This is a genomic window from Burkholderia sp. ZZQ-2 (assembly GCF_050768715.1).
GTDB lineage: Bacteria > Pseudomonadota > Gammaproteobacteria > Burkholderiales > Burkholderiaceae > Burkholderia > Burkholderia cepacia.
Map to the genome: position 1 here is coordinate 1 of NZ_LDVA01000297.1, position 57,253 is coordinate 57,253.

Consider the following 57,253-nt stretch of genomic DNA (forward strand, 5'->3'; position numbering starts at 1 on the left):
GCGGATCTTCGCCAGCTCCAGCGCCGACAGCTCGCCGATGTGCGCGAGGTGTTCCGCGAGAAAGTCCTTCAGGACGCGCAGCTTCGCCGAGCTGCGCCGGTTCGCCAGATACGCGATGTAGATGTATTCGCCCGTCAGCCGGTTCAGCAGCCGGTAGCGCGGCAGCACGGCTTCGAGCCGCCCGCTCGCGAGCAGGTCGCGCACCAGCCAGATCTCGAACTCCGCGATGCCGAGCCCCGCGCAGGTCGCTTCGAGCAGCAGCTCCGAATGGTCGGTGACGAGGTTGCCGGCCGGCAGCAGGCTGTGATGCGCGTCGCCGTTCACGAGCTCCCAGCGCGGATCGCCTTCGGGGTGCACGTAGCGCAGGCAGTTGTGTTGCTTGAGGTCGTCCGGCGTGGACGGGCGCCCGCAGCGGTCGAGATAGCCGGGCGTTGCGCACAGGATGCTGTCGTTGCGCGACAGGCGGTGGACGACGAGGTTGTCCAGGTAGTTCTCGCCTTCGTGAATGTCGAGGTCGAAGCCGCCGGCCACGAGGTCGTTGTGGTTGTCGGTGAGGCGCACGTCGAGCTGGATCGTCGGGTAGCGCGCGAGAAACGGCGCGACCAGCGGGGCGAGATGGCGGCGGCCGAACGCAACCGGCGCGGTGAGCTTCAGCGGGCCGCTCGGCTGGGCATTCAGCTCTGCGACGACACGCAGCGTGTCGTCGAGATCGGCGATCAGCGTGACGGCGCGTTCCAGGTAGATGTGGCCGGCCTCGGTCAGCGTGACGCTGTGCGTCGAGCGGTGCAGCAGCGCGACGCCGAGTGCCTCCTCGATCGCCGTGACCTTGCGCGCGACCGTCGACGTCGACACGTGCATCTCCTTCGCGACCGCCGAAAAACTCCCTGTTTCGACCACTCTCACGAACGCGCGCATCGCGCCCATGTGATCGATGCCGGTTTCTCTCGCGCCTTTTTTCATTCGATTCTCGCTGTTGCGTCCCACGCAAAACCGCTTTCGATAATACATAAGCGAGCTTGTTTTTGCAAAGGCATAGAATGCGAACCCGTCGCGTCGGGAAGCGGCGAACGGCAAGCGGTACGAGACATCCAGGAGGGCACGATGACAGAAAACGGCTTCCGCGTCGAAGCGGATCTTTTAGGCAAACGAAGTATTCCGGACGACGCGTATTACGGCGTCCATACGCTGCGCGCGAAAGAGAACTTCGACATTTCGGGCCGCACCATCGCGTCGCTGCCGTACCTCGTGATGGCGCTCGCCGCCGTGAAGGAGGCCGCGGCCGACGCGAACTGCGAGCTCGGGCTGCTGCCGCGACCGTACCGCGATGCGATCGCCGCCGCGTGCGTCGAGATTCGCGAAGGGCGCCTGCACGACCAGTTCGTCGTCGACGTGATCCAGGGCGGGGCCGGCACGTCGACCAACATGAATGCGAACGAGGTGATCTGCAACCGCGCGCTCGAACTCATGGGGCACGCGCGCGGGCAGTACGAATACCTGCATCCGAACGAACACGTCAATCTCGCGCAGAGCACCAACGACGTCTATCCAACCGCGATTCGCGTCGCGACCTGCTTCGCGCTCGAGCACCTGCTCGAAGCGATGGCGCGCCTGCGCGATGCGTTCGCGGAGCGGGCCGACGCGTTCGCCGGCCTGCTGAAGCTCGGCCGCACGCAATTGCAGGACGCGGTGCCGATGACGCTCGGCCAGGAATTCTCGACCTACGCGGTGATGCTGACGGAAGACATTGCACGCCTGCAGGAAGCCGGCTGGCTGATTCGCGAGATCAACCTCGGCGCGACCGCGATCGGCACGGGCATCACCGCGCATCCGCAGTACGCGGAGAAGGCGCTGGCGGCGCTGCGGCGCATTACCGGGCTCGACCTGAGCACCGCGCCGAACCTGATCGAGGCGACCCAGGATTGCGGCGCGTTCGTGCAGGTCTCGGGCGTGCTCAAGCGGATCGCCGTGAAGCTGTCGAAGATCTGCAACGACCTGCGGCTGCTGTCGAGCGGCCCGCGCGCGGGGTTCGGCGAGATCAACCTGCCGCCGGTACAGGCCGGCTCGTCGATCATGCCCGGCAAGGTGAATCCGGTGATCCCGGAAGTCGTCAACCAGGTCGCGTTCGAGGTGTTCGGCAACGACCTGACCGTGACCTTCGCCGCCGAGGCCGGGCAGCTTCAGCTCAACGCGTTCGAGCCGGTGATCGCCAGCGCGCTGTTCCGCAGCTTCAGCCACCTGACGGCCGCCTGCACGACGCTGGCGCAGCGTTGCGTGAGCGGGATCACCGCGAACCCCGAGCGGCTGCGCGAAACGATGGAGCGCTCGGTCGCGCTCGCGACCGCGCTGAATCCGTACATCGGCTACAAGCGCGCGACCGCCGTGGCGGCCGAAGCGCACGCGACCGGCAAGTCGATTCGCGAGGTCGTTCTCGAACGCCAGTGGATGACCGATGCGCAGGTCGACGAAGCGCTTCAGCCCGAAGCGCTGATCCGGCCGCGCGTGCTTTGACGCCGGCTGAAGGCCGCCGGCGCGCGCGTTGAGCGCCCGGCGGGCCGTCATTTCATCAGCGCCCCCGCGCGGGGCGCGACACATCAAGAAACTACGGAGACTCACGATGAACCACAGCAGCGAGCGCCCGGCCGGTCCGGCCGGCGGCGCGGATTCCCGTCATGCCGACCCCGATGCGATGTTCGCGTCGCACGAAGCAGGTTACGCGAAGCAGTTGAAGCCGCGGCACGTGCAGATGATCGCGATGGGCGGTGCGATCGGCACCGGCCTCTTTCTCGGTGCGGGTGGACGCCTGCAGAGCGCGGGGCCCGCGCTCGCGCTCGTGTATCTCGTCTGCGGCGTGTTCGCCTTCCTGATCATGCGCGCGCTCGGCGAGCTCGTGATGCACCGGCCGACCAGCGGCAGCTTCGTGTCGTACGCGCGGGAGTTCATGGGCGAGCGCGCATCGTTCGTCGCGGGCTGGATGTACTACCTGAACTGGGCGACGACCGGCATCGTCGACATCACGGCGGTCGCGATCTACATGAAGTACTGGGCCGTGTTCACGGACGTGCCGCAGTGGGTGTTCGCGCTCGGTGCGCTCGGGATCGTGTCGGTGATGAACATGATCGGCGTGAAGGTGTTCGGCGAGATGGAGTTCTGGTTCTCGCTCGTCAAGGTGGGGACGCTCGCGGTGTTCCTCGCGGTCGGCGCGGTGTTTCTCGCGAGCGGCCATCCGGTCGCCGGGCAGATGCCGGGGCTTCACCTGGTCGCGGATCACGGCGGGATCTTTCCGCATGGCCTCCTGCCGGCCGTGCTGATCGTGCAGGGCGTCGTGTTCGCGTACGCGAGCATCGAGCTCGTCGGCGTCGCGGCGGGCGAGACGGCCGATGCGCGCAAGGTGCTGCCGAAGGCGATCAACAGCGTGATGTGGCGTATTGCGCTGTTCTATGTCGGCTCCGTCGTGCTGTTGACGATGCTGCTGCCGTGGACGGCATACAGCTCGCACGAAAGCCCGTTCGTGACGTTCTTCAGCAAGCTCGGCGTGCCGTATGTCGGCACCGTGATGAACGTCGTGGTGCTGACCGCCGCGCTGTCGAGCCTGAATTCCGGCCTCTATTCGACCGGGCGCGTGCTGCGCTCGCTGGCGATGGGCGGATCGGCGCCGCGCTTCGTGTCGCGGATGAACGCACGCGGCGTGCCGTACGGCGGGATCCTGATCACGGTCGCGATCAACGCGATCGGCGTGCCGTTGAACTACATCGTGCCGGCGCAGGCATTCGAGATCGTGCTGAACATGGCGTCGCTCGGGATCATCACGACGTGGGGCTTCATCGTCATGTGCCAGATCCTGTTCCGCCGCGCGGTCGATCGCGGCGAGCTGAAGGCGGTGTCGTTCCGGATGCCCGGCGCGCCGTTCACGTCGTGGCTCACGCTGGCCTTCCTCGTCGGCGTGCTGGTGCTGATGGCGTTCGACTATCCGGGCGGCACGTGGACCATCGCGATGATTCCGGTCGTCGTGCTCGCACTCGTGGTGGGCTGGAAGCTGGCGAAGCGCGGTGCCGCGCGAGAACAGGCGGCGAATGCGCGTACGTCCGTCGCCACGGGTGCCGTCGCCGATCCGGCGCGGGGCGCCTGACGGTACACGCCGGGCGCGCCGGCGCGGTCGCGCCCGGCGCGCCGGTACGGTCAGTTCAAGCCGGCGCGTTCGCCGACCCATCGGCCGAAATCGCCGGCCATCTCCGCGGTCAGCTCGTGGCCGGCATCATACAGCCGCGTGTCGTGCGCGACACCGAGCGCCGTGAGTTTCGCGTCGGCGGTGTCGGCCCACGCGACGGGCAGCTTGTCGTCGAAGCGGCCGTGCACGATCAGCGCATGGAGCGGGCGAAGCGCATCGCGCGGCGCGATCAGCGGATCGATTTCGGGCAGGATGCGCCCGCACAGCACCGCGAAGGCGGCGACATCGTTCGGCGACGTGAGGCCGACGCCCGCGCTCATGATGCCGCCCTGGCTGAAGCCGGCGATCACGGTCGGCAATGCGGCGCCCGCGCCGTCGCGGGCGCGGAATGCACGCAGCAGCGTGATCAGCTGAATGCGGCTTTCGTCCGCGCGGGCCGCGTCGATTTCGGGGCCGTTCGGGCCGAAGCGCACCGGAAACCATGCATGCTGGCCGGGCCCGAACGTGAGCGGGCCGCGCAGGAACGCGATCTCGATCCGGGGATCGATGATGCCGGCCAGGTTCAGCAGGTTGGTTTCGTTGCCGCCGACGCCATGCAGCAGCAACAGGCGGGCAACGGGGCGGCCGGCGGCAGGGCGCAGCCGGTATGGGAGGCCCGACTCGGGATCGGTGGTCAGCGGCAGGACGTCGGTCATTGCGTGAATCCGGAAAGGGAACGATGCGACAGTCTAGAGCGTACGGACGGGCGGGTGAATCGTCGGCGAGCGATTGATTGTTTCCTAGGAGGAATGAATTCGACGCATCGAGCCTGCCGCTCATGCCCAGGCGATGCCGCCGCCACGCCCGAACCCGCTAGGGAAAACCATAGTGCCCGGAATGCCGCGCGCGCTAGATCGAGTAAGCGCGCAGTCAGCTTCGCTATTCAGAATCGCCGAACTCATTCAAAAAGCAAACCAGGAGACAGGCGATGCATGATGGGTTGGTGAAAAAAATCGAAGCGCATCCGAAGTACGCGCTGCTCAAGCGACGGCGCAATACGCTCGGTGTCTTTCTGACCGCGCTGATGTTGATCGTCTACTACGGCTACATCGCGCTGATCGCGTTCGACAAGTCGTTTCTCGCGAAGCCCGTGAGCACCGGCGTGACGAGTGTCGGCGTGCCGATCGGCATGGCGGTGATCGTGTTCACCGTCGTCATCACCGGCATCTACGTGCGCCGCGCGAACAACGAATACGACCAACTGACGCAGGACATCCTGCAGGACGTCGCCCGATGAAGAAGACACTTTCGACGATGCTGGTCGCGCTGCTGGCCGCGAGCGCGTGCGGCGTGGCCGTCGCGGGCGGCGGCGATGTCGGGCAGACCGCCAAGCAGGCGACCAACACCACGGCCATCGTCCTGTTCGCGCTGTTCGTGGCAGGGACGCTGTGGATCACCAAGTGGGCGGCTTCCCGCACGCGTTCCGCGGCGGACTTCTATACGGCCGGCGGCGGCATTACCGGGTTTCAGAACGGGCTGGCCATTTCGGGCGACTACATGTCGGCCGCTTCCTTCCTCGGCATTTCCGCCGCGGTGATGACCTCGGGTTACGACGGCCTGATCTATTCGATCGGCTTTCTGGTCGGCTGGCCGGTCATCACGTTCCTGATGGCCGAGCGGCTGCGCAACCTCGGCAAGTTCACGTTCGCCGACGTCGCGGGCTACCGCTTCGAGCAGGGGCCGATCCGCAGTTTCGCCGCGATCGGCACGCTGGTGGTGGTGGCGTTCTACCTGATCGCGCAGATGGTGGGCGCGGGGCAGCTCATCAAGCTGCTGTTCGGTCTCGACTACTGGGTGGCCGTCGTGATCGTCGGCGCGCTGATGATGGTCTACGTGCTGTTCGGCGGCATGACCGCGACCACCTGGGTGCAGATCATCAAGGCGTGCCTGCTGCTCGCGGGCGTGACGTTCATGGCGATCATGGTGCTCGCGCAGTACGGCTTCAGCCCGGAGGCGTTGTTCGCCCATGCCGTGGAGGTCAAGACCGCGATTGCCGCGAATGCCGGCAAATCGACGGACGATGCGACCCGTATCGGGCTGTCCGTCATGTCGCCGGGCGGGTTCATCAAGGATCCGGTCTCGGCCATCTCGTTCGGCATGGCGCTGATGTTCGGCACCGCCGGCCTGCCGCACATCCTGATGCGCTTCTTCACGGTGCCGGATGCGAAGGAAGCGCGCAAGTCGGTGTTCTGGGCCACCACCTGGATCGGCTATTTCTACGTGCTGATCTTCATCATCGGCTTCGGCGCGATCACGCTGGTGCTGACCAATCCGGAACTGTCCGACGTGGCCAAGGGCGTGATCAAGGGCGGCGCGGGCACGGCCAACATGGCCGCGGTGCTGGTGGCCAAGACGGTGGGCGGCGACGTGTTCTACGGCTTCATCTCGGCCGTGGCCTTCGCGACGATCCTGGCCGTGGTCGCCGGGCTCACGCTGTCCGGCGCTTCCGCGGTGTCGCACGATCTCTATGCGACCGTCTTCAAGAACGGCAAGGCCGACAGTGCCGACGAGCTGAAGGTGTCGCGCATCACGACGCTGGTGCTCGGCGTGATCGCCGTGCTGCTGGGCATCGCGTTCGAGAAGCAGAACGTCGCGTTCATGGTGTCGCTGGCCTTTGCCGTGGCGGCGTCGGCCAACTTCCCGGTGCTGTTCCTGTCGATGATGTGGAAGGGATGCACCACGCGCGGCGCGGTCATCGGCGGGTTCCTGGGGCTGGCCTCGTCGGTGGGGCTGACGATCGTGTCGCCGTCGGTGTGGGAGGCAACGCTCGGTTATCCGAAGGGTTCGGCGTGGTTCCCGTACACGTCGCCCGCGTTGTTCTCGATGACCATCGGCTTCGTGGGCGTGTGGCTGTTCTCGGTGCTTGACTCGAGCGCGCGCGCACGGTCGGAGAAGGGCGCGTTCGCCGCGCAGCAGGTGCGCTCGGAAACGGGCCTGGGGGCGACCCGCGCCAGCAGCCACTGACCGGCCGCCGGTCACGCCCGCTCCGGGGCCGACGATGCCGTTCATCGCATCGTCGGCCCCGGGGCGGGCGGTATCGTTTTCAGCCCTTCGTCCAATGATTCACCGGCAATAAAAAATCGCGCATTCAACCGGATTCGCCGATAATTCGCAAACGTTTTGCGAAAGTCATATAACGGTCAATTCGCGGATCGAATAAATAAAAAAATATCCGTATCCCGGATTTCCGGTCACGCACAGGCGCCGCCAGAAGCCTTGAAGCATGGGGTTAACGGCAGATCCCGGCAATACTTTAGGGCTCTTTCGTCGCAATTATTCATTGCATTTTTATCAATGAACGATTGATTTCCGGTCATCGGAGCGTCATACACCATCCCCGATAATTCGGCGCTCACATTCTTTCAATAGACCAAACGGCGATCGAAGCCGGATCGCTGCGGGGAGCTGTACTCATGACCATCCGTCATCGCATTACGCTGCTAGTCGTCCTGACGTTCTTCGCGCTGTCCGCGATCGGCATCTATGCCGTGTACCAGACGCGCAAGAGCGCGTCGGAGGTGCGTCAGGTTACCCAGGGCATCGTGCCGAGCGCGCTCGCGTCGGCCGATCTCGTCGCCGATGTGAAGAACATCCAGATCGCGACGATGACGCTCGTCTACGCGCCCGACGCGAATACCGCCGCCCAGGCGCGCGACGAGCTGAAGGCGAAGCAGGCCGCGCTGCGCGCCGCGCTCGACGTGCAGGCGAAGTCGGCGGTCGGCCAGGCGCAGGTCGGGCTCGTGTCGCAGGCGAAGGACAGCGCCGCGAACTATTTCGCGGCGATCGACGACACCGTGAAGATGAAGGCCGACGGCAAGCCCGAGATGGCGCAGGCGTACCTGTTCGCGAACGTCGCGCAGTATCGCGACGAACTCGAAAGCATCGTCGACACGCTGCGCGTCGAGAAGAACCGCCAGAAGGACGTCGCGATCAGCGCGCTGAACGGGATGCTCTCGACGACGGCAACCGCGATCGCGGGCGTCGCCGGCACGGTGATCGTGCTGCTGACCGCGCTCGGCTTGCTGCTGTATCGCCAGATCACGCGCCCGCTGATCGGGATGCAGACGGCGATGAGCGAGATCGCGGCGAGCCAGGATTTCACGCGCCGCGTACCGGTGGGCCGGATGGACGAAATCGGCCATTCGATCGTCGCGTTCAACGGGATGATCGAGAAGATCCAGGAGAACGCCGCGCAGCTCAAGCAGAAGACGGCGGACATCCAGGCGATGCTGCAGAACATGCAGCAGGGGATCCTGACCGTCGTCGAAGGCGGCGTCGTGCATGCCGAGTATTCGGCGTACCTCGAGACCATCTTCGAGACGAGCGACATCGCCGGCCGCGACCTGATGGCGCTCGTGTTCGACGATTCGGCGATCGGCGCCGACGCGCGATCGCAGGTCGACGCGGCCGTGCATGCGTGCCTCGGCGAAGACAGCATGAACTTCGAGTTCAACGAGCACCTGCTGGTGAATGAAGTCGCGAAGCGGATGCCGGACGGCCGCGAGAAGTGGCTCGACCTGAGCTGGTCGGCGATCACCGACGAGACCGACACGGTGGTGCGCCTGATGCTGTGCGTGCGCGACGTGACCGAGATCCGCGAGCTGACGGCGCAGGCCGGCGAGCAGCAGCGCCGCCTCGAGATGATCGGCGAGATCCTGTCGATCAGCCAGGACAAGTTCCACGACTTCGTGCACAGCGCGAAGGGTTTCCTCAGCGAGAACGAGCGGATGATCCGCCAGCACGAGCGCGCCGATCACTCGATCGTCGCGGCGCTGTTCCGCAACATGCACACGATCAAGGGCAATGCACGCACGTACAGCCTCCAGCACCTGACGAACATCGTCCACGAAGCGGAGCAGGCGTACGACTCGCTGCGCCGCGCGGACGGCGGCCCCGAGTGGAACCGCGACGCGCTGATGGACGATCTCGCGCGCGTGCGCGAGGCCGTCGAGCACTACGCGACGATCAATGCGGTCACGTTGGGCCGCAGCGGTGACGCGGTGCAGGGCGGCGCCGACTTCCTGATGGTCGAGCGCGCGCACATCAGCGAGAGCCTGCGCGTGCTCGACGGCGCCGATCCGGCGAACGCAGCCGACTGGCACGCGGCACGCGATGCCGTACGCCGCATGCTGAGCCAGCTCGGCACGCAGGGGATCGGCGATGCGCTCGGCGGCGTGATCGAGTCGCTGCCGTCGCTCGCGGCCGAACTCGGCAAGCCGGCGCCCGTCGTGCATATCGACAGCCATGGCCAGCGCGTGCGCAGCGAAATCGTCGCGACGCTGAAGAACGTGTTCATGCACCTGCTGCGCAACGCGATCGACCACGGGATCGAATCGTCCGACGAACGGCGCGCGGCCGGCAAGGCGGCATCCGGCACGATCGACATCGCGGTCGGTGTGGGCGGCGGCGAGCTGTGGTTCGTGCTGAGCGACGACGGCCGCGGCCTCGCGCTCGACCGGATTCGCGGCATCGCGCGCGAGCGTGGCTGGATCGATGCCGACCACGACGCGGCGCTGTCCGACGACGCGGTGGCCGAGCTGATCTTCCGCCCCGGCTTCTCGACCGCGAGTGCCGTGACCGAAGTGTCGGGGCGCGGCGTCGGCATGGACGCGGTGCGCAACTTCCTGAAGCGCGACGGCGGCGATATCGCGCTGCGCTTCACCGACGATCGTGTCGGCGCGCCGTACCGTGCATTCGAAACGATCGTGTCGTTGCCGGCCCGCTTCGCAGCGGACGGTGCCGCTCACGAGCGCGCGCGCAGCGCGGACGTCGGCGTTGTGGAGTGACGAAGTGATCGTGCAGGCGTGGATGATCCAGATGGCCGCCGCGCTGGCGGGCGGCGCAGTCGTCGCAATCGTGGCAGCGATCGCATTTCGCGTGATGCGCAAGCGGCTCGTCGCGGCGCTGGAGCGCGATGCGCATGCGTTGCGCGCTGCGCTCGACGCGGCCGGCGAGCGTGCCGAACAGGCGGCGTCCGCGCACGCGGAGGCGGCCGACGCATGGGCGCACCGCGAGGCGCAGCTCGAGGATGCGCTGGCACGCGAGACTTCCGCGGCGGGCACGCAGCGCGACGCGCTGCAGGCCATGTCGGCCGATCGAGCCGCGCTGGCGCAGCACGCGCAGAAGATCGCCGACGAAGCCGCGCGCCTGCGCGGGCTCGCCGGTACCTTCGAGCGCTGGCACGAGCAGATGATCTCGCTGACCACGCAGAACCAGGACATGCGCACGAAGAACCTGGAGCTGTCGGCGATCGTCGCGCACGTGTCGATCGTGTCGCTGAACGCGTCGATCGAGGCGGCGCGTGCCGGCACGGCCGGGCGCGGCTTCTCGATCGTCGCGAGCGAGGTGCGCGGGCTGGCCGCGCGCTCGCAGCAACTGTCGAACAGCTATCGCGACAGCCTGAACCGTAACGATCTCGTGACGGCCGCGACGTTCCAGGACATCCAGGCCGGCGGCAAGATGATCACGGCCGCGCTGGCGACCGTCGAGGCGCTGGCCGGGCAACTGCATGCGCGGATCGACGGAGGCGCGGCGTGATCAGCGCGCAGGCGAAAGCCGGTTTCGAGCGGATTTTCTTCGATGCGGCGCGCACGCGGCTCGCATCCGGCGGTGCGTGCGACATCCGGCCGTCCGCCGGCGCGGCGCATGACGGGCACGATCGCGCGCACGCGAAGTCGCGCGCGAAGCCGACGGTGCCCGAGCACGTCGCGGCGCTGACGATCTCGGCGCTGCATTTCCGCCTGCTGCTCGCGCTGCGCTTCAGCGACGACGACGCGACGCGCCGCCGTTTCGCCGGCGCGACAGCGGGCACCGGCAGCCAGCGGCCGCTGCCCGAAGCGTTCATGGAAGTCGCGAACCTGTGCTGCGGCGCGATCAACCAGGCGCTGACCGCACCGTTTCCCGACCTGGGGATGTCGACGCCTTATCTGCTGAGCGGATCGAGCATCGATTACCTGGGCGCGCTGTCGCCCGATCACGTGGCCGCTTACGACCTGACGCTCGACGGCGGCGTGCGGGTCGGCGCGACGCTGTGCGTATGCGCGAACGCGCCGGTCGATTTTCATGTGCCGGAAACGGCCGTGATGGAAACCGGCGGCGAGCTCGAACTGTTCTGACCGACCCCGACCGACCATTAGGAAACCTTGAGATGACCGTAGACCAACCCGTCAGCAAGGTGCTCGTGCTGGACGACAGTCGCGCGCACGCCGACGCGATCAAGCGCTTCTGCGACGAGCACAACCTGGTCGGCCTGACCGTGCGGCGCAACCGGCTGCTGAAGGTGCTGCGCTCGAACATCGACCTCGGCGCGATCCTGCTGGCCGAGGATTACGGCGGCTCGCCGGCCGAGAGCGCGATCATCGCGACGCAGATCGATGCGCTGCGCCCCGAGCTGCCGATCATCCTGCGCCGCGACGCGCACGCGTCGCGCGACGGGTTGCCGGAGGCGCTCGCGCGTGTTGCGTGCGCGGCCTACGTCGCGGACGACATGACGCCGCTCAAGCGCGCGATCGACGAATACCTGTTCGGCCGCGATTACCCGAACGCGCTCGTGCGCGGCATCTCGGAGATCACCGAGGCGCGCATCGACGGCCTGTTCCCGGGCATGACGATCGAGCACGAAACGCCGTGCATCGTGCGCGACCAGATCATCTTCGGCGAAGTGTTCAGCCTGATCGCGCTCGAAAGTGCGTGGTGCCGCGGCTACATGCTGCTGCAGACGAGCGAGCAGCCGCTGCTCGACATGCTCGGCGGCACGCGCGACGCGGGCCGCGCGCCGGATTTCCGCGACGTGAACGGCGTGCTCGGCGAGCTCACCAATCTCGTGTGGGGCGCGTTCAAGAACCGCTATCTCGGCGACGCCGAGGCACTGGCGCGCCATCCGGTGCAGGTGCCGCTCGTCGTCAATCACAAGCAGAAGTTCATCTCGTTCGGCGGCGACTGCCCGCAGCTCTGCTTCAAGTACCGGATGACCGATCCGGCATCGGGGCGTGCCGTCTGCATCGACCAGCGCTTCGTGTTCAGCCTGAGCTGGTCGCCGGAGGATTTCCGCGAATCGGTGCAGGACGTGGGGCCGATGGTCGAATCGGGTGAACTCGAACTGTTTTGAATGTTGAAGTCGCAACGAGGAAAGGGGAATACAGCATGGCAAAGATTCTGGTGGTCGACGATTCGGGCACGGTGCGCGACGAGGTCGCGGGTTTCCTGCGCGATCACGGGCTCGACGTCGCGACGGCCGTCGACGGCAAGGACGGGCTCGCGAAGCTCAAGGCGACGCCCGGCGTGCGTCTCGTGATCAGCGACGTGAACATGCCGAACATGGACGGCCTGACGATGGTCGAGAAGATCCGCGGCGAACTGGCGAATTCGACGGTCAACGTCGTGATGCTGACGACCGAAAGCAGCCCGGCGATGAAGGAGCGCGGCAAGGCCGCCGGCGTGAAGGGCTGGATCGTGAAGCCGTTCAAGGGCGACGCGGTGCTCGACGCGTTGAAGAAGCTCGCGGGCTGACGCGCGTCGGCGACGTCAGCTTGCAGGACGGTGCGACGGTCGAGGTCCGCTCCGCACCGCAGACGCCCGCGATGACTGCGCGGATGAATACGTTCGGCGCGATCCGGGGCGGTGTGCTGGCCATTGGCGTCATGGGTGCCGTCTTTTTCCTCGGCGGCGTCGGGCATCTGTGGCCGGGCGGGCGCGGGTGGCGCAGCGGGCGGCTCCCGGTCGCGCGCTGAAGCGGTCCCCCGTTCGTTACCGGGCGTCCGGCGCGGCGCTCGCGAATTCGTCGACGACGGCTTCGATCACCGCTTGCACGCGTGCGGTCTTGTAGAGATCGGCATGCGCGACGAGCCACACGTCGAAATGATTGCATCGTCGGGGCATGAGGCGCACCAGTTCCGGCTCGGCTTCGGCGCGGAAGCACGGCAGCTCCGCAATGCCGAGCCCCGCAAGCGCGGCTTCGACCAGCATCATCGTCGACGATGTCTGGAACATCACGCGGCCGCGCGACGTCGGTTCGCCGCACAGGGCGTCCCACATCGTCGGCACCACCGGCTGCTGGTACATCACCAGGTCGTGTCCTTCGAACGCACTGCCTGCGACCGGTTCGCCACGCTCGGCCAGGTAGCGGCGCGATGCGTAGATGCCCGTTTCGAGATGCCCCAGCAGCCTGACGATCAGGTCCGGTGATTCCGGCCGCAACGTGCGAATCGCGAGATCCGCTTCGCGGCGCGTGAGATTGGCGATCTCGGCCGACGTCACGCACACGACGTCGATGCCGGCATGCCTGCGCCGCAAGCTGGCGATGGCGGGAATCACGAAACGCTTGCCGAGCGAGTCGGTCGTGGCAATGCGCACCGACCCGGCAAGCTGCTCGTCGAGCCCCATCACGCGTCGCTCGATGGTGAGCGACGCCCGTTCCATCGTTTCGGCGGGTTCGAGCAGCGCTTCGCCCGCGGTCGTCAGCACATAGAGGGCCGGGGTTCGGAGAAACAGGCGGGCCGAGAGTTCGTCTTCGAGCGCGGCGATCCGACGCCCCACCGTCGCCTGATCGACGTTCAGTTGCGCCGCGGCGCCGCGAAGCGTGCCGGTGCGCGCAAGGGCCAGGAAGAAGCGGGCGTTGTCCCAGTTCATACGGGTCGGCAGTGTCATCGGGCAGGGCGGCGGCGGGGAGTGGAGATGCATATCTGCATCAGGCAAATGCGAAATTATCACTTTTCTGCATCGTGTGCCGTTTCTAGACTCCCGGGATCTGCCTGGAGGTTTCATGCCCGATTGCCATCCCGTTTCCCTTCCCGTATCCATCACGACAGCGTGCCGCCCGACGGCCCGCGAACGCCGCTTCACGCTTGCGCTCGTCGCGATCGGCATGTTCATGGCGGTACTCGATACGACGATCGTCAACGTTGCGCTGCCCGCGATGCGCGCGAATCTCGGTGCGACGGTCGCGGCGCTCGCGTGGATCGTCGACGCGTATACGCTCAGTTTCGCCGCGCTGATTCTCGCGGGCGGCGCGTTGTCCGACCGGTTCGGTGCCAAGCACGTCTATCTCGCGGGGCTGGCGCTGTTCGTCGCGGCATCGGCCGGATGCGGCTTCGCGCCGTCCGTGGCCGTCCTCGTGGCCGCGCGATTCGTGCAGGGCATGGGCGCCGCGCTCTTTTTACCCGCGTCGCTCGCGGTCGTGCGCAGCACCTTCGACGTGCCTGCCGAGCGGGCGCGGGCGATTGCGGTATGGGCGGGCATCGCGTCGGTCGCGGTGGCCGTGGGCCCGGTGCTGGGCGGCGTCCTCGTGGACGATTTCGGCTGGCGCAGCGCATTCCTGATCAATGTGCCGACCGGCGCGGTCGCTCTTGCCGGGGCGGCCGTGCTCGTTCGGGCGTCGGTCGCGCGGCATGCGCGCCACTTCGATTGGGCCGGCCAGTGTGTCGGTGCGATCGCGCTCGGTGCGCTGTGTTTTGCCGTGATCGAGCTGCCGACGCGCGGCCCGGGTGCGGCGGAAGTCCGGGGCGCGCTGCTGGTCGCCGGTCTCGCCGCCTGCGCGCTGGTCATCATCGAACGGCGTGCTCGCGATCCGATGGTTCCGCTGGCGTGGTTTCGCAATCGCACCTTCGTCGCGATGAACCTGATGGGCAGCCTCGTTTATGTCGGGTACTTCGGCCTGCTGTTCGTCCTGAGCCTGTACCTGCACGGGCGCTTCGGCATGAGCGCGCGGCAGACGGGGCTGACGCTGTTGCCGTTCGCGTTGAGCCTGTCGCTCGGCAATCTGCTGTCTGGAAAATTGCAAGGCCGTGTCCATCCGGTCCGGCTGATGGCGAACGGTCTCGGGATGGCGGCGCTGGCCATGCCGGCACTCGCGGCCGCGTTGACGCTGCGTGCGCCGTGGCCGGTGGCCTGGGCGGCGATGGCCGCGTTCGGCACCGGAACCGCGCTGTCCGTGGCGCCGATGATCGCGACCGTACTCGAACAGGTGCCCGCGGATGCGGCGGGCGTGGCGTCGGGATTCCTCAATGCGGCGAGACAGGCAGGCAGCCTGTTCGGTGTGGCCATCGCCAGCGCCGCGACGATACTGCTGCCGAATCCGACCGCCGCCCTATGGGCGATCGCGGCGGTCGGTTGTATCGCCTATGCGACGGCCGCTCATGCCGCGCGGACGGCAGGCACGGCGAGGGCCGCGCAACGGCGCGGTTGATGCGCGAGTCGCGTGGTTGTTGCACGACGGCACGCCGGCTACTGCGCATGCATGCGCGTCCGCGCGACTGGACGCCGCACGGAATGTGGAGGACCATTTCAGCGGTATGCCGCGAACGGGCGTGCGAGATTGCCGCCCGTTCGTGCCGTGCCGAATCCCGCCGAACCCCGTCGAGCGAATCATCATGGAACCCGATCAAGAGACTGCCGAACCGATCCTGTTGCGCGACGCGCACGACGGTGTCGTCACGCTGCGATTGAATCGCCCGCAGCAATTCAACGCGTTATCCGAGGCGATGCTCGCGAGCCTGCACGATGCGTTCGATACGCTGGCGGCCGATCCGCACGTGCGCTGCGTCGTGCTGGCCGCCGAAGGCCGGGCGTTCTGCGCGGGCCACGACCTGCGGCAGATGCGCGGCACGCCCGAGCTCGATTACTACCGCACGCTGTTCGCGCAGTGCAGCCGCGTGATGCTCGCGATGCGCGCGTTGCCGGTGCCGGTGATCGCACGCGTGCACGGCATCGCGACGGCGGCCGGCTGCCAGCTCGTCGCCGCGTGCGATCTGGCCATCGCGGCCGATACCGCGCGCTTCGCGGTATCGGGCATCAACGTCGGGCTGTTCTGTTCGACGCCGGCTGTTGCGTTGAGCCGCAACGTCACGGCGAAGCGCGCGTTCGACATGCTCGTGACCGGGCGTTTTGTCGATGCGGCGACGGCCGCCGCGTGGGGGCTCGTCAACGAGGCCGTGCCCGAGGACGCGCTCGACGCGGCCGTCGCACGCAAGGTCGCCGAGATCGTCGCGAAGAGCCCGGCCGCGGTGCGCTACGGCAAGCAGATGTTCTACCGCCAGCGCGAGTTGCCGCTCGACGAAGCCTATGCGTATGCGGGCGACGTGATGGCGCGCAACATGATGGAAGAGGATGCGGGCGAAGGGATCGACGCGTTCCTCGAGAAGCGCAAGCCGACCTGGCGTTCGTAGTGCGACGTCGAAGGCCCGCGAACGGCGCGGAAGGGCCGTAACCCGGGCCTGTCCCGTATTCCGGAAAACAAACGGGCTGCCCGAGGCAGCCCGCAACCGAAGCGGCACTTGCAGCGCGCGGCCGCGCGCTGCCACAGCGACCCGGGTCAGCGCCCGTAGCTCCCGGTTCGCAGCGCCGGCTGTTCGCTCGACGCACCGGGCGGCACGATCACGACCGGCACGCGGCGCGCGAGCGCGCACATCAGCTCGTAGCCGATCGTGCCGCTGGCTTCCGCCACGTCGTCCACCTTCACCTGGTCGCCCCACAGCTCGACGCTCGACCCGATGCCCGCGCCCGGGCACGGCGTCAGGTCGACGGTCAGCATGTCCATCGACACGCGGCCGACGATGCGCGTCATCACGCCGTCCACCGCGATCGGCGTGCCGGTCGGCGCGTGGCGCGGATAGCCGTCCGCATAACCGCATGCGACGACGCCGATCCGCATCGGCCGGTCGGCCGTGAAGCGACGGCCGTAGCCGACGGTTTCTTCCGGCGCGAGCGTCTGCACGCCGATGATCTTGCTCGTCAGCGTCATCGCGGGCATCAGCGGCGTGTCGGCGATATCCCGCGACGCACCCGTCGGCGATGCACCGTACAGGATCGTGCCGGGCCGCACCCAGTCGCGGTGCGCATGCGGATGCCACAGCACGGCCGCCGAGTTCGACGTCGAGCGCTCGCCGGGAATCCCCGCCGTGGCCGCATCGAACTGTTCGAGCTGCCAGTCGGCCTGGCCTTCGTCGGCGTTCGCAAAATGCATCATCAGCGTGATCTTGCCGATCGACGGCGCGCCGGCCGCGCGCTCCCACGCCGCGCGGAAAACGTCGGGCCGGTAGCCGAGGCGGTTCATCCCGGAGTTCATCTTGAGCTGGATGTCGATCGGCTGCCGCGGCTTTGCCGCGATCAGCAGGTCGAGCTGTTCGTCGCAGTGCACGGACACCGTCAGCCGATGACGGTCGGCCAGCTCGACGTCGGCCGGCTCGAAGATCCCTTCGAGCAGCAGCACGGGCTTGTCCCAGCCGAGCTCGCGCACGCGCACGGCTTCGTCGAGGTCGAGCAGCGCGATGCCGTCGGCGGCGGCGAGGCCCGGATAGATCCGCTCGATGCCGTGGCCGTATGCGTCGGCCTTGACGACGGCCCACACGCGCGATTGCGCGGCGGTGCGGCGGATGAAGTCGAGGTTGTGGCGGATGGCGTCAGGGCGGATATGGGCGACGATGGGACGGGGCATGGCGATGTCTCGGATCGGATGTCGTTGGGCGCGCGCGGCGGCGTGGGTTCGGCAGTCCGGCGCGAAAACACGCCGGGCCAGTGTTGAACGCTATCTTATTGGTGTTCGACCAGTTTTAATTAACGTATTTGTCGACGATTTGGTGGAAATTTTTGTGTTCGTCCCGGCTGGGCGCGGCTGTCGACAGGCCGCGCAGCCGAGTCTCCCGTCTAGAAAACCGGTGCGCGAACGGCATGACGCAATGCTAAGCTCTCGGCGATCTTGTCATTGATCAATGTAACGATAAAGGAGGAGACTTTTGATGACGACGTCCCAGCTGTGCCTGTTCATCGTCGCGCTGCTGCCGTTCACGATGACGTTTCTCGCGAAGGCCCGCAAGGGTTACGACAACCGCGCGCCGCGCGACTACCTGGCGAAGCTCGAAGGCTGGCGCGCGCGGGCGCAGGCCGCGCATCAGAACGCATGGGAGGCGCTCGCGCTGTTCACGGCCGCGCTGGTGGTGGCATGGCACAACGGCGCGAACGTGCATCGCGTCGACCAGCTCGCGATGGCGTTCGTCGCGATCCGGATCGTCTACATGCTGATGTACCTGCTGAACTGGGCGTCGCTGCGTTCGCTCGTGTGGTTCGGCGGGATGGCGTGCGTGGTCGCGTTGTTCTTCGCTGCGCCGTAGGCGCCGGCAGGCAAGGCGAGGCCGGCTTCGTGCACCGGCCCGTCAGGCGCCGCCCGCGCCGCGCGCGTGGCTGTCGTTGGATGCGGGCGCAACGATCTTCGCGAGCGTGGCGGGTGGCGCGGCTTCGGCTTCGGCTTCGCGACGCAGGAACGCGATCAACGGATCGAGCAGCCGGTGCCGCGCGGACGGGTTGCGACGCAGCACGAAGCGCCATGACGCATCGCGTGCGAGGCCCGGCACCAGCGGAACCAGGCGCCCGCTGCGCAGTTCGGGCTCGATCAGCGGCACGCGGCCGAGCGCGATGCCCGCGCCGCCGACCGCCGCGCCGATCACCTGGCTGAAACTGCTGTAACGGACGATCTTCGTCTCGAAGTCGTCCGGCAAGCCGAATTCCGATGCCCAGTTGTGCCAGTCGATCTCGGGGCTGTTCTCGTGCATCTCCTGCAGCAGCCGCGAGCGGCACACGTGCCCCGATGCGTACGGAAACAGCTCGGGGCTGCACACCGGGAACACCGTCTCCCGGATCAGCACGTCGTCGTCGTCCCGCAGCCGGTGCGCGGGCACGTGCACGATCGCCAGATCGACGCCGCTGCGCGCGAAATCCGGTTCGTCGTCGAGCACGACGGCGTGCAGCGGCGTTTCGGGATGAAGCGACGAGAATTCCGCGAGGCGGCGTGCGAGCCACATTGCCGAAAACGGCGCGTTGGCGGAGACGGTGAGCCGTTGCGCGGTGCCGCGAATCTCGGCGCAGGCGTCGGTGAGGCGCGACAGCGCATCGCTGACGGCCGGCAGCAGGCGCTCGCCGGCCGGCGTGAGGCCGATGCCGCCGAGCCCCGTGCTGCGTTCGAGCAGCCGCGCGCCGAGCGATTCCTCGAGCGCGCGAATCTGGTGGCTGACCGCGCTCGTCGACACGTTCAGCTCGACCGCCGCGCGCGCGAACCCGCCGAGGCGGACGGCCGCCTCGAAAGCCCGCAACGCGCTGAGGGGAGGGAGGTGCGACATGGCGGGTATTGTAGTTGACTCAACACCCGTTGAAAAATCATCTTTTGCCGCGCGCGGGCCGCGCGGGTAGCCTCGATCCGGTCAAGAAAAATGCAACCAGACACTACCGGAGGGCTTCATGTATTTCGACCGACGACTATGGGCAATGATGGCGGGACTGCGCTGGCGGGTCGCCGCGGCCGTCGCGCTCGGACTGCTCGCGATGGGTGTCGGGATCCTGCGCTTCGTGTTCCTCGGCCGCGTGCTGGCGCTGGTCTTTTCCGGCGCGCCGGCGCGCAGCATCGGCGAAGCCGTCGTTGCAACGGCGGCCTGCGTGCTGCTGCGCGCGTGGCTCGACCATCGCCGCACGGTGCTCGCGCAGCACACGGCCGGGCGTGTGCAGGCCACGCTGCGCGCGCGGCTGTTCGACCGGATCGCGGCGCTCGGCCCCGCATGGTTCAGCGGCGAACGCACGGGCGGCGTGATGCTGGCCGTCGTCGACGGCGTCGAGCAGCTGCAGACCTTTTTCGGCACCTACCTGTCGCAGCTCGTGATCGCCGCCTGCGCGCCGGTGATGATCTTCGCGGTGCTCGCGTGGTGGGACGTGCCGACGGCCGCCATCCTGCTGGTCGCGGCGCTCGTCACGCTCGCGCTGCCGCAACTCGTGCATCGTGCCGACAAGCGCGCGGCGCTCGCGCGCTCGGCCGCGTTCAAGGCGTTCGGCGAGGAGTTTCTCGACGCGGTGCAAGGCCTGCCGACGCTGAAGGCGTTCGGGCAAGGCACGGCGTTCGGCGCGAAGCTGGCCGCGAAGGCGCGCGCGCTGTCCGACAGCACGTTCTGGGTGCTCGCGCTCGGCCTGCTGACGCGGCTCTTCACCGATCTCGGCACCGGCCTCGGCGCGGCCGCCGCGATCGCGGTCGGCGCGTGGCGCGTGCGGCACGGCGACATGAGCCTCGAGGCGCTGCTGATCGTGCTGATGGCCGGCAGCGAGATCTTCCGGCCGCTGCGCGACCTGCGTTCGGTGTTGCATCAGGGGATGATCGGCCAGTCGGCGGCGAATGCGATCCATGCGCTGCTCGACGCGCGGAGCCACACGCCTTCCACCGATGCGCCGCGCGTGCAGGGCCTGCGGCCGGAGATCGCGTTCGACGCCGTCAGCTTCGCGTATCCGGGGCGTCGCGCCGACGCGCATGCGGCGCTGAGCTTCTCGGTTCGCGAAGGCGAGACGGTCGCCATCGTCGGGCCGAGCGGCGCGGGTAAATCGACCATCGTGCGCCTGCTGCTGCGCCAGCACGATGCGCAGGGCGGCGCGGTCCGCATCGGCGGCCGCGACGTGCGTACGCTCGATGCCGGCCAGGTGCGCGAGATGATCGCGGTCGTCGCGCAGGATGCGACGCTGTTCGACGGCAGCGTCGCCGACAACCTGCGGCTCGGCCGCCCCGACGCGAGCGACGCAGACATGATCGCCGCCGCGCGTGCGGCCAACGCGCACGATTTCATCTCGGCGCTGCCGGACGGTTATGCGACGCGCATCGGCGAACGCGGGCTCATGCTGTCGGGCGGCCAGCGCCAGCGCCTCGCGATTGCCCGCGCGCTGCTGCGCGACGCACCGATCCTGCTGCTCGACGAGGCGCTGTCGTCGGTCGACGCGGAGAACGAAGCGTTGATCCAGCAGGCCCTCGACCGGCTCACGCGCGGGCGCACCACGCTCGTGCTCGCGCACCGGCTGTCCAGCGTGATCGGCGCCGACCGCATCCTGGTGCTCGACCAGGGGCAGGTGGTCGACGAGGGCACGCACGCGGCGCTGATCGCGCGTGACGGCCCGTATCGCCGGCTGATGGGGCCGCAACTGGAAGCGGTCGCCGAATCGGCCGGCGTGGCGTCGACGGCCGGCGCGACCGCGCGCGCGTCGTCCGGCCCGCAGGTGCGGCCGCTGAACGACGATGCGGCGGAGATCGGCTGGCCGGAAACGCTGCGGACGCTGCTGCGGTTCGTGCGGCCGTGGACGGGCAAGGTCGTGCTGACGGTGCTGTTCGGGATCGGCCGCGTGCTCGCGTTCATCGGTGTCGGCGTGATCGGCGCGCTGGTGGTCGGTGCGGTACCGGGCGGCCATGTGAGCCCGGCGCTCGTCACGGCACTGCTCGTGATCGCGCCGGTGGCGGCCGTGCTGCACTGGCTCGAATCGTGGCTCGCGCACGACATGGCGTACCGGCTGCTCGCGGAAATGCGCATCGCGCTGTTCGCGACGCTCGAACGCCTCGCACCGGCCGGGCTGCTGCGCCGCCGTTCCGGCGATCTCGTGTCGCTCGCGACGCAGGACGTCGAGACCGTCGAGTATTTCTATGCGCATACGCTGGCGCCCGCGTTCGTCGCGGTGCTCGTGCCGGCCGCCGTGCTGGTGCTGCTCGCGTCGGTCGCGTGGCCGCTCGCGCTCGCGCTGCTGCCGTTCCTGTTGTGGGCCGGGCTTGCGCCGGTGCTGGCGCGGCGCGAGGTCGACCGGCTCGGCACCGGCGCGCGCGAAGCGCTCGGCCAGCTCGGCGCACACCTGACCGAGACGATCCAGGGGCTCGCGGAGCTGACCGCGTTCCAGGCCGTCGCGCGCCGGCGCGAAGCGTTCGTGGCCGAAGTCGATGCGTACCGGAAGCAACGCGCCAGGCTGCTCGACGACCTGTCGACGCAGAGCGCCGCACTGGAAGTCGCGAGCGGGCTCGGCGGGCTGGTCGTCGCGGCGCTCGGCGCGCTGCTGTGCGCGCGCGGCTGGTTTCCGCGCGAGTCGTTGCCGCTGCTGGTGCTGGTCGCGGTGGCCGCCTTCATGCCGGTTGCCGAAATCGGCCAGGTCGCGCGCCAGCTCGCCGACACGATCGCGTCGACCCGCCGCCTGCGCGCGCTGGAGAAGGAGCCCGTGCCGGTGACGGACGGCACGCATGCGCTGCCCGCCGATCCGGCGGTGCGCTTCGAGGCGACGTCCTTCACGTACCCGGGCCGCAGCGTGCCCGCGCTCGACCGCGTGAGCTTCGAGATGGCGCCCGGCAGCACGGTCGCGCTGGTCGGTGCGTCGGGCGCCGGCAAGTCGACGGTCGCGAGCCTGCTGCTGCGCTTCTGGGATCCGCAGCAGGGCCGCGTGACGCTCGGCGGCGTCGACCTGCGCGACCTGCGGCTCGACGACCTGCGGCAGCACATCGCGCTGGTTGCGCAGGATACCTACCTGTTCAACGACACGCTGGAGGCGAACATCCGGCTCGCGGCGAACGATGCGTCCGACGCGGACGTGCAGCGCGCGATCGAGCATGCGGCGCTCGGCGAATTCGTCGCGCGGCTGCCGGACGGGCTCGCGACGCGCGTCGGCGAGCGCGGCGTGCAGTTGTCGGGCGGCCAGCGCCAGCGCGTCGCGATCGCGCGTGCGTTCCTGAAGGATGCGCCCGTGCTGATCCTCGACGAAGCGACGTCCCACCTCGACACAATCAGCGAGCAGCAGATCCGCGCGGCGCTGGAAGACCTGATGACGCAGCGCACGTCGATCATCATCGCGCACCGGCTGTCGACCGTGCGTAATGCCGACCTGATCCTCGTGATGGAGCAGGGCAGCGTGATCGAGGCAGGACGGCATGCGGACCTGCTGGCGCGGCAGGGTGCGTATGCGCGGCTCGTGTCGCATCAGGCAAGCGGGGTGGCGGTGTAAGCGACGTCGCATCGGCGCGCGGGCCTCGCTTCCGGCAGCTCCGCGCGCATGCCGCAACATTCGTTGAGACACGCCGGCGGTAGCCTGCGTCGCGGGGGACGCCGCCCCGCCACGGCACCGTACCCGATCGCCGACGCTTCACGCTGACAAACCCAATGCGCGGGCCGCGACGATTGTTCGAGCGCTCGCGCCATCCTCCTCCTACCGTGCGTGGCGCCCCGGGCCAGCAAGCCGGCCCGGTCACCGCCAACTACGCTCAGGCGCCAACGCCGTTCGGCGCGGGTGCATCGCCCCGCGCCACACTCCCATTCTTCCGGTTTATCCGTGCCGCGCGCCCCGGGTTTGTTTCGATGCATTTATCCGTTGCGCGTTTTTTTGTTGTCGTAGTATCGCGGTTGACAACACTTGTTGCACTAAGGTCTAATTCGACATCGCATGTTGCGGTGCGGCTTGATGTCGTCGTTACCGCCGGCCGGCTGGCCGGTCACATCGCTCAATCATGCGGAGAGAAACCATGAGTCGCCGTTCCTTCCTGAAAGCCGTCGCGGTCGTTGCCGCGCTCGGCGCAAGCCTCGCACACGCGGATACCAGGACGCTCGTCGTCGGCACCGACACGTCGTTCATGCCGTTCGAGTTCAAGCAGGGAGACAAGTATGTCGGCTTCGATCTCGACCTGTGGGCGGAGATCGCGAAGGACCAGGGCTGGAAATACACGATCCAGCCGATGGATTTCGCGGGCCTGATCCCGGCGCTGCAGACGCAGAACATCGACGTCGCGCTGTCGGGGATGACGATCAAGGAAGAGCGCAAGAAGGCGATCGACTTCTCCGCTCCGTACTACGACAGCGGTCTCGCGGCGATGGTGCAGACCGGCAACACGACGGTCAAGTCGATCGACGACCTGAACGGCAAGGTGATCGCCGCGAAGACGGGCACCGCGACGATCGACTGGATCAAGGCGCACCTGAAGCCGAAGGAGATCCGCCAGTTCCCGAACATCGACCAGGCCTACCTCGCGCTCGAAGCCGGCCGGGTCGACGCGGCGATGCACGACACGCCGAACGTGCTGTTCTTCGTGAACAACGAAGGCAAGGGCAAGGTGAAGGTCGCGGGCCAGCCGGTCAGCGGCGACAAGTACGGGATGGGTTTCCCGAAGGGCAGCCCGCTCGTGCCGAAGGTCAACGCGTCGCTCGTGAAGATCAAGGCCGACGGCCGCTACGCGCAGATCTACAAGAAGTGGTTCGGCGCCGAGCCGCCGAAGATGTAAGCGCTACGGCGCACCATGGCGCGGCCGGGCGGCCGCGCCGGTCTTGAATCGAACGGGGAGCGACAAGTGAATTTCGATTGGTCGGCGATCTGGGCGGCGTTGCCGGACCTGATGGACGGGGTCCGGTTGACGGTGTTCATCGCATTTTTCGGGCTGGTGGGCGGCTTCATCGTCGGGATGATCGCGGGCATGTTCCGCGCATACGGACCGAAGGCGATGAACGTGCTCGCCCAGGTCTATATCGAGTTGATTCGCGGCACGCCGATCGTCGTGCAGGTGATGTTCCTGTACTTCGCGCTGCCGCTGCTCGCGCATATCCGCATCGACGGCCTGACGGCCGCGATCATCGCGATCACGGTGAATTCCGGAGCGTATCTCGCGGAAGTGGTGCGCGGCGCGCTGCTGTCGATCCCGAAGGGGCTGACGGAAGCGGGGCTCGCGATGGGGTTGTCGATGCCGCGCGTGCTGCTGAAGGTGGTCGGGCCGCTCGCGTTCCGGCGGCTGATTCCGCCGCTCGGCAACCAGTGCATCGTGAGCCTGAAGGACACGTCGTTGTTCATCGTGATCGGCGTCGGCGAACTGACGCGCAAGGGGCAGGAAATCATCGCGGGCAATTTCCAGGCGGTCGAGATCTGGAGCGCCGTGGCCGTCATCTACCTGCTGCTGACCGGCGCGATGACGCTGACGCTGCGGCTCGTCGAAAAGAGGATGAGAATTCTATGAGCATGATCGAATTCCGGAACGTCTCGAAGAGTTTTGGCCACGTGCCGGTGCTGAAGCACATCGACCTGAAGATCGACGCGGGCGAGGTGGTCGTCGTGATCGGCCCGTCCGGCTCGGGCAAGTCGACGATGCTGCGCTGTATCAACGCGCTCGAGAAAATCACCGGCGGCGAACTGCTCGTCGACGGCCAGAGCGTGCGCGGCAACGCGACGACGATCCGCAACATCCGGCTCGAAGCCGGCATGGTGTTCCAGCAGTTCAACCTGTTTCCGCAAATGACCGCGCTCGAGAACGTGATGTTCGGGCCGATCCAGGTGCGCGGCGCGTCACGTGCCGACGCACGCGACCAGGCGATGGCGCTGCTCGACAAGGTCGGCCTCGAATCGCGCGCGAATCATTACCCGTCGGAGCTGTCGGGCGGCCAGCAGCAGCGCGTCGCGATCGCGCGTGCGCTCGCGATCCGGCCGCGGCTGATGCTGTTCGACGAGCCGACGTCGGCGCTCGATCCGGAATTGCGCCACGAAGTGCTGAAAGTGATGCAGGATCTCGCCAACGAAGGGATGACGATGATCGTCGTCACGCACGAGATCGGCTTCGCGAAACGGGTCGGCACGCGCCTGCTGTTCATGGATCAGGGCGGCATTGCCGAGGACGGCCATCCGGTCGACCTGATCGACCGGCCGCCGACCCCGCGCCTGAAGGAATTCCTGAAACACGTGTCCTGAACGAAACCGAAATGGCCGACCTGCCGCTTTCCCTTACCCCTGTCATCGCCGGTGCACCGTTCGACATCGGCGTGCGCCTCGGCGAGCTCGCCCGTCCCGTGTTCGACGCGTACATGCAGCAGAGCAGCGCGTGGCAGGCCGTGCGCCGCTGGCGCGGCCATCCGTTCGTCGATGCGCTGCGGCAGGCGGCGCTGGCCGCGTACCCCGATCTCGTCGCGGAACTGGACGGGATCGCGGCGGGTGTCGGCTGGCCGGCCGAGGACATCTTCCTGTGGAACTGCCGCGGCGAGCTGATCCACAACGCGCCGGACGGCTGCACGACGCTGGCCGCGCGCGACGCGGGCGGCACGCGCTGGATCGCGCACAACGAGGACGGCGATCCGTTCCTGCGCGAACGCTGCCTGCTCGTCGACGTGCAGCCCGTGGGCAAGCCGGGCTTCGTCAGTTTCTACTACCCGGGCTCGCTGCCGGGGCACACCTTTGCCGCGAACCGGGCCGGCATCGTGCAGGCGATCAACAACCTGCGGATCAGGGCGCCCGCGCCGGGCGTGCCGCGCATGATCCTGGCGCGCGCCGTGCTCGATGCGGCGTCGCTCGACGAGGCCGCCGACGTGCTGCGCGTGAATGCGCGCGCGAGCGGCTTTCACCATACGCTCGGCGCGATCGGCGACACGCGGCTGCTGAGCATCGAGGCGAGTGCCGCGCGCTGCTCGGTCGTCGACGTGGCGACGCTCGCCGGGCACGCGAACCATCTCGTGCATCCGGGCTGTGAAGCAGAGGCGCAGATCGTCACGCAATCGTCGGCCGACCGCCAGCGCCGCGTCGACGCGCTTGTTCCCGGTATCGACGCGATCGATGAAGCCGCGCTGCTGCGCGTGCTCGGCGATCGTGCACCGGAAGGGCTGCCGATCTACCGCGACGATCCTGCGGACCCCGACGACGAAAATACGCTGGCCACGGCCGTGTTCGCGATCGGCGCGGCGTCGATCGACGTCACCATTCACCAACAAGGCACGCAGCGTTTCGCGACGCGCATCGTGCCGTCCGGACGCGCGCACGACGCATCCTGATTCATGAGGCAACGCATGACGACCGTTTTCCATCGCGCTCCGCGCACCACCTTGCCCGTCGCCGTCGAAGGCGACGGCATCGAGATCATCGACTCGACCGGCAAACGCTATATCGACGCGTGCGGCGGCGCGGCCGTTTCGTGTCTCGGCCACAGCAACCAGCGCGTGATCGACGCGATCAAGCGGCAGGCGCAGCAACTGGCCTACGCGCACACGTCGTTCTTCACGACCGACGTCGCCGAGGAACTCGCCGACCGGCTCGTCGAAGCCGCGCCGGCCGGCCTCGAACACGTGTATTTCGTGTCGGGCGGCTCCGAGGCGGTCGAGGCCGCGTTGAAGCTCGCGCGCCAGTATTTCGTCGAGAAGGGCGAGCCGCAGCGCCGCCATTTCATCGCGCGACGCCAGAGCTATCACGGCAACACGCTCGGCGCGCTCGCGATCGGCGGAAATGCGTGGCGGCGCGAGCCGTTCCTGCCGCTGCTGATCGAGGCGCACCACGTGAGCCCGTGTTTTGCCTACCGCGACCAGCTGGCGGGCGAAACCGACGAAGCGTATGCGCAGCGCCTCGCGGACGAGCTCGAGCAGAAGATCGTCGAGCTCGGCGCGGACAACGTCGCGGCGTTCGTCGCGGAGACGGTGGTGGGCGCAACGGCCGGCGCGGTGCCGCCGGTGCGCACGTACCTGAAGAAGATTCGCGCGGTGTGCGACAAGTACGGCGTGCTGCTGATCCTCGACGAGATCATGTCGGGGATGGGCCGCACGGGCTACCTGTACGCGTGCGACGAAGACGGCGTCGCGCCCGATCTGCTGACGATCGCGAAAGGGCTCGGCGCGGGCTACCAGCCGATCGGCGCGACGCTGGTGAGCGACCGCATCTACCGGACGATCGTCGACGGCTCGGGTTTCTTCCAGCACGGCCACACGTACCTCGGCCATGCGACCGCGTGCGCGGCCGCGCTCGAAGTGCAGCGCGTGATTGCAGAAGAGAAGCTGCTCGACAACGTGAAGGCGCGCGGCGAGCAGTTGCGCGCGTCGCTGCGCGAGCATTACGGCGCGCATCCGCATGTGGGTGACGTGCGCGGCCGCGGGCTGTTCGTCGGCGTCGAGCTCGTGCGCGATCGCGACACGAAGGCGACGTTCGATCCCGCACTGAAGCTGCACGCGGCGGTCAAGCGCGAAGCGATGCAGCGCGGGTTGATGGTGTATCCGATGGGCGGGACGATCGACGGCGTTCACGGCGATCACATCCTCGTTGCGCCGCCTTTCATTTGCACCGCGCAGCAGATCGACACGATCGTCGAGCGGCTGTCGGGCGCGATCGACGCGGCGCTCGCGTCGGCCGGCGCGTGAACGCATCCGCACCTCATCGGGACATGACCATGACAGACAGACTGCCGCCGTTCGATCTCGCGTCGGCCACCGACGCACAGAAGGCCGTGCTGGCCGACATCCTCAGCGGCCCGCGCGGCAACCTGAACGGGCCGTTTCTCGGCTGGATCGCGAGCCCCGAGCTGGCCCAGCACGCGCAGAAGCTCGGCGCGTTCTGCCGCTATCGCACGGGCCTGCCGCTGCGGTTGTCGGAACTCGCGATTCTCGTGACGGCCGCGCGCTGGCGCTCGCAGGCCGAGTGGCACATCCACCATCCGATCGCGCTCGAAGCGGGGTTGCCGGCCGCGACGGCCGACGCCATTCGGCTCGGCGTCGCGCCCGCATTCGAATCGGACGACGATGCGCTGATTCATGCATTCGCGTGCGAGTTGTACGACACGCGGCGCGTGAGCGACGCGACGTTCGAACGGGCGCAAGCGCGCTTCGGCCACGAAACCGTCGTGAATCTCGTTGCATTGCTCGGCTACTACGCGCTCGTCGCGATGACGCTGAACACGTTCGGCATGCGTGCGGACGGGCAGACCGAATTGCCGTTTCCGGAGTAAGGGCGGCGTTCCGGTCGTGCCGGAGCGGGGCGGCGATACGTCTGACGAACATCGTGACGACCTGCTGCCGGCACAATGCAACCAAATGTATTCATGCGGGATCGGCGGCCGATCGCCGCGTATGATGGCTTGTTCACGTCGACATGATCGGTGAGCAAGCATGACGAGTACCCGCAAGACCTTGATGATCGCCGGTGGGCTCCTGGTAGCCGCGGCCGGCACTGCCTACGTGATGCTCCTGCGCGCGGACCACCGTGCGATCGAAGACGCCGGCATCGGCGATTCGGCCGCACCGGCGGCCGTGGCACCCGCGAACAACGATCACGCGGTGCAGGGCGCCATCGCGCCGCCGGCCCCGGCGGCCCGGGCCGATACCGCATCGAAGCAGGCAGCCGTTTCCCCGCAGCCACCCGCCCCGGCAACTCCAGCACCTGCACCTGCACCCGCGCGTGTCAGTGCCGCACCCGCATCCGTCCCCGCCGTTCCTGTCGTCAGCGAGAAAGCGCAGCCGAGCGCGCCGCCGCCGAAGGTCAACGTCGTGACCGTCGATGCGCAGGATTCGACCCCGCCGGCCGCAGCGCCGGCTGCGAAACCTGCCCGGGCGGTTGCCCCCGCGCAGGTCACGCAACGCGCGCCGCGCAAGCGCGACGTTCTCGAACGCCACGCGGCCGCCGCGCCTTCCGCAACGAAATCCGAAACGCCGGAGACGGCCGCGCTCGTGAGGGAATCGGCGAAGCTCGATCCGTCGTTGCCGCCGCCTGCGTCGTCGATGTCGTCGACATCATCGATATCGTCGAGCGCCGGTTCGTACCGGCAGGGCGGTTCGTCGTCGGGCGCGAATCCGGTTGCCGCTGCGATGACCGAGCAACTGGTCAGGCAGTCGAGCAGTGTCAAGGCGCCGTCACCGGCGCCGGTGAACGACGCCCCGACCACGACCAAGTAACCGCGATCGCACCTGGAATAAAAAGGGCCCCGCACGCCGACCAAAGCATGCGGGGCCAAGAGAGACAAACTGTTGTGCCGATGTGCGACGCGCGTTACGCGGCGACCGCTTCCTCGGCCTGCGGCTGCGCGGCGGCAACCGGTGCAACGTCCTGCCGGATCAGGTGGTCGAACGCGCCGAGCGATGCCTTCGCGCCTTCACCCACCGCGATCACGATCTGCTTGAACGGCACCGTCGTCACGTCGCCGGCCGCGAACACGCCCGGCACCGACGTCGCGCCGCGCGCATCGACGACGATCTCGCCGTGCTTCGACAGTTCGACCGTACCTTTCAGCCATTCGGTGTTCGGCACGAGGCCGATCTGCACGAACACGCCTTCCAGATCGATGCGCTGCGTGTCGCCCGAGCGCAGATCCTTGTAGACGAGGCCGTTCAGCTTGCTGCCGTCGCCGGTCAGCTCGATCGTTTGCGCCTGCGTGACGATCGTGACGTTCGGCAGGCTGCGCAGCTTGCGCTGCAGCACTTCGTCCGCGCGCAGTTGCGCGCCGTATTCGATCAGCGTGACGGCCTTCACGATGCCGGCGAGGTCGATCGCGGCCTCGACGCCCGAGTTGCCGCCGCCGACCACCGCGACACGCTTGCCCTTGAACAGCGGGCCGTCGCAGTGCGGGCAGTACGCGACACCACGGTTGCGGTATTCGCGCTCGCCGGGCACGTTGATTTCGCGCCAGCGCGCGCCGGTCGCGAGGACGATCGTCTTCGCCTTCAGCACCGCGCCGTTCGCGAGGCGGATCTGGTGCACGTCGCCCGGAATCAGCGCATCGGCACGCTGCACGTCCATGATGTCGACGTCGTACTGCTTCACGTGCTGCTCGAGCGCGGTCGCGAACTTCGGCCCTTCGGTTTCCTGCACCGACACGAAGTTTTCGATTGCCATCGTGTCGAGCACCTGGCCGCCGAAACGCTCGGCGACGACGCCCGTCGCAATGCCCTTGCGTGCCGAGTAGATGGCGGCTGCCGCACCTGCCGGGCCGCCGCCGACGATCAGCGTATCGAACACCGGCTTGTTCTCGAGCGACTTCGCGGCACGTGCGCTGGCGCCCGTATCGAGTTTCGCGAGGATTTCCTTCACGCTGCTGCGGCCCTGGCCGAACGACGCGCCGTTCAGGAACATCGTCGGCACGGCCATGATCTGGCGCGACTCGACTTCATCCTGGAACAACGCGCCGTCGATCGCGACGTGGCGGATGCGCGGGTTGATCAGCGACATCACGTTCAGCGCCTGCACGACTTCCGGGCAGTTCTGGCACGACAGCGAGAAATACGTTTCGAACGCGTAGTCGCCGTCGAGCGCGCGGATCTGTTCGATCACGTCGTCGTCGAGCTTGATCGGGTGGCCGCCGGTCTGCAGCAGCGCGAGCACGAGCGACGTGAATTCATGGCCCATCGGGATGCCGGCGAAGCGGATGCCGGCCGGCTTGCCGGGCTCGCCGATCGAGAACGACGGCTTGCGCTCGGCGTCGTCGCGGCGTTCGGTCACGGTCACGCGATCCGTCAGCGACGCAATCTCGTTCAGCAGCGCCAGCAGTTCCTGCGATTTCGCGCCGTCGTCGAGCGAAGCGACGAGTTCGATCGGGCGCGTGATTTTTTCGAGGTACGCTTTCAGTTGGTTCTTGAGATTGGCGTCGAGCATGGCGTTTCGGATTCCGTATTGATGATTCTGGTCGGGCACGTCGTGCCGGAGGAGGGCGCGGGCCGCATGCGGCGGCGGCCCGTCTTCGTGTGTCTCGCGCGCCTCGTGCGAGGCGCGCGGAGCGATCGTCAGATCTTGCCGATCAGGTCGAGCGACGGGGTCAGCGTTTCCGCGCCCGGCGTCCACTTGGCCGGGCACACTTCACCCGGGTGCGCCGCGATGTATTGCGCAGCCTGCACCTTGCGCAGCAGTTCGCCTGCGTCGCGGCCGATGCCGTTGTCGTGGATTTCGCACAGCTTGATCTCGCCTTCCGGGTTGATCACGAATGTGCCGCGCAGTGCCATCCCTTCTTCCTCGATCAGCACGTCGAAGTTGCGCGACAGCGTGAGCGTCGGGTCGCCGATCATCGGGTACTTGATCTTGCCGATCGTGTCCGACGTGTCGTGCCATGCCTTGTGCGTGAAGTGCGTGTCGGTCGACACGCCGTAGATTTCGACACCCAGCTTCTGGAATTCCGCGTAACGGTCGGCGAGGTCGCCCAGCTCGGTCGGGCAGACGAACGTGAAGTCGGCCGGGTAGAACACGACGACGGACCACTTGCCCTTGAAGTTCTCTTCCGAGACGGGCACGAAGTCGCCGTTGTGGTAAGCGGTTGCCTTGAACGGCTTGATTTGGGTGTTGATGATCGGCATCTGGTGAGTTCCTTTGCTTCAGTGGTGAGTGGAGTGTTGCCAGTATCCGGGTTCACCCTGAGCTTGTGAAATTGCTTGTTTCAATCCGGGGCATCGGGAATTTCTATCTGCTTCCGGCCCTTGATTGGGTGGGGCTTGGGGGGCTTGTGAGGCGGTGGGCGGATAGCCGATGAATGCGGGTTGACAGCGGGGCAGTTTGGCGTGATGTGCCGGCGCGAGTAGCTGGCACATTGCGTGCGCAGGATGGTCGTCTCGCGCGTTCGTATCAGGTGCTGCGGGAGGGCCGAGTTCCGGCGCATACAACGGGCTCGGACTCGGAGGTGACTTGGCGCTGACTCAGAGCTTGTAGGGCACGCGAACGCCGGGTTCGGTGGCAGGGAAGTCCTTCGTGTTGCGCGACACGAGCAGTAGACCGTTCACTTGTGCCGATGCCCAGACGATTGCATCGGGAAGGCGTATGCGGCGTTCCTTGCGGATTGTCACGGCACGATTCGCAACCGGGCTGTCCAGTGCGATGACATCGAACGACGACAGCCACGCGCGGATGGGTGCCTCGTCCTGTGCGGACGTGCCGGCCAGGACCTCCATCCACGAGATCGTGCTGATCGCCCGATAGTCGTAGCGGCCCAGTTCCGCACGAGCGGATTCCACGCCGCCCAGATAGTCGATCAGGATGTTGGTATCGAAGAGAGCTTTTACCATTCCGAGCGCAGTTCTTCCTGATAGGTGAGCCCGTCGACCTTGCGATCTTTCCAGAGACCGAAGACGTCGTCGGCAAGCCGGTGCTTGTGCAAGGCAATATAGGCATCGATCGCGTCGCGGATGATTGCGGCGCGGGGACGATGTTGAGTCTCGACGATGACGGCCAACTCGTCGAGTTGGCCGTCCGACAGATCGACCAGAATTCGGCTCATGATAGCCTCCGATATATGATATGCATATCATATATACCAGATCTTTCGGCCGCAAGACGGTAGCAAGCGAATCGGCGCAGCGTACCCCGCTCACATCCCCGCCATCTTCCTCAGCCACTCCGCCAGCCGCCGCGCCCCGTCCGGCATGTCCGCGTCCTCGCGCGTGCACAGGTAGTAATCGCGCCCGTCGTCGAGCGCGTGATCGAACAGTTTCACGAGCTCGCCATTCGCCAGTTCGCGCTCGACCAGCGGCGCGCGCAGCAATGCCGCGCCGAGATCCGCGCGCGCGGCGCTCAGCGTCAACTGGCCGTCCTCGAACATCGGCCCCACCGCATGCGACACATGCCGCACCCCGGCGCCCTGCAGCCAGTTGACCCACGTGCTGCGATCCTCGTCGTGCACGAGCGGCGCGCGCGCGAGATCGGCCGGCGTGCGGAACGGCCCGTGGCGCTTCAGGAACGACGGGCTGCACATCGGCACCATCGCGCCCGGCAGCAGGCGTTCGCAGCGATAGCCGGGCCAGTCGCCGGTGCCGAAGCGGATCGACAGGTCCGACGCGTCGCTGCGGTAGTTGCGGTGATGCGCATACAACACCGTGACGTCGACGTCCGTGTTGTCGGCCAGGAACGCATGCAGCCGCGGAATGAACCAGCCGATGCCGAGCAATGGAATCAGGCTGACGGTGATCTGCCGCAGCGACGAGCGGTCGCGCACGAAGCGAGTCGCGCTGCGCAGCACCGAGAACGCGGCGCTGATCGAGCGGTAGTAATCGCGGCCTTCGTCGGTGAGCGCGAGCAGCCGGCCCTCGCGCACCGTCAGCGGCGTCTGGATGAACGCCTCGAGCAGCTGCAGCTGATGGCTGACCGCCGACGGCGTGATGTCGAGCTCGCCCGCGGCGGCGGTCACCGACCCGAGGCGCGCGAAGGCTTCGAACGCACGCACCGCGCGCAGCGGTGGATCGTGCGGCAATTGTTCGATATTTTTCATGTGTCGAATTTTATCGAAAAATCAGGGTAAGCGACAACACAAAAATATCCTGCATTTACAGTGATATAGGTTAATGTGTCGCCAACGGTATAAGCATCCAACAATTGGATATTTGGGGTTTGGGTGCTCAATATTTAATATTTTTCATGTTTTGATTTGATCCACCGATCCCCGCACATGAAAATCGCTTTCCTCCACGCCAGCCTCGCATTCTCGGCGGCCGCTCTGGTCGCCTCGGTTCCCGCCTTCGCGCAATCCGCGCCGCAGACGGTCCTGATCGGTCTCGCCGCGCCGCTCACCGGCCCGTCCGCGCGGATCGGCAAGGACCTGCAGAACGGCGCGCAACTCGCGATCGACGATGCGAACGCGAAGCATCCGACCATCGGCGGCAAGCCGGTCGTCTACAAGCTCGTCGCGGCCGACGATCAATCGGATCCGCGCACGGCCGTCGCGGTCGCGCAGCAGCTCGTCGACCAGCACGTGATCGGCGTCGTCGGCCACTGGAACACGGGCTGCAGCGTGCCGGCATCGCGCGTCTACCGCGACGCGGGCATCCCGCAGATCGCGCCGGCGTCCACCGGCCATCAATACACGCAGCAGGGTTATGCGACGGCGTTCCGCATCATGGGTCACGACGATGCGGGCGGCAACTTCACGGGCGCGTATGCGGTGAAGACGCTGAAGGCGAAGCGTATCGCGGTGATCGACGATCGCACGTCGTTCGGCGCGGGGCTCGCCGACCAGTTCATCAAGGGCGTGCAGGCGAACGGCGGGGCGATCGTCGATCGCCAGTACGTGAACGACAAGACGACCGATTTCAGCGGCGTGCTGACCGCGATCAAGGGCAAGCGCGCGGATCTCGTGTTCTTCGGCGGCCTCGATGCACAAGCCGCGCCGATCGCGCGCAGGATGCACCAGCTTGGCGTGAACGCGCCGCTGCTCGGCGCGGGCGGCTTCGTGAGCCAGACCTTCCTGTCGCTCGCGGGCAAGGACGGCGACGGCGTGACGGCGCTCGAACCGGGCCTGCCGCTCGACCGGATGCCGGGCGGCAAGGCATTCGACACGCAATATCAGGCGCGCTTCCGTGCGCCGATCGAACTGCATGCGCCGTTCGCGTACGACGCGGCGGCCACGCTGATCGCGGCCGCGCAGAAGGCCGGCACGACGCAGCCGGCGAAGCTGGTCGCGGCGGTGCGTGCGATCGACCGGCCCGGCGTGACGGGGCGGATCGCGTTCGACGGCGAAGGCAACCTGAAGGACCCGGCCTTCACGATCTACCAGGTGCGCGGCGGCAAGTGGACCGTCGTCGACGTGCTCGGCGGCTCGCGCACCGCGACCAAGTAAACAACACGGCGCGACACAGCGCGACACATCGATAAAACGACCCGGACGATCCCCATGACCGAAGCGACCCAGACATCCGCCGCCGCACCCGAGGACACGCGCCTCGGGATCCTCGCGCGGCGCCGCATCGAAGCGGAAATCATCAAGCCGATCTACGAGATCATGAAGCGCGAGTTCGGCGCCGAGCGCGCGCAGGCCGTGATCGCGGAAGCCGTGCGCGGCGCGGCCGTCGCGGCCGGCCGCACGTTCGCCGCACAGGAGCCGGGCGGCACGAGCGTGAAGTCGTTCATCGCGCTGCAGGTGCTGTGGGAGAAGGACGATGCGCTCGACGTCGAGGTGCGGCGCGCGGACGATGTGCACTACGACTACGACGTGCATCGCTGCAGCTACGCGGAGATGTATCACGCGATGGGGCTCGGCGAGATCGGGCATCTGCTGAGCTGCGCGCGCGACAGCCATTTCATCCAGGGTTATGCGCCGGACATCGCGCTCACGCGCACGAGCACGATCATGCAGGGCGGCAAGCGCTGCGATTTCCGTTACGCACTGCAATCCGCGCCGGAGAACGGCGATGCGTGACGATCACGGCAGCGTGGATAACGCGAGCGCGCCGCGCGTCGACGGCGATCGCCTGTGGGCGTCGCTCGAGCGGATGGCGCAGATCGGCGCGACGCCGAAGGGTGGCGTCTGCCGTCTTGCGCTGACCGACCTCGATCGCGAGTCGCGCGACCTGTTCGTGCAATGGGCGCAGGACGCCGGCTGCACGGTGCGCGTGGACCGGATGGGCAACGTGTTCGCACGCCGCCCGGGGCGCAATCCCGACGCCGCGCCGGTCATGACGGGCTCGCACGCCGATTCGCAGCCGACGGGCGGCCGCTACGACGGCATCTACGGCGTGCTCGGCGGGCTCGAGGTCGTGCGCGCGCTGAACGACGCGGGCGTCGAGACCGAGCGCCCGATCGACGTCGTGATCTGGACCAACGAGGAAGGCTCGCGTTTTGCGCCGGCGATGGTATCGGCCGGTGTGTTCTCGGGGGTCTATACGCTCGAATACGGGCTGTCGCGCACCGACGGCGCGGGCAGGACGATCGGCGAGGAACTGGCGCGGATCGGCTACGCGGGCGCCGAGCCCGTCGGCGGCTATCCGGTGCACGCGGCGTATGAACTGCATATCGAGCAGGGCCCGATTCTCGAACGGGCGGGCAAGACGATCGGCGTCGTGACGGGCGGGCAGGGGCAGCGCTGGTACGAAGTGACGCTCACCGGCGTCGACGCGCACGCGGGCACGACGCCGATGGAGGTCCGCCGCGATGCGCTGGTCGGCGCCGCGCGGATGATCTCGTTCATCGAGGTGCTCGGCCGCCGTTACGCGCCGGACGCACGCGCGACGGTCGGGATGATCGAGGCGCGGCCGAACTCGCGCAACACGGTGCCGGGCGGTTGCTTCTTCACGGTCGAGTTTCGTCATCCGGACGATGCGGTGCTCGACGAACTGGACGCGGCGCTGCGTGCCGAACTTGCGCGTGTGGCCGATGAAACGGGCCTCGGTGCGCAGATCGAGCAGATTTTCACGTATGCGCCGATCCCGTTCGCGCCGCGCTGCATCGACGCGGTGCGTGACGCGGCACGGGCGCTCGGGCTGTCGCACATGGACATCGTGTCCGGCGCGGGTCATGACGCGTGTTATGTCGCGCGCGTTGCGCCGACCGGGATGATCTTCGTGCCGTGCGTCGACGGGTTGAGCCACAACGAGGCCGAAGCGATTACGCCCGAGTGGGCGGCGGCGGGGGCGGATGTGCTGTTGCGTGCGGTGTTGCGGAGCGCGCAAGAGGCCTGAGCCCGAGCGTGACGGCAGCGGCCCGGCGGCAGGGTGTGCGCCGGGCCACGCCGGTTTCGGCCTGGCGCCGCGAACGCGAAATTCGCGTCAGGCCGCCGGCGAATGCCGATCGATGTATCGACGCATCACGTAAAACGCAGTATCGGTGCGCCCCGGCATCGTGACCAAGGCACCATCGGCCGCAAACCCGAGCTTTTCATAGAACCGGTACGCCACTTCGCGTGCCGTACACCACACGAGCGCGGCCCCGTTCGCTTGCGCATGCCGCACGCAAACCTGCACCAGCACGCGCCCGAAGCCCAGGCCACGCACGGCAGGATGAACGGCCATTCCGCGAAGCCGCCACGCGGGCCGTGCCGGATCGTCATCGCGCGGCTCCTCGCAGAGCGAGGCGACCGCCACGATGTTCGACCGGTCGTCGCGCACGCCGACATGCAGCGTCGTCGGCGCATGGTCGCCAGCCAGTTCGCAGGCGTTCAGGTCGCCGTTCAGCAGGATCGCTGCCCGGAGCGGGTGCGTCTGCGCGGCGTCGATCGATGCGATGGTGAACAGCGTGTCGCCTGAAGTCATCAACGTTCCTCGTGCAATCGGGCCGCGCGTTATCGAGCGGCCTTGCGCCGCGCCATATACGCGAGATACGCGACGATCTGTTCGAGTTCCCGGTCGCTCAGCTGGTCGGGCGGAAACGCCGGCATGACGCGGCCCGGCCAGTCGCGCACCGATGCCGGGTTGCGGATGTAGCGGCGCAGCGCGGCCGGCTGGAAGTAGTCGACCGGGTTCATCGGCGTGTTCAGGTCGGGGCCGGCATGGCTGCTGCCCGCGCCGTCGAGCCGGTGGCACGCGAGGCATTGCGTGACGAACAGGTGCTGCCCCGCGCGGGCCGGATCGTCGGCGGGCAACGCGGCATCCACGGCAAGCGACGGCCAGCGCGCGAGCGGCGACGATTCGATCGTGACGCGCACGATCTGGTACGGCCACTGCTCGCCGCGCACCGACGCGGCGTCCGGCCCGAGCCACACCAGATAAAACGGCCCCGCACTGACCTGCTTGCCGGGCAGCTTCGGCCATGGATGGGCCGGGTCCTCGATCGCGAGCCACGGAACGGCGCCGGCCGGCGCACGGCGGCGCACGAGATCCAGCGGCAGTTGCGCGGCGAAACCGTCGGCGGCGCGCGTTTCGAGCACGCCGTCGGCGGGCAGCGGCGTGTCGCCGAGCAGTGCGGCGAACGGCACCGCGCGGAACGTCATCGGCCGGCCGTACGCGATGTCGCGCGGCACACGGATGTCCGTCGCGTCGGGGCGTGCAAGCAGCGTCTGCCGGGTGAGGGTGCGGGCCGTGCCGTCGGTGTCGAGTTCGAGCGTGGACTGGGCCGACGCGCGTTGTCCGAGCAGGCAAACCGTCAGCAGCACGAGCGAAAACCACTGGCGCTTCAGCATTCGTTCTCCGGGAAGGGGCGTTCCGGCGGCGGCAAGAGGCGGGGCGCCGCTGCCGATGGAAGGAATCGGGCGACAGTCTATCCGGTACGCGCGGCGCTGGCGACTGCGGCGCGGGACGGGTGACCGGTTCCGCGCGACGGTGTATCGTGCATCGTGACGCACCGGGTGCGGCCAGCCGCAACCGACGCCGGGCCGCGGGCGCGAGGATACCGTCGGCGCCGCGCGACCCGGCGGCATTCAACGAGACCGGACAACACGCATGGACTCCCCGGCAGAGCGGGCGCTTGCCCATATCCGACGATCGTGGCCGCCGGCGCGATCGAACGCATCGCTGTCGACCGCATCGTGACGCCGGCCGTGCTCGGCCGCGCGCGCGACGGCACACTCGACTATCAGACGGCCAAATGGGTGTGGCATTGCATGGCGCGGTTCGGATTGGAGCGCGAAAACGCGGACTGACCGCACCCATCCGGCATGAGCCGCGCGACACCGGCGCGATGTCGCTTCAATGACTCGAGCAAGGCGCTTCGCGTTTCGGCATCGGCGTGTCATGCGCCGGTTCGAAATCGGCTTCGCGCGTGCCCGACGGCGTCAGCGACACGAAATGCATCGCGCTGCCGCGCGCCGGGAAACCGGCGATGCCCGTCATGCCCCACGGAATTGGGGAACGCTGCACACCACCGACCGCGATCTCCGCCGGCCCGAGTGCCAGCGTCAGCAGCCGCCCGTCGCGGATCGGCACGTACGCATGCGTGCCGGACACCCCGATGCCGGATTCGCGCACCGACGCCGGCAGGCAGTCGAGCGTCGCCGTGCGGCGGCCGTCCGGCGCGATCAGCATCGCGATGCCGCGATCGTCCGCCGTCGTCGTGACGACGATGAAGCGGTCGATCTCCGGCACATACGCCGACGCGTAAACGTAGTACTGGATCGCGTCGTTCAGCGTCCCCAGCTTGTCCAGCTTCGCGGTGACCGGGTCGAACATCGCGTATTCGAGCGTCGCGTCCGTGCTGCCTTCGATGAACTTCTGCCACACGAGCAGCGCGGCATGCGGCGAGCCCGCGACCACGGGCCACCACTCGCGGCGGTGCGGCGCGACCGCGACGTGGTTCAGCACGCGCCCGGCCGCGTCATAGGTCTTCACGTAAACGCCGTTGCCGCTGCCGAGGTTGTCGACGCCGCCGCCGTCGATCCAGTCGGCGGAATAGAACACGACGAAGCGGTCGGCAGCCGTGGCGACGTGCCCCGAGTGGCCGCCCGATTCGACGTCGTTCGGGTAGGGCTTGACCGGCTTCAGGTCGCGGCGGTACACGCCGTAGCGCTGGCTGACTTCCTGCGGCGCGTTCCAGCCGTCCTCGAACGTCACGAAGATGTCGCCGCGCGCGTTCTGCGCGATCGACACGGGTTCCTGCGCCTCGGGGCGGCTGATGAACGTATGGACGTGCAGCAGGTGCGCCGCGCCGGGCAGCCATTCGCCGACGTACACGTCATGCGGCCAGTTGCCGTTGCGCATCGCGCCGCGCGGCACGATGCCCGAGCTGCTGAAGAACACCCAGCGCTTGCCGTTGCCGGCGTCGGCCACGCCGATGCCGTGCATGAAGCTGCGCGGATCGGCGGCCGGGTGGGGGGACGGGGCGGCCGGCACGGTGACCGTATGCACGGCCGGCGTGGCGGCGAAGGCCGGCGGCGCCGTGACGATGCCGCATGCGCCGCACAGCGCGGCCGCGACGCACCGCGCGACCGCCTGCGTCGGGCGCGCTCGCCACCTCATTCGACGGTCACCGATTTCGCGAGGTTGCGCGGCTTGTCGACGTCGGCGCCGCGCGCGCAGCCGACGTGATACGCAAGCAGTTGCAGCGGGATCACGTTGACGATCGGCGACAGCAGGTCGCTCGATTCGCGCACGCGGATCAGGTGCGTGTCGCGGTCTGCGTCGATCTCGAGTGCGCTGCCCGCCAGCACGTAGAGTCGCCCGCCGCGCGCGCGCACCTCGGCCATGTTCGACTTCAGCTTCTGGAACAGGCGGTCGTCCGGCGCGATCGTGACGACCGGCATCGCGCTCGTGACGAGCGCGAGCGGGCCGTGCTTCAGTTCGCCGGCCGCGTAGCCTTCGGCGTGGATGTACGACACCTCCTTGAGCTTCAGTGCGCCTTCCAGCGCGATCGGAAAATGAATGCCGCGCCCGAGGAACAGCGCGTTTTCGGTACGCGCGAACTTCGCGGCCCAGCCCATGATCTGCGTTTCGAGCGCGAGCGCGTGGCCGATGCGTTCGGGCAGCGCACGCAACTGCTTCAGGTGCAGCGCGACCTGCGCCGCGTCGAGCCGGCCGCGCAGCTGCGCGAGCGTCAGCGTCAGCACGAACAGCGCGACGAGCTGCGTCGTGAACGCCTTGGTCGACGCGACGCCGAGCTCGATGCCGGCCCGTGTCAGGAACCGCAGCGGCGCGTTGCGTGCGATCGTGCTGGTCGCCACGTTGCAGATCGCCATCGACAGTTCCTGGCCCATGTCGCGTGCCCGTTCGATCGCGCCGATCGTGTCGGCGGTTTCGCCCGATTGCGAGATGCCGACGACGAGCGTGCGCGGATCGGCCACCGTGTCGCGGTAGCGGAATTCGCTGGCGATCTCGACCTGGGCGGGCACGCCCGCGATCGACTCGAGCCAGTATTTCGCGGTCAGGCCCGCGTAGTAGCTGGTGCCGCAGCCGAGCAGCAGCACGCTCCTGACTCTCGACAGTCGCGCGCGCGCGGCGTCGGTCGCGTCGAACAGCGCCGGCGAGATCGTGTCGATGCCGTCGAGCGTGTTGTCGATCGCCTTCGGCTGCTCGAAGATCTCCTTCTGCATGAAGTGCTGGTACGGGCCGAGCGCGGCGTCGCCTTCGCGTGCCTTCACCTGGCACAGCGGGCGCTGGGCGTCGTGCCCGCCCGAGTCGACCACGGCGATGCGGTCCGGCGTGATCAGCGCGACGTCGCCGTCCTCCAGGTAAACGAAGCGGTCGGTCAGGTCGCCAAGCGCCGCGCAATCCGACGCGAGGTAGTTCTGTTCGGCCCCGATGCCGATCACGAGCGGCGAGCCCGCGCGTGCGGCGACGAGGCGCTGCGGCTCGCGCGCGCACAGCACGGCGATCGCGTACGCGCCGTGCAGCCGCTTCACCGCGCGCACGACCGCGTCGAACAGGTCGTCGCGATAGAGGCTGTGGATCAGGTGCGCGATCACCTCGGTATCGGTCTGGCCGCGAAACGTGTAGCCGCGCTCGCGCAGCTCAACGCGCAGCGCGTCGTGGTTCTCGATGATGCCGTTGTGCACGACCGCGATCGTGTCGCCGGACATGATCGGATGCGCGTTCATTTCCGACGGTGCGCCGTGTGTCGCCCAGCGCGTATGCGCGATGCAGGTCTGCGCCTCGAGGCCCAGCGTCAGCACGCGGGCCTGCAGGTCGGTCACGCGCCGCAGCGTGCGCTCGCTGCGCAGGCGGCCGTCGTCCTGCACGGCGATGCCGCACGAATCGTAGCCGCGATACTCGAGCCGGCTCAGCGCATTGACCAGTTGCGGCACCTGATTGTTCAGGCCGCTTGCTCCGACGATTCCGCACATGATTCACCTCGTCTGCAAAAACTGCAAAAGGTTGCCGGCCTGCCGGCACAGCGCGGCAGTGCGGCTTCAGGAGTGGCGCCGCGCGGCACCGATGCGGCCCCGTGCGCGGCGGCGCGGCTCCGCTGACCTACTCGCGGGGCGGCGGCCCCGCGTGGGCGACCCATTCGATGCCTGAAATCGAGCCGTTCGCGTCGTGCGACGCGACGAGAATGCGCGTCGTGCGGCGCGCGCCGCGCCGACGGGCGCTGGCCAGTACGGTCGGCGGCACCGAGCGCACCTTTGCGCTGGCCGAACGCCGCAGCATCTTCGACACGCGCAACCGGAAGGCCAGCGGATGCACGACGCGCCCGGCGATCAGCCACATGACGATGGCGCCCGCGATGATCGCGATGCTGGTCGCGTAGAACACCATCTGTTCGATCGGCATCTCGGCCGGGTTGAACGGCAGCAGGTAGCGATACGTATAGATGCAGATCGACGCCCATACGGCGCCCACCAGCGCGGGCCGCACGAGACGGAACCAGACGACCTGCGCGAGCCCGGCGACGCGGCCGCGTTCGGTGATCATTTCGCGCGGCGTGCGCAGGGAGAGGTCAATAATCGGCGCGTTCTTCATGTTGAATGCCTCGGTCGGGGCTGACCCACACGGCCCGCTTGCCGCGGCCCCGCAGCACGACGGCCGGCAGGGCGACGACGGTGGTGATCATGCTGATCAGCCAGAAAGCAACGGGGTACCAGATGGTGTCCAGGAAGTACATCAGGAGTTTTTCGTCATACTGACGATCGATCATGCTGCCGATGATCAGTTGCAGGATGCAGGTCGCAACCAGCAACATCCCGTGCCAGTGCGGCACGACCGATACGTGCCAGCTCAGCGGCAGCGGATAGACGACGTCCACCAGCGCGAGCAGCAGGATGAACGACATCGAATAGGCCCACGCGATGCCGATCAGGTACTCGGCGAACAGCGGCCACATCATCATCTGCGTCGGCCGCGCGAGCGTGCCCGCATATTTCAGCAGCACCTGGATGCCGCCTTTCGACCAGCGCAGCCGCTGCCGGTAGAGCCCCATCAGCGTCTCGGGCATCAGGATCCAGCTGAGCGCGTGCGGCTCGTATACGACGCGCCAGTCGCGGCATTGCAGCTTCCAGCTGATGTCGATGTCCTCGGTCAGCATGTCCGCGCTCCAGTAGCCGACGTCGGCGAGCGCGGTCTTGCGGAACATCGTGACGACGCCGGACACCGTGAAGATGCGGCCGTACACCTGCTGCGTGCGCTTGATCAGCCCGACGATCGACGAGAATTCGCCGACCTGCATGCGGCCGAGCAGCGAGGTGCGCGTGCGGATGCGCGGGTTGCCCGTCACGGCGCCGACGCCCGGGTCGGTCAGGAAGTGCTCGAGCATCCAGCCGATCGCATCGTGCGCGAGCAGCGAATCGCCGTCGATGCACAGCAGGTATTCCGCGTTCGACATCGCGGCCGCGGTCGTGAGCCCGACCGCCTTGCCTTCGTTGCGCGCGTGATGGATCACGAGCAGCCGCGGGATCTCGACGGCCAGCTCGTTGAGGATCTCGCCGGTGCGATCCTGGCTGCCGTCGTTGACCGCGATGATGTCGTAGTTCGGGTAGTCCATCGCGTTCAGGTGCCGGATCACGCTCTGCGCGTTCGCCGCCTCGTTGAAGCACGGCACGACGATCGAGATCTTCGGGATCCCGCTCGCCGCGATCGTGCGCGTCGACAGCACGCGCCCTTCCTCGAGGAGGAAGTAATGGACGACGCCGCCGATCATCCACAGGTACGACATGAAGAACGGGTAGTAGAAGACGAAATCCTGCAGGCGCTGGATGATGCTGTGGCTGGTCATGGCGTCTTCGTCCCCTGTGTTTTCTGCATCTGCATCAGCGCGTTGATCGAGGTCGGATCGAGGCGCGACTTCAGCGACATCACGTCGCGCATCGTGTCGAGATCCGGCTGGTTGTTCAGGAAGTTGTCCGGGTAGTAGCCGAAGTTCACCGCGCCCTTGCTGCGCAGGCGCCGCATCTGCGCGAGCAGCGCGGTGCCGCCGATGTCCTTGCGCGCGTGCCAGTCGTACGACTGCAGTTCGAACACGGTGCGCCTGGTGCCGAGCTGTTTCGCGCGGACGGCGTCGACGAGCTGGTCCATCCAGCGCTCGGGGTCCTGCGCCTGTTCCATGTACGGCATCGCCATCAGCGCGACGAAGTCGTAGGTGGCGAGGAAATCGTCGTAGTTCTGCGCGAACCACGCTTCCGATTCCGGCTTCAGCACCGGCAGCGCGAAGATGTTGCGCGCCGTCAGCACGTCGCCCGCGTTCTGGTTCGCGAGCACGATCTGTTCCAGCTGGCGTGTCAGGTCGATCAGGTAGCGGCTTTTCTGCCGCGTCCAGCGCTTCATCAGGTCGGGTGTCGCGCGGATCTTGCCGATGTCGGCCGGCAGGCCCCATTGCGCATACGTGCTCAGCGCGTGCCGGCCGGCGTCTTCGTAATCGTCGAGCACGGCGTCGTCGCTGAACAGGATGCCGCTGAACGATGCGTACTTGCCGAGATCCTCGTAGATCTGCTCGATAAACAGCCGCGCTTCGGGGTCGAACGGGCTCAGGCGGTACACGCGCGAGCCGTTCTCGCGCGCCGGCGCGCCGCCGTATGCGCTGACGGCTTCCAGGCCGCGATGCTTGTCCGCCCGCGGCCGGAACGCAAGCACCGGCATCCACGCATACACCTGCACGTTCGAGCGCGTGCTGAGCTGCCAGGCGGCGCGCGAGAACAGGTCGCCGCGCATCGGCAGGTGCCGGTTCGGGAAATACAGCGATTCCGCGACACCCGTGCCCTTCGGGTCGGCGTATGCCTGCAGGTACACCGATTTCGGCTGCATCCGGTAGATGCGCTCGATCAGCTTGCCGAGATTCGCTTCCTGGCGCGCCGGATCGGGATCGTAGACCTGGTCGAGATCGACCTGCACGACGCGCTCGGGAATGTCGACGTCGCCGCGGTTGGAGGCCGGCTCGCGCATCGACCGCTCGAACCCGCCGATGTCGACGTCGTACATCATCAGGATCCGCCGCAACCGGTCGAGCGGCACGTCCGGCGTATTCGGGCCGGCATCGAGGCTGAACTGGATGTCCATGCCGAGCGACGTCGAGATCTTGCGCACGGGCTGGTTTTCCGCGCCGTATGGCCAGACCATCGAGCGTGCGACGATGCCGGTGCGTTCGCGGATCTGCCGCACGCATGTCTGCAGGTCGTCGTGCACGCGCGCTTCGAATTCGGCGTCGGTTTCATAGCGTTTCTGGTCCTGCAGGTAGAGGTGCGACGTGGTCGCCGGCAGTTCGTTGCCTTGCGGATTCGCGACCGCGCCGTGATGAAGGTTGTGCGTGTGGCACCCGAGCTCGACGAATTCCGACTGGCCGACCTTCTTCACCTGGTCCCACGTCATGAAGTAGTCGCGCGGCATCTGGATCTTGTCGCTGATCTTGATCGGCGTATCCAGCGGCGCGTCGATCCAGGCGGTGACGATGCCCATCACGGCCGGATACTTGAAGCGCTCGAGCAGCGGCAGGACTTTCGTGTAGTGGCTGCTGTAGCCGTCGTCGAACGTGAGCAGCACCGCGCGCGGCGGCAGCGGCTTGCCGCCGTGTCGTGACGCTTCGATCTGCCTGACCGTCACGGTGTGGTAGTTGTTGGTCTGCAGCCACGAGAAGATGGCCGTCAGCGTGCCGGTATCGACCGCGTACGGATCGACCATCGTCGACGACGAGAACGTCGCAAGCAGGTTGTCGCGCACGTCATGCATGCAGATCACGCGGAACGTCTTGCCGTCGACCGGATCGGACGGCGGCAGCAGGTCGATCATCCTGGCGTTCGACACGCCGGGGAACAACGAACAGGCCGCAAACGTACCGAGGCATCCGCACATGAAGGTCCGTCTGGATTGCATTGTCCGATCTCCTTGCTAGAACGGCAGGTTGACCGACAGGAAGCCGGTTTCGGAGCGCTCGCGCTGGCCGTCGTACGCATGACTGCTGATTTCGACGCCGTAGGTCAGCGTGATGTCGTGCTTGAACGTCCACGCGTGCTCGAGGCGCGCGGTCCACAGCGGGCTCGTGCCGAAGCCGCGCTCGTTGTAAACACCGCCTGACGCCGACAGGCGCTGCTGCAGCGACATGTCGCCCTTCTTCCACAGCGTCAGCTGGTGCATGACGGTCGCCGCGGCCGCATAGTCGCGGCCCGGGTTGAAGTAGGGGGCGTCCTGGCGCGTGTTGCTGTCGGTGCCGAGGTCCAGCGATACGTTGACGAGCTGGGTGGCGGACGTGTACACGCGCTGCGTGGCGGTCGCGGAAATCTCCTGGTGCAGGTTCGAATCGCTGTAGCGGCTCACGCCGTAGCTCAGCTTGACTTCGCGGCGGTCGCTCTGGCGATACACGACCGAGACGTTCGCGGACCGGCCCCAGATGTGCGCGGCATACGCCTTCCACGGCAGCGAGTTGTCGTTGGTGTCGAGCCCGGCGCCGACCGTCCAGTAGTCGTTCAGCGCGTACGCGATCGACCCGCGGCCGCCGGTTCGGCCGTCCGCGCCGAACGAGCGCGTGACTTCGCCCAGCACGGTGAGGGGGCCGTGCCGGTAGTCGCCGCCGACGCCCGTGCGCGTGCGGCTGACGTTGCCGCCGTCGGTTTGGGCATGGCCGAAGAACGTATGCGAGAAGACCCGCCAGTTGTCGCCGAACGGTTGCGAATACACATAGCTGTCCGACGTGAAGCTGTTGTCGGCCAGTGCGCTGTTGCCGTGCTCGAAGCTCAGGTCGGTCGTGAACACGGGGCTGCGGTACGCCTTGTAGTCGCGCTTGAACCCGCGCACGGCGCCGCTGTCCGGGAACGTGTTGCCGAGGGTCTGGTCGACGTTCCTCGCGCTCGCGTAATCGTCTGCCGTCAGCGATGCGCGGCCGAGCCCCGCGAGCATCTCGACGCTGTCCGGGTGGTCGGTCAGCGACGCGCGATACATCGCGATCGCCTGGCGCGGGTGCGACTGGCCCGAGACCGCGTCGGCATGCGCGGCGCGGACTTCCGCGTTGAACGGCACTTCCTTCTCGAGTTTTTCCAGCGAGGCGATTCCTTCGTCCACCCGGCCCGTGTAGATCAGGTATTGCGCGCGCAGCCGGTAGTAGCGCAGGTAGTCGTCGTTTTCCGGCCCCCAGGTGCGCACGTCCTTGGCCGGCGGCAGCGATTTGCCCATGTCCTCGAGCGCCAGGTTCGCATCGGCCGCGCGTCCCTGGTCGACGTACGACCAGAACAGCCCCTCGCGCAATTCGATCGGGCGCGTGCGTGCGCCGTACTGGAAGCCGCGCGTCGCGATGTCGGCCTGCGGCGCGGTCGCCTGCTTCAGCGCGCGCTGGTATACCGCGTTGGCCTTGCCCGGTTCGCTCAGGTACAGGTACGCGTCGCCGACGGCCGCCAGTGCGTCGATCGAGATCTCCGCGTCCGGCGGGATCGTCTCGAACGTCGCGACGGCCTGCTTCATCTCGCCGCGTGCCGCCAGCGCTACCGTCCGGTCGCCGGCGAGCGCCGTCCTGACCGGCGAATACTCGGGCGTGGACGGCATCCGCTTGTCGAGGTCGTTCGCGGCGGCGAGCGCGTTGTCGATCCCGTCGAAGCGGTCGGGGCTCGTCATCGAGCGCGACTTGTCGCGTCCGCCGCGCACCTGCTGGCGGATCGACAGTTCCTCGAGCCGCGCGAGATCGACCGCGGAGAACACGTCGGGGCGCGCTTTCGCTTCCTCCAGCGCCTTGACCGCGCCGCCGCTCGATGCGAGACCGAACACGTCATTGCGGACCGTGGCCGGATCGGCGGTGCGGAGGTCGGGTATCTGCGCGTTCGGCGCCTGGGCTTCGGGTACCTGGGAGGCTGGCGGCTGCGCGCCGGGGGCCTGCGCGTTCGGCGCCGGCATGCCCGGTGTCGATGGGCTCGACGTCGGCGCCCCCGGCGTTTGCGGACCGGGCTGCGAACCGGGTTGAGAAGCGGCAGGCGTCGACGTGTCGGGCATCTGCGCACTCGATGCCTGCGCGATCAGCGTCCGCGCATTCGGCGGTTGCACATCCGGCGCGGGCGAACCCTGTGCCGACACGTCGGGCGGCCTCCGGTCCGGTGCGCCGGCGGACCCGGCGATTTCACTGATGCGGCCCGACTCCGTATCGCCTTCGGCGGAGAAGCAGGGGCCGGACGCGACGAGCAGCAATACCAGTGGCGCATGCAGGAGGATCCGCCGGTTGGACGGAGCGACGGCCGTGCAGGATTGTTGATGATTGTTGGCCACGAGGTGTCCTCCTTTCGAAACGATCACATCGGTGACACGCGTGACGAGGCACGTCGTCGCGTGTCGCGCGGCCGGGCTGCGAGTGCCCGGCAATGCGGCGCCGGCTCACAGCCGGTTACGGATCGCCTGGCCGAGCAAGGCACGCGATTCGCTGTTCGTCGGGTCGATCGCGAGCGCCCGGCTCGCGTTTTGCTCGACACAGTTCCATTCGTCGATCACCGCGCACGAGCGCGCCTTCGCCAGCGCACGCGCGCTTTCCAGTTCCGCGTGCGTGACGCTCGCCGTCTGCATGCGCGCGGGGTCGGTGCCGTACGCCCGGGGTTTGGGCGCGAAGTTCATCCGCTTGTCCGTGCCTGCCAGCGTGTCCGCATGCGGCGGCCGATGCGTGGCGCCGTGCCGCGTGGCGGCGCGACCGGAGGCGGTTGCCGGCTGCGTACCGGCCGCGAGTGTCACGGGTGGCGCGTGCGACGGCCGCCGGTGCGTCGCGACGGCGCGGGAAGCGGGGTGCGGCGCGGTTTCCGGTGCGACCGCGAGCGTGACGGGCGGCACGGTCGATACCTCGGGTGCAGCCGACGCCGACGCTGCCTGCCATGGCGGCGCGGGTGGTACGGCCTGCGCGCGTGTCGACTCCGGCACGGGCGCGACGGATGTGCCGGACGATGCGCTCGCGCGGGAGGCCAGGGTCACGATCGCGTTGCGATACTTCCCGACCGCGGTTCCGATTGCGCTGGAGATGTCGTGCGCCACGCTCGGGTGGCCGACTGTCGTGTCTCGCTCGGCATACGCGAAGATGCCGAAGATCGTGGCGAACGCGACGAAGCTGAGTGCTGCGTTTTTTCCCGGGCCCCAGGAGGGTTTCGGCTGGGGGGCGGGCGAGCGGTCCGGTCGTTCGGCAGGAGGCATGCAATGCTCCTTGATTCGATGCGCGGCGGTGAATGGCGTGATCGGGGCGGGGTCAGGCGGGACTTACCATCGCAACTGCGTGGAGAGTGCCCCCGTTTCCACGATCGCGAACTGGGTGGCGCCCTGGTACGTCCCTTCCACCCGGTAACTTGCGTCGGGCACGCTGAACAGGCAGCGCGACCCCGACGCGTTGAATTCGACGAGCACGCGCCCATGGCGCCGCAGGCGCACCTGCACATTCGCAAGCGGCTGCCCGGTGCTGGCCGAAGCAAACGACACGCCCAGGTTGTATGGCCGGCCGTCGGGAGGCAGCGGCGCCGTGCCGTCGATCCGCGCGTCGCCGCAGATATACGAGATCACGTAGCGTCCGTCGCCGGGACCCGACGCAGGCGTCTGGGCCGTTGCATTCATGCAGAGCGCGGAGAGGGCGGCGCTCAGGAAGGGGCGAGCGTGCTGTCGAATCGAGGAAGGCATTGCAACCTCCGTTCCGGAATCAATGACGAGTATTTATTCCGAGTCAAATTTGCCAGCGTTCTTTTTGCGACACGCTATTGATACACGATGGATTACGAACCAACAATCGCGTGTGGCCCGAATGGGACGGCGGTGAAATATCCTATTTACATAGGATAAGGGCGGATTTGCATGACTCTCTTAATACTGAAGAAAGTCGATATTGCCGAATATGAATATTGCTATTCGGTAGCGATGATCCCGCACGCATTGAATCACGTCTGTCGTATCGGCATTCGTGCCGAAAAATAACGACTGATAAAAGGAATATTTGCGACTGTGTTTGCGGCGAATCGAGGTCGATTCGGGTACAGGTCGAGCGAAATAACAGGGCAGTGTGACGTTGCTGGTATTTTAGATTGTTACGGGTGAATCGAAACTTTTAATTTGTTCTGTAACAGGTTATTTCTGTCCTGATAATAAGACGGAATATATCCGGGTATCGTGTCGGATGTAAAAAAATCAAGCCGTGAATTGCAAACGTTTGCGATTCCACTGATAACGATTGCCGGTCTGGCGCGTTATTTTTCAGGCGACGTCGGGATCGCGGTTTGCTGTCGGAAAAGCGGGTCGCGTTCGCCGGGAAGCGACGCGGATGCAGGTGCACACCGCATGGCTGAAATTCGCGGTTGCGTTCGCGTCGTCGCCGGACACGACGCGAACGCGAACGCAAACACAATCGCGAAGATCAGCGGCCGGCGCCCGCGCTGCGCCGCGCGATGCGCGTCGCCGGCGCGGATGCCTGTTCGTCTGCGCCGACGGCACCTTCGACCGCTGCGCGCGGCCGGTTCATGATGTACGTCCACAGTTGCTCGGCCGCGAGCCCGCGCTTGCGGGCCGACCGATACAGGCGGATTTCGAGTTCGGTGATCCAGTCGCCGGAACCCGCGCATACGAGCGTGCCTTCCGCGAGTTCCTTCGCGACGCAGCTTTCCGGCAGCCAGCCGATCCCGTGCCCGGCCACGACCATGCCCTTCAACGCCTCGGACATGTGCGTCTCGAAGCACCGGTGCACCACGTACGGCTCGGTTGCGTTCAGCAGCAGCATCTCGACGATGTTGCCGAGGAACGCACCCGACGAATACGCGAGCAGCGGCAGCGGTGCGTCGGGTGTGCCCGGCAGCTGGAACACGGGCTTGCCGCGCGCATCGGGCGTCGATACGGGCAGGATCCGTTCGACGCCGAGGCTGACGAACGGGAAGTGGTTCGGGTCGAGCACGATCGGCAACTGCGGATGGTGATAGCCGAGCAGCAGGTCGCATTCACCTTCGACGAGCTGCTGCACGCCTTCCGGCACGTTCACCGCGTTCACGCGCGCGGTCACGTGGCCGACTTCGCCGTTGAGCTGCTTGAGCCATTCGGGAAACAGCGTGAAGACGAGCGTATGGGCGACCGCGAAACGCACGACCTGATCGCTGGCCGCGAACTGGTCGTAGCCGTTCACGAGATTGCGCGCCGCATACATGCTGCGCAGGATGTCAGCGGCGAGCCCGCGGAACATCTGGCCGGCCGGCGTCAGCGTGATCGGGTTGATGCTCCGGTCGACCAGCTTCGCGTCCATCCAGGTTTCGAGTGCGGCAATTCGTCTGCTGAATGCCGACTGCGTGAGGTGCCGGTGACGTGCGGCCCGGGAAAAACTCTTGGTATCCGCAAGGCTCAGGAAATCTTCCAGCCACTTTGCTTCCATTTCGATCTTCGCTTTTTATAGTCGGGCGCCTGAAGGGCGGCACCCCGTGCTGCACCAATTTTTTAGCGTACCGCGCCTCGCATGGGTCGGCCCGATGTTTTTTTTCGATCGGTGTCAGTCGAAATATGCATGGGCGTTGTCGGCGGGATTACGGCTGCATAGCGTTGAGGTGCCGGATCCGGCTAACCGGACAGTTCACAGCATCGAACTGCCGGCGCGCCGCAGACGGTACTTCCCCCAGGGCCGGTTGCGCCGTGTGCGTGCCGGCCCGCCTCCATTGTGGCGGCCCGGTGCCCGGTCGCGCCGTTTTTTTTGTGCAGTGCAGATTGCACATTCGTGACACGCGGGGGAACTATGTTCGGAAGACGCGGCGCAGCATCGGCCGTGCGCGCCTGCGACGCACCGTCGTCGCACGTCGCGTCGGGTGCTGCACCACGGTGGTGCGCAATATCGCCCGGGCGTGCCTGGCGCGGCGCAAAAAGGGGGGATTATCGAGGGAGCCCGCAAGGCACGTTCCTTGCAACGCAGTCGTTACGCCGGTCCGGCATGCGCAATGCCGGGGAAAACGATCGATGGAGAAAAGATCGATGAAGCCATTCGATGAAATGCTGCAATCCGGCGACATGGTAAGGGCGCCTTACGCGCGCCTGAAGCAGTGGCTCGACACGCAGAATCCCGCGAGCCTCGCCCAGAAAGCCCACGACGCGGAAGGCGTGTTCCGCAAGACGGGCATCACGTTCGCCGTCTACGGCGACGCGGAGGCCGCCGAGCGGCTGATTCCGTTCGACATCGTCCCGCGCATCATCTCGGGCACGGAATGGAGCCGGCTGTCGCTCGGCATCGAGCAGCGCGTGATGGCGCTCAACGCGTTCCTCGACGACATCTACCATCGTCAGGAAATCGTGCGCGCCGGCATCGTGCCGAAGCACCTGATCGCGCACAACGAAGCGTTCATCCCGGAGATGATCGACTTCCGGCCGCCCGGCAACGTTTACACGCACATCATCGGCGTCGACATCGTGCGCACCGGCGAGAACGAGTTCTACGTGCTGGAAGACAACGCGCGCACGCCGTCCGGCGTGTCGTACATGCTGGAAAACCGCGAGACGATGATGCAGCTCTTCCCGGAGCTGTTCCAGCAGGTCAAGGTGCGCCCGGTCGAAACCTATCCGCAGATGCTGCGCCAGTCGCTCGCGGCCGTATGCCCGCCGGGCGGCAACGCCGACAACCCGACCGTCGCGGTGCTCACGCCGGGTATCCACAACTCCGCTTACTACGAACATTCGTTCCTCGCCGACCAGATGGGCGTGCATCTCGTCGAAGGCAGCGACCTGCAGGTGATCGACGGCCGCGTCGCGATGCGCACGACCGAAGGTTTCCAGCCGATCGACGTGCTGTACCGCCGCGTCGACGACGCGTTCCTCGATCCGCTCACGTTCCGCCCCGATTCGGTGCTCGGCGTCGCGGGGATCATGGACGTCTACCGCGCGGGCAACATCACGATCGCGAACGCGCCCGGCACCGGCATCGCCGACGACAAGGCGATCTACTCGTACATGCCGGAGATCGTCGAGTTCTACACGGGCCGCAAGGCGCTGCTGGAGAACGTGCCGACCTGGCGCTGCGGCGAGGCCGACAGCCTGAAGTACGTGCTCGACCATCTCGACGAACTGGTCGTGAAGGAAGTGCACGGCTCGGGCGGCTACGGGATGCTGGTCGGGCCGGCCGCGTCGAAAGCGGAGATCGAGGCGTTCGCCGCGAAGCTGCGCGCGCGCCCCGCGAACTACATCGCGCAACCGACGCTCGCGCTGTCCACGACGCCGATCCTGACCGACGCCGGCCTTGCGCCGCGCCACGTCGACCTGCGGCCGTTCGTGCTGGTGTCGGACCGGATCCGCATCACCCCGGGCGGGCTCACGCGGGTCGCGCTGAAGGAGGGATCGCTCGTCGTCAACTCGAGCCAGGGCGGCGGCACCAAGGACACCTGGGTGCTGGCCGACTGAGCCGGATGCTACCGCGCGCGCCGGAGCCGGCGCGCGAACCGAACGAAGACGGAGTGGACACGAGATGCTTCTGGGACGTACTGCAAGCGGTCTCTACTGGATGTACCGCTATATCGAGCGCGCGGAGAATATCGCGCGCATCGTCGATGCCGGGCTGCGGATGGCGCTCACGCGCACGTCCGACGCGCCGGCCGAATGGTCGTCGGTGCTCGTCAGCTCGGGCACGGATGAAGGCTACCGGCAGAAATACGACGCGTATGCGGCCGATACCGTGACCGACTACCTGCTGCGCGACCGCGACAACCCGTCGAGCGTGCTGTCGTGCATCGAGGCCGCGCGCTCGAATGCGCGGATGGTGCGCACGGCGCTCACGCGCGAGGCGTGGGAGAGCGTGAACGGCGCTTGGCTCGCGCTGCGCCGCGCGCTCGCGCAGCCGGTGCCGGAAAGCGAGCTGCCGGCCGTGCTCGACCAGGTGAAGCGCGAAACCGCGCTGATCCTCGGCAGCTTCTACAGCACGATGCTGCGCAACGAGATCTTCGATTTCGCGCAGATCGGCGCGTTCGTCGAGCGCGCCGACAACACCGCGCGGATCATCGACGTGAAATACCACCTGCTGCTGCCGTCGGTGTCGCACGTCGGCACGATCCTCGACAACTACCAGTGGGAGACGATCCTGCGCTGCGTCGCCGCGCATCGTTCGTACCGCTGGGTGTACGACGTGCAGTACAAGCCGATGAACATCGCCGACTACCTGATCCTGAACGGCCGCATGCCGCGTTCGCTGCGCTATTGCTACGGGCGCGTCGTGTCGAGCCTGAACCTGCTCGCAAAGGATTACGGCGTGACACACCCGTGTCACGACACGGCCACGAAGATCCTGCAGATGCTGTCCGATACGTCGGTCGAGCGGATCTTCAAGAGCGGCCTGCACGAATTCCTGACCGACTTCATCGGCCGCAACAACAGCCTCGGGATCGAAATCGCCCAGGCTTACAACTTCGACTGAGACTTGCCATGCGACTCGCCATTCGACACATCTCGCGTTATCAGTTCGACGATCAAGCCACCCATGCGCTGCAACGGCTGCGGCTGCGCCCGCAATCAGGCCCCGGGCAGACGGTGCGCGCGTGGCAGGTCACGATCGACGGCGTCGAGCCGTCGCTGTCGTACGCCGACGGGCTCGGCAACCGCATCGACCTCGTGCGGCACGAGCGCGGCGCGAAGGCCGAGATCGTCGTCATCGCGGCCGGCGTCGTCGAGACGCAGGACCGCGCCGGCATTCTCGGTAATCCTGAGGGCTATGCGCCGCCGTGGATCTTCGAACGCGAGACCGCGCTCACGAAGGCCGGCGACACCGTGCGCGAGCTCACGGACGCGCTGCCCATCGACCCGCGCGGCCTCGACGCATTGCACTGGCTGATGACGGAAGTGCACGACCGCATCGCGTATGCGCCGAACCTGGCCGCCGACGCGCCCGTCGACGCGGAAACCGCGCTGCAAAGCGGCGAGGGCACGAGCCGCGACCATGCGCATGCGTTCATCGCGGCCGCGCGCGTGCTGAAGATTCCCGCCCGCTATATCTCGGGCTACGTGCTCGCGGACAGCGCGATGCAGCGCATCGCCGACGCGAAACAGAACGTGGGTGACGACGAGCAGGAAGAAGCGCTCGCGCTGCAGAGCGGCGAGGGCATGCAGCAGGTGCTCGGCGCGTCGCACGCCGCGCAATCGCAGGGGCTGCCGCAGCCGGCGCTCGGTGTGCAGCCGCAAGCGGCCGGGCTGATGCAGCAGCCGGCCGGCCATGCGTGGGCCGAGGCCTATGTCGAAGGGCTCGGCTGGGTCGGGTTCGATCCGTTCATGAATCGCTGCCCGGACGAGCGCTACGTGCGCATCGCGGTCGGCCTCGACTATCGCGACGCGCAGCCGGTGACGGGGCTCGGCGCGACGACCGTCGGCGTCGAGATCAGCGTCGTGCAGACACCCGAGCTCGTCTGACCCGACGCGCGTTTTCGCCGAATCCGCCAGGCCGGGCCGCCGCGTCGCGTCACACGCGACGCGGCGCGCGGCCGGCCCAACCCGAACCGAGCTCCCATGTCCATCCACGTCGCGCTGCATCACACCACCCGCTATCGCTACGACCGGCTCGTCAACCTCGGCCCGCAGGTCGTGCGGCTGCGGCCCGCGCCGCACTGCCGGACGCCGATCCTCGCGTATTCGATGACGGTCGAGCCCGCGCAGCACTTCATCAACTGGCAGCAGGACCCGTTCTCGAACTATCTCGCGCGGCTCGTGTTTCCGGAGCGCACCGAGCACTTCGAGATCACGATCGATCTCGTCGCCGAGATGTCGGTGTACAACCCGTTCGACTTCTTTCTGGAGGCGAGCGCGGAGCAATACCCGTTCAGCTATGACGATGCACTGAAGACAGAGCTCGCGCCGTATCTCGTGTGCGACCCGCAGACGAGCGCGGCGCCGCTGTTCCGCGCGTACGTCGACGGCGTCGATCGCACGCCGGCCGGCACCGTGAACTTCCTCGTCGCGCTGAACCAGCAACTGCAGCGCGACATCGGCTATCTCGTGCGGATGGAGCCGGGCGTGCAGACGCCCGAGCAGACGCTCGAGCTGGCGTCCGGCTCGTGCCGCGACAGCGCGTGGCTGCTCGTGCAGCTGTGCCGCCATCTCGGCATCGCCGCGCGTTTCGTGTCGGGCTACCTGATCCAGCTCACGCCCGACGTGAAGTCGCTCGACGGCCCGAGCGGCACGTCGGTCGACTTCACCGACCTCCACGCATGGTGCGAGGTGTACCTGCCGGGCGCCGGCTGGATCGGCTTCGACCCGACTTCGGGCCTGCTCGCGGGCGAGGGCCACATTCCGCTGGCCTGCACGCCGCAGCCGACGAGCGCCGCGCCGGTCGAGGGGCTGATCGACGAGTGCGAGGTGTCGTTCGAGCACGAGATGACCGTGACGCGCGTGTACGAATCGCCGCGCGTGACGAAGCCGTATACGGATTCGCAGTGGGACGCCGTGCTGACGCTCGGTTCGCAGGTCGACGGCGCACTCGCGGCCGGCGACGTGCGGCTCACGCAGGGCGGCGAGCCGACCTTCGTGTCGATCGACGATCGCGACGGTGCCGAGTGGAACACCGACGCGCTCGGCCCGACCAAGCGCGGTTACGCGACCGAACTCGTGCAGCGGCTGCGCGCCGAGTACGGCGACGGCGGCTTCCTGCATTTCGGGCAGGGCAAGTGGTATCCGGGCGAGCAGCTGCCGCGCTGGGCGCTGTCGATCTTCTGGCGTGCCGACGGCCAGCCCGTGTGGCACGACCCGTCGCTGTTCGCCGACGAGCGCGAGCCGTCCGCGTATACGACCGACGACGCGAAGCGCTTCATCGATGCGCTGGCCGCGCGGCTGAACCTGACCGGCGAATTCATCCGGCCCGGCTACGAGGACGTCTGGTACTACCTGTGGCGCGAGCGCCGGCTGCCGGTCAACGTCGACCCGTTCGACTCGCGCCTCGACGACGAGCTCGAACGCGCGCGGCTGCGCAAGGTGTTCGAGCAGCAGCTCGACAGCGTGGTCGGCTACGTGCTGCCGGTCAAGCGCGTGGACACCGCGCCGGGCCTCGACGGGCCGCGCTGGCAGACGGGGCCGTGGTTCTTCCGCGACGAGCGGATGTACCTCGTGCCCGGCGATTCGCCGATGGGTT

50 protein-coding genes (1 of these 50 cut by a window edge) are annotated in these 57,253 nt (G+C 67.4%); 29 read left to right on the forward strand and 21 right to left on the reverse strand.

Annotation, left to right across the window (positions count from 1 at the left end; all coding sequences use genetic code 11):
* On the reverse strand, window positions 1-960 hold a 960-nt coding region (locus ABY44_RS25930; protein ID WP_431642611.1), incomplete at its 3' end, for a LysR family transcriptional regulator.
* Window positions 961-1,101: 141 nt separating this feature from the next.
* Here ABY44_RS25930 and ABY44_RS25935 point away from each other — a divergent pair.
* Both ABY44_RS25935 and ABY44_RS25940 read left to right on the forward strand, forming a co-directional pair.
* Window positions 1,102-2,508 carry an aspartate ammonia-lyase gene (locus tag ABY44_RS25935; RefSeq protein WP_027791265.1) on the forward strand — a complete coding sequence of 469 codons (1,407 nt, stop codon included), beginning with the start codon at window positions 1,102-1,104 and terminating at the stop codon, window positions 2,506-2,508.
* A gap of 106 nt (window positions 2,509-2,614) precedes the next feature.
* Window positions 2,615-4,126 carry an amino acid permease gene (locus ABY44_RS25940; protein ID WP_060056156.1) on the forward strand — a complete coding sequence of 504 codons (1,512 nt, stop codon included), beginning with the start codon at window positions 2,615-2,617 and terminating at the stop codon, window positions 4,124-4,126.
* 50 nt (window positions 4,127-4,176) lie between these two features.
* Here ABY44_RS25940 and ABY44_RS25945 read toward each other — a convergent pair whose 3' ends face one another.
* A complete protein-coding gene (locus tag ABY44_RS25945; protein WP_060172525.1) occupies window positions 4,177-4,860 on the reverse strand; it encodes an alpha/beta hydrolase in 684 nt (227 codons plus the stop codon).
* 272 nt (window positions 4,861-5,132) lie between these two features.
* Between ABY44_RS25945 and ABY44_RS25950 the strand changes: the two genes are divergently transcribed.
* The 8 genes from ABY44_RS25950 (at window position 5,133) to ABY44_RS25985 (ending at window position 12,933) form a co-directional block, all read left to right on the forward strand.
* Window positions 5,133-5,441, forward strand: coding sequence for a DUF485 domain-containing protein (locus ABY44_RS25950; protein ID WP_027791268.1), 309 nt, complete (start codon window positions 5,133-5,135; stop codon window positions 5,439-5,441).
* The gene (locus ABY44_RS25955; RefSeq protein WP_060172527.1) at window positions 5,438-7,168 is read left to right on the forward strand and encodes a cation acetate symporter; all 1,731 of its coding nucleotides are present in this window, start codon (window positions 5,438-5,440) and stop codon (window positions 7,166-7,168) included. Before ABY44_RS25950 ends, ABY44_RS25955 begins: the two co-directional genes overlap by 4 nt.
* Before the next feature lie 449 nt (window positions 7,169-7,617).
* On the forward strand, window positions 7,618-9,990 hold the full coding sequence (locus ABY44_RS25960) for an MCP four helix bundle domain-containing protein (protein WP_027791270.1): 2,373 nt from the start codon (window positions 7,618-7,620) through the stop codon (window positions 9,988-9,990).
* A 10-nt stretch (window positions 9,991-10,000) separates the two neighbouring features.
* Window positions 10,001-10,741: a methyl-accepting chemotaxis protein gene (locus ABY44_RS25965; protein ID WP_414143098.1), complete on the forward strand. Its 741-nt coding sequence runs from the start codon at window positions 10,001-10,003 to the stop codon at window positions 10,739-10,741.
* Window positions 10,738-11,319 (forward strand): hypothetical protein, encoded by a 582-nt coding sequence (locus ABY44_RS25970; RefSeq protein ID WP_060172529.1) that lies wholly within the window; start codon window positions 10,738-10,740, stop codon window positions 11,317-11,319. The genes ABY44_RS25965 and ABY44_RS25970 overlap by 4 nt, the downstream gene beginning before the upstream one ends.
* Before the next feature lie 32 nt (window positions 11,320-11,351).
* Window positions 11,352-12,311, forward strand: a complete 960-nt coding sequence (locus ABY44_RS25975; protein WP_060172531.1) for a chemotaxis protein CheX — start codon at window positions 11,352-11,354, stop codon at window positions 12,309-12,311.
* Window positions 12,312-12,346: 35 nt separating this feature from the next.
* Complete coding sequence (locus ABY44_RS25980) at window positions 12,347-12,712, forward strand: response regulator (RefSeq protein WP_060172533.1); 366 nt, start codon at window positions 12,347-12,349, stop codon at window positions 12,710-12,712.
* A gap of 83 nt (window positions 12,713-12,795) precedes the next feature.
* Window positions 12,796-12,933, forward strand: coding sequence for a hypothetical protein (locus ABY44_RS25985; RefSeq protein ID WP_230948875.1), 138 nt, complete (start codon window positions 12,796-12,798; stop codon window positions 12,931-12,933).
* 16 nt (window positions 12,934-12,949) lie between these two features.
* Here ABY44_RS25985 and ABY44_RS25990 read toward each other — a convergent pair whose 3' ends face one another.
* On the reverse strand, window positions 12,950-13,831 hold the full coding sequence (locus ABY44_RS25990; RefSeq protein WP_060172537.1) for a LysR family transcriptional regulator: 882 nt from the start codon (window positions 13,829-13,831) through the stop codon (window positions 12,950-12,952).
* Window positions 13,832-13,964: 133 nt separating this feature from the next.
* Between ABY44_RS25990 and ABY44_RS25995 the strand changes: the two genes are divergently transcribed.
* Both ABY44_RS25995 and ABY44_RS26000 read left to right on the forward strand, forming a co-directional pair.
* Window positions 13,965-15,386 carry an MFS transporter gene (locus ABY44_RS25995; RefSeq protein WP_060172539.1) on the forward strand — a complete coding sequence of 474 codons (1,422 nt, stop codon included), beginning with the start codon at window positions 13,965-13,967 and terminating at the stop codon, window positions 15,384-15,386.
* Between the two features lie 184 nt (window positions 15,387-15,570).
* Entirely contained in the window at window positions 15,571-16,365 is a 795-nt protein-coding gene (locus tag ABY44_RS26000; RefSeq protein ID WP_059683810.1) for an enoyl-CoA hydratase, read from the forward strand.
* 146 nt (window positions 16,366-16,511) lie between these two features.
* Here the strand turns inward: ABY44_RS26000 and alr are convergent, their stop codons facing one another.
* Window positions 16,512-17,633, reverse strand: coding sequence for an alanine racemase (alr, locus tag ABY44_RS26005; protein ID WP_060172542.1), 1,122 nt, complete (start codon window positions 17,631-17,633; stop codon window positions 16,512-16,514).
* A gap of 301 nt (window positions 17,634-17,934) precedes the next feature.
* Here alr and ABY44_RS26010 point away from each other — a divergent pair, with 301 nt between their 5' ends.
* Entirely contained in the window at window positions 17,935-18,306 is a 372-nt protein-coding gene (locus tag ABY44_RS26010; protein ID WP_060085073.1) for an MAPEG family protein, read from the forward strand.
* A gap of 42 nt (window positions 18,307-18,348) precedes the next feature.
* Here the strand turns inward: ABY44_RS26010 and ABY44_RS26015 are convergent, their stop codons facing one another.
* Window positions 18,349-19,308 carry a LysR family transcriptional regulator gene (locus tag ABY44_RS26015; protein ID WP_060172544.1) on the reverse strand — a complete coding sequence of 320 codons (960 nt, stop codon included), beginning with the start codon at window positions 19,306-19,308 and terminating at the stop codon, window positions 18,349-18,351.
* 118 nt (window positions 19,309-19,426) lie between these two features.
* On the opposite strand from ABY44_RS26015, the gene ABY44_RS26020 reads away from it, so the two are divergent.
* From ABY44_RS26020 to ABY44_RS26055, 8 genes are all read left to right on the forward strand, one after another.
* The gene (locus tag ABY44_RS26020; RefSeq protein WP_060172546.1) at window positions 19,427-22,966 is read left to right on the forward strand and encodes an ATP-binding cassette domain-containing protein; all 3,540 of its coding nucleotides are present in this window, start codon (window positions 19,427-19,429) and stop codon (window positions 22,964-22,966) included.
* 514 nt (window positions 22,967-23,480) lie between these two features.
* A complete protein-coding gene (glnH, locus tag ABY44_RS26025; RefSeq protein WP_027791282.1) occupies window positions 23,481-24,233 on the forward strand; it encodes a glutamine ABC transporter substrate-binding protein GlnH in 753 nt (250 codons plus the stop codon).
* Between the two features lie 15 nt (window positions 24,234-24,248).
* Window positions 24,249-24,956: a glutamine ABC transporter permease GlnP gene (glnP, locus tag ABY44_RS26030; RefSeq protein WP_021160890.1), complete on the forward strand. Its 708-nt coding sequence runs from the start codon at window positions 24,249-24,251 to the stop codon at window positions 24,954-24,956.
* Window positions 24,953-25,681: a glutamine ABC transporter ATP-binding protein GlnQ gene (gene glnQ / locus ABY44_RS26035; RefSeq protein ID WP_027791283.1), complete on the forward strand. Its 729-nt coding sequence runs from the start codon at window positions 24,953-24,955 to the stop codon at window positions 25,679-25,681. The genes glnP and glnQ overlap by 4 nt, the downstream gene beginning before the upstream one ends.
* Before the next feature lie 20 nt (window positions 25,682-25,701).
* A complete protein-coding gene (locus ABY44_RS26040) occupies window positions 25,702-26,751 on the forward strand; it encodes a C45 family autoproteolytic acyltransferase/hydolase (RefSeq protein ID WP_060172574.1) in 1,050 nt (349 codons plus the stop codon).
* A gap of 15 nt (window positions 26,752-26,766) precedes the next feature.
* On the forward strand, window positions 26,767-28,101 hold the full coding sequence (locus ABY44_RS26045; protein WP_060172548.1) for an aspartate aminotransferase family protein: 1,335 nt from the start codon (window positions 26,767-26,769) through the stop codon (window positions 28,099-28,101).
* A gap of 29 nt (window positions 28,102-28,130) precedes the next feature.
* On the forward strand, window positions 28,131-28,685 hold the full coding sequence (locus tag ABY44_RS26050) for a carboxymuconolactone decarboxylase family protein (protein WP_060172576.1): 555 nt from the start codon (window positions 28,131-28,133) through the stop codon (window positions 28,683-28,685).
* A gap of 160 nt (window positions 28,686-28,845) precedes the next feature.
* The gene (locus ABY44_RS26055; RefSeq protein WP_060172551.1) at window positions 28,846-29,628 is read left to right on the forward strand and encodes a hypothetical protein; all 783 of its coding nucleotides are present in this window, start codon (window positions 28,846-28,848) and stop codon (window positions 29,626-29,628) included.
* 94 nt (window positions 29,629-29,722) lie between these two features.
* Here the strand turns inward: ABY44_RS26055 and ahpF are convergent, their stop codons facing one another.
* From ahpF to ABY44_RS26080, 5 genes are all read right to left on the reverse strand, one after another.
* A complete protein-coding gene (gene ahpF, locus ABY44_RS26060) occupies window positions 29,723-31,321 on the reverse strand; it encodes an alkyl hydroperoxide reductase subunit F (protein ID WP_060172553.1) in 1,599 nt (532 codons plus the stop codon).
* 128 nt (window positions 31,322-31,449) lie between these two features.
* Entirely contained in the window at window positions 31,450-32,013 is a 564-nt protein-coding gene (ahpC, locus tag ABY44_RS26065; RefSeq protein WP_006488685.1) for an alkyl hydroperoxide reductase subunit C, read from the reverse strand.
* A 336-nt stretch (window positions 32,014-32,349) separates the two neighbouring features.
* Window positions 32,350-32,715, reverse strand: a complete 366-nt coding sequence (locus ABY44_RS26070; protein ID WP_059696512.1) for a type II toxin-antitoxin system VapC family toxin — start codon at window positions 32,713-32,715, stop codon at window positions 32,350-32,352.
* Window positions 32,709-32,927, reverse strand: a complete 219-nt coding sequence (locus ABY44_RS26075) for a hypothetical protein (RefSeq protein WP_021160898.1) — start codon at window positions 32,925-32,927, stop codon at window positions 32,709-32,711. Before ABY44_RS26075 ends, ABY44_RS26070 begins: the two co-directional genes overlap by 7 nt.
* Before the next feature lie 90 nt (window positions 32,928-33,017).
* Window positions 33,018-33,914, reverse strand: a complete 897-nt coding sequence (locus tag ABY44_RS26080; RefSeq protein WP_048026027.1) for a LysR substrate-binding domain-containing protein — start codon at window positions 33,912-33,914, stop codon at window positions 33,018-33,020.
* Between the two features lie 177 nt (window positions 33,915-34,091).
* Here ABY44_RS26080 and ABY44_RS26085 point away from each other — a divergent pair, with 177 nt between their 5' ends.
* Genes ABY44_RS26085 through ABY44_RS26095 form a run of 3 tightly spaced genes read left to right on the forward strand, consistent with a single transcriptional unit; the run spans window position 34,092 to window position 37,095 of the window.
* Entirely contained in the window at window positions 34,092-35,258 is a 1,167-nt protein-coding gene (locus ABY44_RS26085; protein WP_060172555.1) for a branched-chain amino acid ABC transporter substrate-binding protein, read from the forward strand.
* A 54-nt stretch (window positions 35,259-35,312) separates the two neighbouring features.
* Complete coding sequence (locus ABY44_RS26090; protein WP_060172557.1) at window positions 35,313-35,837, forward strand: L-2-amino-thiazoline-4-carboxylic acid hydrolase; 525 nt, start codon at window positions 35,313-35,315, stop codon at window positions 35,835-35,837.
* Window positions 35,830-37,095 (forward strand): Zn-dependent hydrolase, encoded by a 1,266-nt coding sequence (locus ABY44_RS26095; RefSeq protein WP_060172559.1) that lies wholly within the window; start codon window positions 35,830-35,832, stop codon window positions 37,093-37,095. The genes ABY44_RS26090 and ABY44_RS26095 overlap by 8 nt, the downstream gene beginning before the upstream one ends.
* 87 nt (window positions 37,096-37,182) lie before the next feature.
* Here the strand turns inward: ABY44_RS26095 and ABY44_RS26100 are convergent, their stop codons facing one another.
* On the reverse strand, window positions 37,183-37,665 hold the full coding sequence (locus ABY44_RS26100) for a GNAT family N-acetyltransferase (RefSeq protein ID WP_060172561.1): 483 nt from the start codon (window positions 37,663-37,665) through the stop codon (window positions 37,183-37,185).
* Window positions 37,666-37,694: 29 nt separating this feature from the next.
* A complete protein-coding gene (locus tag ABY44_RS26105; protein WP_027791293.1) occupies window positions 37,695-38,531 on the reverse strand; it encodes a c-type cytochrome in 837 nt (278 codons plus the stop codon).
* 303 nt (window positions 38,532-38,834) lie between these two features.
* Between ABY44_RS26105 and ABY44_RS26110 the strand changes: the two genes are divergently transcribed.
* Entirely contained in the window at window positions 38,835-38,990 is a 156-nt protein-coding gene (locus tag ABY44_RS26110; RefSeq protein WP_155637429.1) for a hypothetical protein, read from the forward strand.
* A gap of 46 nt (window positions 38,991-39,036) precedes the next feature.
* Here the strand turns inward: ABY44_RS26110 and ABY44_RS26115 are convergent, their stop codons facing one another.
* The 9 genes from ABY44_RS26115 to ABY44_RS26155 form a co-directional block, all read right to left on the reverse strand.
* Window positions 39,037-40,302, reverse strand: a complete 1,266-nt coding sequence (locus tag ABY44_RS26115) for a hypothetical protein (RefSeq protein ID WP_060172563.1) — start codon at window positions 40,300-40,302, stop codon at window positions 39,037-39,039.
* Window positions 40,299-42,122, reverse strand: coding sequence for a glutamine--fructose-6-phosphate transaminase (isomerizing) (gene glmS / locus ABY44_RS26120; RefSeq protein WP_060172565.1), 1,824 nt, complete (start codon window positions 42,120-42,122; stop codon window positions 40,299-40,301). The genes ABY44_RS26115 and glmS overlap by 4 nt, the downstream gene beginning before the upstream one ends.
* A 127-nt stretch (window positions 42,123-42,249) precedes the next feature.
* Window positions 42,250-42,738 (reverse strand): hypothetical protein, encoded by a 489-nt coding sequence (locus ABY44_RS26125; protein WP_027791296.1) that lies wholly within the window; start codon window positions 42,736-42,738, stop codon window positions 42,250-42,252.
* Entirely contained in the window at window positions 42,716-43,987 is a 1,272-nt protein-coding gene (gene pgaC / locus ABY44_RS26130) for a poly-beta-1,6-N-acetyl-D-glucosamine synthase (protein ID WP_060172567.1), read from the reverse strand. The genes ABY44_RS26125 and pgaC overlap by 23 nt, the downstream gene beginning before the upstream one ends.
* The gene (gene pgaB / locus ABY44_RS26135; protein WP_060085085.1) at window positions 43,984-46,074 is read right to left on the reverse strand and encodes a poly-beta-1,6-N-acetyl-D-glucosamine N-deacetylase PgaB; all 2,091 of its coding nucleotides are present in this window, start codon (window positions 46,072-46,074) and stop codon (window positions 43,984-43,986) included. Before pgaB ends, pgaC begins: the two co-directional genes overlap by 4 nt.
* Before the next feature lie 15 nt (window positions 46,075-46,089).
* Window positions 46,090-48,444, reverse strand: a complete 2,355-nt coding sequence (gene pgaA, locus ABY44_RS26140; RefSeq protein WP_060172569.1) for a poly-beta-1,6 N-acetyl-D-glucosamine export porin PgaA — start codon at window positions 48,442-48,444, stop codon at window positions 46,090-46,092.
* A gap of 105 nt (window positions 48,445-48,549) precedes the next feature.
* Window positions 48,550-49,347, reverse strand: a complete 798-nt coding sequence (locus ABY44_RS26145; RefSeq protein WP_060172570.1) for a hypothetical protein — start codon at window positions 49,345-49,347, stop codon at window positions 48,550-48,552.
* Window positions 49,348-49,410: 63 nt separating this feature from the next.
* Window positions 49,411-49,821, reverse strand: a complete 411-nt coding sequence (locus ABY44_RS26150) for a hypothetical protein (protein WP_027791301.1) — start codon at window positions 49,819-49,821, stop codon at window positions 49,411-49,413.
* Between the two features lie 727 nt (window positions 49,822-50,548).
* Window positions 50,549-51,547, reverse strand: a complete 999-nt coding sequence (locus ABY44_RS26155; protein ID WP_027791302.1) for a LysR substrate-binding domain-containing protein — start codon at window positions 51,545-51,547, stop codon at window positions 50,549-50,551.
* Window positions 51,548-52,134: 587 nt separating this feature from the next.
* On the opposite strand from ABY44_RS26155, the gene ABY44_RS26160 reads away from it, so the two are divergent.
* The 4 genes from ABY44_RS26160 to ABY44_RS26175 all read left to right on the forward strand — a co-directional run.
* Window positions 52,135-53,550 (forward strand): circularly permuted type 2 ATP-grasp protein, encoded by a 1,416-nt coding sequence (locus ABY44_RS26160; protein WP_021162097.1) that lies wholly within the window; start codon window positions 52,135-52,137, stop codon window positions 53,548-53,550.
* 64 nt (window positions 53,551-53,614) lie between these two features.
* Window positions 53,615-54,556: an alpha-E domain-containing protein gene (locus tag ABY44_RS26165; RefSeq protein ID WP_021162096.1), complete on the forward strand. Its 942-nt coding sequence runs from the start codon at window positions 53,615-53,617 to the stop codon at window positions 54,554-54,556.
* 8 nt (window positions 54,557-54,564) lie between these two features.
* A complete protein-coding gene (locus ABY44_RS26170) occupies window positions 54,565-55,542 on the forward strand; it encodes a transglutaminase family protein (RefSeq protein WP_060171225.1) in 978 nt (325 codons plus the stop codon).
* Window positions 55,543-55,638: 96 nt separating this feature from the next.
* Window positions 55,639-57,253: the start of a DUF2126 domain-containing protein gene (locus tag ABY44_RS26175; protein WP_060171224.1), read on the forward strand. The gene runs 1,799 nt beyond the window's last position; only the first 1,615 of its 3,414 coding nucleotides appear in the window; its start codon is at window positions 55,639-55,641; the stop codon falls past the right edge of the window.

Excerpts from the sequence above, each read along its gene's own strand:
- ABY44_RS26080 (WP_048026027.1), bottom strand. The coding sequence starts at position 33,914 with ATGAAAAATATCGAACAATTGCCGCACGATCCACCGCTGCGCGCGGTG.
- ABY44_RS26045 (WP_060172548.1), top strand. The coding sequence starts at position 26,767 with ATGACGACCGTTTTCCATCGCGCTCCGCGCACCACCTTGCCCGTCGCC.
- pgaC (WP_060172567.1), bottom strand. The coding sequence starts at position 43,987 with ATGACCAGCCACAGCATCATCCAGCGCCTGCAGGATTTCGTCTTCTAC.
- ABY44_RS26090 (WP_060172557.1), top strand. The coding sequence starts at position 35,313 with ATGACCGAAGCGACCCAGACATCCGCCGCCGCACCCGAGGACACGCGC.
- ABY44_RS26070 (WP_059696512.1), bottom strand. The coding sequence starts at position 32,715 with ATGGTAAAAGCTCTCTTCGATACCAACATCCTGATCGACTATCTGGGC.
- glnQ (WP_027791283.1), top strand. The coding sequence starts at position 24,953 with ATGAGCATGATCGAATTCCGGAACGTCTCGAAGAGTTTTGGCCACGTG.
- alr (WP_060172542.1), bottom strand. The coding sequence starts at position 17,633 with ATGCCCCGTCCCATCGTCGCCCATATCCGCCCTGACGCCATCCGCCAC.
- ABY44_RS26055 (WP_060172551.1), top strand. The coding sequence starts at position 28,846 with ATGACGAGTACCCGCAAGACCTTGATGATCGCCGGTGGGCTCCTGGTA.
- ABY44_RS25980 (WP_060172533.1), top strand. The coding sequence starts at position 12,347 with ATGGCAAAGATTCTGGTGGTCGACGATTCGGGCACGGTGCGCGACGAG.
- ABY44_RS25995 (WP_060172539.1), top strand. The coding sequence starts at position 13,965 with ATGCCCGATTGCCATCCCGTTTCCCTTCCCGTATCCATCACGACAGCG.
- ABY44_RS26160 (WP_021162097.1), top strand. The coding sequence starts at position 52,135 with ATGAAGCCATTCGATGAAATGCTGCAATCCGGCGACATGGTAAGGGCG.
- ABY44_RS26115 (WP_060172563.1), bottom strand. The coding sequence starts at position 40,302 with ATGAGGTGGCGAGCGCGCCCGACGCAGGCGGTCGCGCGGTGCGTCGCG.
- ABY44_RS26165 (WP_021162096.1), top strand. The coding sequence starts at position 53,615 with ATGCTTCTGGGACGTACTGCAAGCGGTCTCTACTGGATGTACCGCTAT.
- glnP (WP_021160890.1), top strand. The coding sequence starts at position 24,249 with ATGGCGCGGCCGGGCGGCCGCGCCGGTCTTGAATCGAACGGGGAGCGA.
- ABY44_RS26155 (WP_027791302.1), bottom strand. The coding sequence starts at position 51,547 with ATGGAAGCAAAGTGGCTGGAAGATTTCCTGAGCCTTGCGGATACCAAG.
- ABY44_RS25985 (WP_230948875.1), top strand. The coding sequence starts at position 12,796 with ATGAATACGTTCGGCGCGATCCGGGGCGGTGTGCTGGCCATTGGCGTC.
- ABY44_RS25955 (WP_060172527.1), top strand. The coding sequence starts at position 5,438 with ATGAAGAAGACACTTTCGACGATGCTGGTCGCGCTGCTGGCCGCGAGC.
- ABY44_RS26170 (WP_060171225.1), top strand. The coding sequence starts at position 54,565 with ATGCGACTCGCCATTCGACACATCTCGCGTTATCAGTTCGACGATCAA.
- ABY44_RS26015 (WP_060172544.1), bottom strand. The coding sequence starts at position 19,308 with ATGTCGCACCTCCCTCCCCTCAGCGCGTTGCGGGCTTTCGAGGCGGCC.
- ahpC (WP_006488685.1), bottom strand. The coding sequence starts at position 32,013 with ATGCCGATCATCAACACCCAAATCAAGCCGTTCAAGGCAACCGCTTAC.
- ABY44_RS26085 (WP_060172555.1), top strand. The coding sequence starts at position 34,092 with ATGAAAATCGCTTTCCTCCACGCCAGCCTCGCATTCTCGGCGGCCGCT.
- ABY44_RS26105 (WP_027791293.1), bottom strand. The coding sequence starts at position 38,531 with ATGCTGAAGCGCCAGTGGTTTTCGCTCGTGCTGCTGACGGTTTGCCTG.
- ABY44_RS26145 (WP_060172570.1), bottom strand. The coding sequence starts at position 49,347 with ATGCCTCCTGCCGAACGACCGGACCGCTCGCCCGCCCCCCAGCCGAAA.
- ABY44_RS25990 (WP_060172537.1), bottom strand. The coding sequence starts at position 13,831 with ATGAACTGGGACAACGCCCGCTTCTTCCTGGCCCTTGCGCGCACCGGC.
- ABY44_RS25945 (WP_060172525.1), bottom strand. The coding sequence starts at position 4,860 with ATGACCGACGTCCTGCCGCTGACCACCGATCCCGAGTCGGGCCTCCCA.
- pgaB (WP_060085085.1), bottom strand. The coding sequence starts at position 46,074 with ATGCAATCCAGACGGACCTTCATGTGCGGATGCCTCGGTACGTTTGCG.
- ABY44_RS25940 (WP_060056156.1), top strand. The coding sequence starts at position 2,615 with ATGAACCACAGCAGCGAGCGCCCGGCCGGTCCGGCCGGCGGCGCGGAT.
- ahpF (WP_060172553.1), bottom strand. The coding sequence starts at position 31,321 with ATGCTCGACGCCAATCTCAAGAACCAACTGAAAGCGTACCTCGAAAAA.
- glnH (WP_027791282.1), top strand. The coding sequence starts at position 23,481 with ATGAGTCGCCGTTCCTTCCTGAAAGCCGTCGCGGTCGTTGCCGCGCTC.
- ABY44_RS26010 (WP_060085073.1), top strand. The coding sequence starts at position 17,935 with ATGACGACGTCCCAGCTGTGCCTGTTCATCGTCGCGCTGCTGCCGTTC.
- ABY44_RS25950 (WP_027791268.1), top strand. The coding sequence starts at position 5,133 with ATGCATGATGGGTTGGTGAAAAAAATCGAAGCGCATCCGAAGTACGCG.
- ABY44_RS25975 (WP_060172531.1), top strand. The coding sequence starts at position 11,352 with ATGACCGTAGACCAACCCGTCAGCAAGGTGCTCGTGCTGGACGACAGT.
- glmS (WP_060172565.1), bottom strand. The coding sequence starts at position 42,122 with ATGTGCGGAATCGTCGGAGCAAGCGGCCTGAACAATCAGGTGCCGCAA.
- ABY44_RS26095 (WP_060172559.1), top strand. The coding sequence starts at position 35,830 with ATGCGTGACGATCACGGCAGCGTGGATAACGCGAGCGCGCCGCGCGTC.
- ABY44_RS25935 (WP_027791265.1), top strand. The coding sequence starts at position 1,102 with ATGACAGAAAACGGCTTCCGCGTCGAAGCGGATCTTTTAGGCAAACGA.
- ABY44_RS26125 (WP_027791296.1), bottom strand. The coding sequence starts at position 42,738 with ATGAAGAACGCGCCGATTATTGACCTCTCCCTGCGCACGCCGCGCGAA.
- ABY44_RS25960 (WP_027791270.1), top strand. The coding sequence starts at position 7,618 with ATGACCATCCGTCATCGCATTACGCTGCTAGTCGTCCTGACGTTCTTC.
- ABY44_RS26050 (WP_060172576.1), top strand. The coding sequence starts at position 28,131 with ATGACAGACAGACTGCCGCCGTTCGATCTCGCGTCGGCCACCGACGCA.
- ABY44_RS26075 (WP_021160898.1), bottom strand. The coding sequence starts at position 32,927 with ATGAGCCGAATTCTGGTCGATCTGTCGGACGGCCAACTCGACGAGTTG.
- ABY44_RS26020 (WP_060172546.1), top strand. The coding sequence starts at position 19,427 with ATGTATTTCGACCGACGACTATGGGCAATGATGGCGGGACTGCGCTGG.
- ABY44_RS26150 (WP_027791301.1), bottom strand. The coding sequence starts at position 49,821 with ATGCCTTCCTCGATTCGACAGCACGCTCGCCCCTTCCTGAGCGCCGCC.
- ABY44_RS26000 (WP_059683810.1), top strand. The coding sequence starts at position 15,571 with ATGGAACCCGATCAAGAGACTGCCGAACCGATCCTGTTGCGCGACGCG.
- ABY44_RS26100 (WP_060172561.1), bottom strand. The coding sequence starts at position 37,665 with ATGACTTCAGGCGACACGCTGTTCACCATCGCATCGATCGACGCCGCG.